The 55,858-nt window shown below is 65.0% G+C and carries 56 protein-coding genes and 1 pseudogene; 33 read left to right on the forward strand and 24 right to left on the reverse strand.

The features are described from left to right. Window positions 1-319, forward strand: a pseudogene (locus BLT03_RS12250) (IS5/IS1182 family transposase); the annotation flags it as partial. On the opposite strand, the gene BLT03_RS12255 reads toward BLT03_RS12250, so the two are convergent. From BLT03_RS12255 to BLT03_RS12260, 3 genes are all read right to left on the reverse strand, one after another. Then, the gene (locus BLT03_RS12255; RefSeq protein WP_092744039.1) at window positions 232-1,233 is read right to left on the reverse strand and encodes a tRNA dihydrouridine synthase; all 1,002 of its coding nucleotides are present in this window, start codon (window positions 1,231-1,233) and stop codon (window positions 232-234) included. The pseudogene BLT03_RS12250 and the gene BLT03_RS12255 sit on opposite strands and share 88 nt — an antisense overlap. Continuing rightward, entirely contained in the window at window positions 1,230-1,379 is a 150-nt protein-coding gene (locus BLT03_RS24470) for a hypothetical protein (protein WP_175537743.1), read from the reverse strand. Before BLT03_RS24470 ends, BLT03_RS12255 begins: the two co-directional genes overlap by 4 nt. A gap of 110 nt (window positions 1,380-1,489) precedes the next feature. Then, window positions 1,490-2,944, reverse strand: coding sequence for a YdgA family protein (locus BLT03_RS12260; RefSeq protein WP_245711355.1), 1,455 nt, complete (start codon window positions 2,942-2,944; stop codon window positions 1,490-1,492). Window positions 2,945-3,184: 240 nt separating this feature from the next. On the opposite strand from BLT03_RS12260, the gene BLT03_RS12265 reads away from it, so the two are divergent. Then, on the forward strand, window positions 3,185-3,673 hold the full coding sequence (locus BLT03_RS12265) for a hypothetical protein (protein WP_092744043.1): 489 nt from the start codon (window positions 3,185-3,187) through the stop codon (window positions 3,671-3,673). Window positions 3,674-3,750: 77 nt separating this feature from the next. Here BLT03_RS12265 and BLT03_RS12270 read toward each other — a convergent pair whose 3' ends face one another. The 7 genes from BLT03_RS12270 to BLT03_RS12300 all read right to left on the reverse strand — a co-directional run bounded on the left by BLT03_RS12270 (window position 3,751) and on the right by BLT03_RS12300 (window position 11,215). Next, window positions 3,751-4,917 (reverse strand): methyltransferase, encoded by a 1,167-nt coding sequence (locus BLT03_RS12270; RefSeq protein WP_092744045.1) that lies wholly within the window; start codon window positions 4,915-4,917, stop codon window positions 3,751-3,753. Between the two features lie 52 nt (window positions 4,918-4,969). Continuing rightward, window positions 4,970-5,491, reverse strand: coding sequence for a GNAT family N-acetyltransferase (locus BLT03_RS12275; protein WP_092744242.1), 522 nt, complete (start codon window positions 5,489-5,491; stop codon window positions 4,970-4,972). Window positions 5,492-5,609: 118 nt separating this feature from the next. Continuing rightward, window positions 5,610-7,046: a coniferyl aldehyde dehydrogenase gene (locus BLT03_RS12280; RefSeq protein WP_092744047.1), complete on the reverse strand. Its 1,437-nt coding sequence runs from the start codon at window positions 7,044-7,046 to the stop codon at window positions 5,610-5,612. Window positions 7,047-7,264: 218 nt separating this feature from the next. Further along, window positions 7,265-7,609: a hypothetical protein gene (locus BLT03_RS12285; protein WP_092744049.1), complete on the reverse strand. Its 345-nt coding sequence runs from the start codon at window positions 7,607-7,609 to the stop codon at window positions 7,265-7,267. A gap of 28 nt (window positions 7,610-7,637) precedes the next feature. Next, window positions 7,638-10,247 carry an ATP-dependent chaperone ClpB gene (gene clpB, locus BLT03_RS12290; protein WP_092744051.1) on the reverse strand — a complete coding sequence of 870 codons (2,610 nt, stop codon included), beginning with the start codon at window positions 10,245-10,247 and terminating at the stop codon, window positions 7,638-7,640. A gap of 187 nt (window positions 10,248-10,434) precedes the next feature. Then, entirely contained in the window at window positions 10,435-10,947 is a 513-nt protein-coding gene (gene moaE / locus BLT03_RS12295; protein WP_434802393.1) for a molybdopterin synthase catalytic subunit MoaE, read from the reverse strand. 28 nt (window positions 10,948-10,975) lie between these two features. Then, window positions 10,976-11,215 carry a hypothetical protein gene (locus tag BLT03_RS12300; RefSeq protein WP_092744053.1) on the reverse strand — a complete coding sequence of 80 codons (240 nt, stop codon included), beginning with the start codon at window positions 11,213-11,215 and terminating at the stop codon, window positions 10,976-10,978. A 198-nt stretch (window positions 11,216-11,413) separates the two neighbouring features. On the opposite strand from BLT03_RS12300, the gene BLT03_RS12305 reads away from it, so the two are divergent. The 3 genes from BLT03_RS12305 (at window position 11,414) to BLT03_RS12315 (ending at window position 13,344) form a co-directional block, all read left to right on the forward strand. Next, entirely contained in the window at window positions 11,414-11,668 is a 255-nt protein-coding gene (locus BLT03_RS12305; RefSeq protein WP_092744055.1) for a hypothetical protein, read from the forward strand. Window positions 11,669-11,718: 50 nt separating this feature from the next. Then, window positions 11,719-12,069, forward strand: a complete 351-nt coding sequence (locus tag BLT03_RS12310; RefSeq protein ID WP_092744057.1) for a hypothetical protein — start codon at window positions 11,719-11,721, stop codon at window positions 12,067-12,069. Between the two features lie 339 nt (window positions 12,070-12,408). Then, window positions 12,409-13,344: a dihydrodipicolinate synthase family protein gene (locus BLT03_RS12315; RefSeq protein WP_092744244.1), complete on the forward strand. Its 936-nt coding sequence runs from the start codon at window positions 12,409-12,411 to the stop codon at window positions 13,342-13,344. A gap of 4 nt (window positions 13,345-13,348) precedes the next feature. Here the strand turns inward: BLT03_RS12315 and BLT03_RS12320 are convergent, their stop codons facing one another. From BLT03_RS12320 to BLT03_RS12345, 6 genes are all read right to left on the reverse strand, one after another. Continuing rightward, on the reverse strand, window positions 13,349-13,600 hold the full coding sequence (locus BLT03_RS12320; RefSeq protein WP_092744059.1) for a MoaD/ThiS family protein: 252 nt from the start codon (window positions 13,598-13,600) through the stop codon (window positions 13,349-13,351). Continuing rightward, complete coding sequence (locus BLT03_RS12325; RefSeq protein ID WP_245711356.1) at window positions 13,597-14,805, reverse strand: molybdopterin molybdotransferase MoeA; 1,209 nt, start codon at window positions 14,803-14,805, stop codon at window positions 13,597-13,599. The genes BLT03_RS12320 and BLT03_RS12325 overlap by 4 nt, the downstream gene beginning before the upstream one ends. A gap of 24 nt (window positions 14,806-14,829) precedes the next feature. After that, a complete protein-coding gene (mobB, locus tag BLT03_RS12330) occupies window positions 14,830-15,390 on the reverse strand; it encodes a molybdopterin-guanine dinucleotide biosynthesis protein B (RefSeq protein WP_092744063.1) in 561 nt (186 codons plus the stop codon). Between the two features lie 76 nt (window positions 15,391-15,466). Further along, the gene (gene thrC, locus BLT03_RS12335; protein ID WP_092744065.1) at window positions 15,467-16,894 is read right to left on the reverse strand and encodes a threonine synthase; all 1,428 of its coding nucleotides are present in this window, start codon (window positions 16,892-16,894) and stop codon (window positions 15,467-15,469) included. Then, complete coding sequence (locus BLT03_RS12340) at window positions 16,894-18,255, reverse strand: homoserine dehydrogenase (RefSeq protein ID WP_092744067.1); 1,362 nt, start codon at window positions 18,253-18,255, stop codon at window positions 16,894-16,896. Before BLT03_RS12340 ends, thrC begins: the two co-directional genes overlap by 1 nt. A 76-nt stretch (window positions 18,256-18,331) precedes the next feature. Next, on the reverse strand, window positions 18,332-19,561 hold the full coding sequence (locus BLT03_RS12345; RefSeq protein WP_092744069.1) for a pyridoxal phosphate-dependent aminotransferase: 1,230 nt from the start codon (window positions 19,559-19,561) through the stop codon (window positions 18,332-18,334). 171 nt (window positions 19,562-19,732) lie between these two features. On the opposite strand from BLT03_RS12345, the gene BLT03_RS12350 reads away from it, so the two are divergent. From BLT03_RS12350 to BLT03_RS12365, 4 genes are all read left to right on the forward strand, one after another. After that, on the forward strand, window positions 19,733-20,110 hold the full coding sequence (locus BLT03_RS12350; RefSeq protein WP_092744071.1) for an Mth938-like domain-containing protein: 378 nt from the start codon (window positions 19,733-19,735) through the stop codon (window positions 20,108-20,110). 145 nt (window positions 20,111-20,255) lie between these two features. Next, window positions 20,256-20,741 (forward strand): peroxiredoxin, encoded by a 486-nt coding sequence (locus BLT03_RS12355; RefSeq protein ID WP_092744072.1) that lies wholly within the window; start codon window positions 20,256-20,258, stop codon window positions 20,739-20,741. Between the two features lie 153 nt (window positions 20,742-20,894). Beyond that, window positions 20,895-22,712 carry a PhoH family protein gene (locus BLT03_RS12360; RefSeq protein ID WP_092744073.1) on the forward strand — a complete coding sequence of 606 codons (1,818 nt, stop codon included), beginning with the start codon at window positions 20,895-20,897 and terminating at the stop codon, window positions 22,710-22,712. A gap of 16 nt (window positions 22,713-22,728) precedes the next feature. Continuing rightward, entirely contained in the window at window positions 22,729-23,094 is a 366-nt protein-coding gene (locus BLT03_RS12365; RefSeq protein ID WP_092744074.1) for a hypothetical protein, read from the forward strand. A gap of 95 nt (window positions 23,095-23,189) precedes the next feature. Here BLT03_RS12365 and dnaB read toward each other — a convergent pair whose 3' ends face one another. From dnaB to rpsF, 5 genes are all read right to left on the reverse strand, one after another. After that, window positions 23,190-24,602 carry a replicative DNA helicase gene (gene dnaB / locus BLT03_RS12370; RefSeq protein ID WP_092744075.1) on the reverse strand — a complete coding sequence of 471 codons (1,413 nt, stop codon included), beginning with the start codon at window positions 24,600-24,602 and terminating at the stop codon, window positions 23,190-23,192. A 197-nt stretch (window positions 24,603-24,799) separates the two neighbouring features. Next, window positions 24,800-25,252 (reverse strand): 50S ribosomal protein L9, encoded by a 453-nt coding sequence (gene rplI, locus BLT03_RS12375; RefSeq protein WP_092744076.1) that lies wholly within the window; start codon window positions 25,250-25,252, stop codon window positions 24,800-24,802. Window positions 25,253-25,264: 12 nt separating this feature from the next. After that, window positions 25,265-25,546, reverse strand: a complete 282-nt coding sequence (gene rpsR, locus BLT03_RS12380; RefSeq protein WP_011794373.1) for a 30S ribosomal protein S18 — start codon at window positions 25,544-25,546, stop codon at window positions 25,265-25,267. Window positions 25,547-25,564: 18 nt separating this feature from the next. After that, the gene (gene priB, locus BLT03_RS12385) at window positions 25,565-25,855 is read right to left on the reverse strand and encodes a primosomal replication protein N (protein WP_092744077.1); all 291 of its coding nucleotides are present in this window, start codon (window positions 25,853-25,855) and stop codon (window positions 25,565-25,567) included. A gap of 16 nt (window positions 25,856-25,871) precedes the next feature. Then, on the reverse strand, window positions 25,872-26,249 hold the full coding sequence (gene rpsF, locus BLT03_RS12390; protein WP_092744078.1) for a 30S ribosomal protein S6: 378 nt from the start codon (window positions 26,247-26,249) through the stop codon (window positions 25,872-25,874). A 217-nt stretch (window positions 26,250-26,466) separates the two neighbouring features. On the opposite strand from rpsF, the gene grpE reads away from it, so the two are divergent. From grpE to accD, 16 genes are all read left to right on the forward strand, one after another. After that, entirely contained in the window at window positions 26,467-27,027 is a 561-nt protein-coding gene (gene grpE / locus BLT03_RS12395) for a nucleotide exchange factor GrpE (RefSeq protein ID WP_092744245.1), read from the forward strand. A 104-nt stretch (window positions 27,028-27,131) separates the two neighbouring features. After that, the gene (gene dnaK / locus BLT03_RS12400; protein WP_092744079.1) at window positions 27,132-29,087 is read left to right on the forward strand and encodes a molecular chaperone DnaK; all 1,956 of its coding nucleotides are present in this window, start codon (window positions 27,132-27,134) and stop codon (window positions 29,085-29,087) included. 88 nt (window positions 29,088-29,175) lie between these two features. Then, complete coding sequence (gene dnaJ / locus BLT03_RS12405) at window positions 29,176-30,321, forward strand: molecular chaperone DnaJ (protein ID WP_092744080.1); 1,146 nt, start codon at window positions 29,176-29,178, stop codon at window positions 30,319-30,321. 153 nt (window positions 30,322-30,474) lie between these two features. Further along, window positions 30,475-31,410 carry a LysR family transcriptional regulator gene (locus BLT03_RS12410; RefSeq protein ID WP_092744081.1) on the forward strand — a complete coding sequence of 312 codons (936 nt, stop codon included), beginning with the start codon at window positions 30,475-30,477 and terminating at the stop codon, window positions 31,408-31,410. 40 nt (window positions 31,411-31,450) lie between these two features. Next, the gene (gene leuC / locus BLT03_RS12415; RefSeq protein WP_092744082.1) at window positions 31,451-32,872 is read left to right on the forward strand and encodes a 3-isopropylmalate dehydratase large subunit; all 1,422 of its coding nucleotides are present in this window, start codon (window positions 31,451-31,453) and stop codon (window positions 32,870-32,872) included. Between the two features lie 41 nt (window positions 32,873-32,913). After that, the gene (locus tag BLT03_RS12420; protein ID WP_092744083.1) at window positions 32,914-33,039 is read left to right on the forward strand and encodes an entericidin A/B family lipoprotein; all 126 of its coding nucleotides are present in this window, start codon (window positions 32,914-32,916) and stop codon (window positions 33,037-33,039) included. Further along, window positions 33,036-33,476: a hypothetical protein gene (locus tag BLT03_RS12425; protein ID WP_245711357.1), complete on the forward strand. Its 441-nt coding sequence runs from the start codon at window positions 33,036-33,038 to the stop codon at window positions 33,474-33,476. The genes BLT03_RS12420 and BLT03_RS12425 overlap by 4 nt, the downstream gene beginning before the upstream one ends. Window positions 33,477-33,514: 38 nt before the next feature. Next, on the forward strand, window positions 33,515-34,180 hold the full coding sequence (leuD, locus tag BLT03_RS12430; protein ID WP_092744084.1) for a 3-isopropylmalate dehydratase small subunit: 666 nt from the start codon (window positions 33,515-33,517) through the stop codon (window positions 34,178-34,180). A gap of 91 nt (window positions 34,181-34,271) precedes the next feature. Continuing rightward, a complete protein-coding gene (leuB, locus tag BLT03_RS12435; RefSeq protein WP_092744085.1) occupies window positions 34,272-35,342 on the forward strand; it encodes a 3-isopropylmalate dehydrogenase in 1,071 nt (356 codons plus the stop codon). Window positions 35,343-35,687: 345 nt separating this feature from the next. Further along, complete coding sequence (asd, locus tag BLT03_RS12440; protein ID WP_092744086.1) at window positions 35,688-36,818, forward strand: aspartate-semialdehyde dehydrogenase; 1,131 nt, start codon at window positions 35,688-35,690, stop codon at window positions 36,816-36,818. Window positions 36,819-37,081: 263 nt separating this feature from the next. Then, window positions 37,082-39,814 carry a motility hub landmark protein FimV gene (locus BLT03_RS12445; RefSeq protein ID WP_175537744.1) on the forward strand — a complete coding sequence of 911 codons (2,733 nt, stop codon included), beginning with the start codon at window positions 37,082-37,084 and terminating at the stop codon, window positions 39,812-39,814. A 49-nt stretch (window positions 39,815-39,863) separates the two neighbouring features. Continuing rightward, window positions 39,864-40,700: a tRNA pseudouridine(38-40) synthase TruA gene (gene truA, locus BLT03_RS12450; RefSeq protein ID WP_092744088.1), complete on the forward strand. Its 837-nt coding sequence runs from the start codon at window positions 39,864-39,866 to the stop codon at window positions 40,698-40,700. After that, the gene (locus BLT03_RS12455) at window positions 40,697-41,449 is read left to right on the forward strand and encodes a phosphoribosylanthranilate isomerase (protein WP_092744089.1); all 753 of its coding nucleotides are present in this window, start codon (window positions 40,697-40,699) and stop codon (window positions 41,447-41,449) included. Before truA ends, BLT03_RS12455 begins: the two co-directional genes overlap by 4 nt. Continuing rightward, window positions 41,449-42,717: a tryptophan synthase subunit beta gene (trpB, locus tag BLT03_RS12460; RefSeq protein WP_092744090.1), complete on the forward strand. Its 1,269-nt coding sequence runs from the start codon at window positions 41,449-41,451 to the stop codon at window positions 42,715-42,717. Before BLT03_RS12455 ends, trpB begins: the two co-directional genes overlap by 1 nt. Next, the gene (gene trpA / locus BLT03_RS12465) at window positions 42,714-43,535 is read left to right on the forward strand and encodes a tryptophan synthase subunit alpha (protein ID WP_092744091.1); all 822 of its coding nucleotides are present in this window, start codon (window positions 42,714-42,716) and stop codon (window positions 43,533-43,535) included. The genes trpB and trpA overlap by 4 nt, the downstream gene beginning before the upstream one ends. A gap of 62 nt (window positions 43,536-43,597) precedes the next feature. Further along, window positions 43,598-44,470 carry an acetyl-CoA carboxylase, carboxyltransferase subunit beta gene (gene accD, locus BLT03_RS12470; protein WP_092744092.1) on the forward strand — a complete coding sequence of 291 codons (873 nt, stop codon included), beginning with the start codon at window positions 43,598-43,600 and terminating at the stop codon, window positions 44,468-44,470. Window positions 44,471-44,558: 88 nt separating this feature from the next. Here accD and BLT03_RS12475 read toward each other — a convergent pair whose 3' ends face one another. Then, window positions 44,559-45,107, reverse strand: a complete 549-nt coding sequence (locus tag BLT03_RS12475; RefSeq protein ID WP_092744093.1) for a YggT family protein — start codon at window positions 45,105-45,107, stop codon at window positions 44,559-44,561. Window positions 45,108-45,191: 84 nt separating this feature from the next. On the opposite strand from BLT03_RS12475, the gene BLT03_RS12480 reads away from it, so the two are divergent. Genes BLT03_RS12480 through BLT03_RS12490 form a run of 3 tightly spaced genes read left to right on the forward strand, consistent with a single transcriptional unit; the run spans window position 45,192 to window position 48,359 of the window. Beyond that, window positions 45,192-45,860, forward strand: a complete 669-nt coding sequence (locus BLT03_RS12480; RefSeq protein ID WP_092744094.1) for an LON peptidase substrate-binding domain-containing protein — start codon at window positions 45,192-45,194, stop codon at window positions 45,858-45,860. Continuing rightward, on the forward strand, window positions 45,829-47,031 hold the full coding sequence (locus BLT03_RS12485) for a glycosyltransferase (protein ID WP_092744095.1): 1,203 nt from the start codon (window positions 45,829-45,831) through the stop codon (window positions 47,029-47,031). Before BLT03_RS12480 ends, BLT03_RS12485 begins: the two co-directional genes overlap by 32 nt. Beyond that, window positions 47,028-48,359 carry a sugar transferase gene (locus tag BLT03_RS12490; protein WP_092744096.1) on the forward strand — a complete coding sequence of 444 codons (1,332 nt, stop codon included), beginning with the start codon at window positions 47,028-47,030 and terminating at the stop codon, window positions 48,357-48,359. The genes BLT03_RS12485 and BLT03_RS12490 overlap by 4 nt, the downstream gene beginning before the upstream one ends. Window positions 48,360-48,425: 66 nt before the next feature. Here the strand turns inward: BLT03_RS12490 and BLT03_RS12495 are convergent, their stop codons facing one another. Then, window positions 48,426-49,367, reverse strand: a complete 942-nt coding sequence (locus BLT03_RS12495) for a GDP-L-fucose synthase family protein (RefSeq protein ID WP_092744247.1) — start codon at window positions 49,365-49,367, stop codon at window positions 48,426-48,428. A 23-nt stretch (window positions 49,368-49,390) separates the two neighbouring features. Next, the gene (gene gmd / locus BLT03_RS12500) at window positions 49,391-50,476 is read right to left on the reverse strand and encodes a GDP-mannose 4,6-dehydratase (RefSeq protein ID WP_092744097.1); all 1,086 of its coding nucleotides are present in this window, start codon (window positions 50,474-50,476) and stop codon (window positions 49,391-49,393) included. A 47-nt stretch (window positions 50,477-50,523) separates the two neighbouring features. On the opposite strand from gmd, the gene BLT03_RS12505 reads away from it, so the two are divergent. The 5 genes from BLT03_RS12505 (at window position 50,524) to lysS (ending at window position 55,847) form a co-directional block, all read left to right on the forward strand. After that, a complete protein-coding gene (locus BLT03_RS12505) occupies window positions 50,524-51,801 on the forward strand; it encodes a lipopolysaccharide biosynthesis protein (RefSeq protein ID WP_092744098.1) in 1,278 nt (425 codons plus the stop codon). Further along, window positions 51,791-52,591 (forward strand): DUF268 domain-containing protein, encoded by an 801-nt coding sequence (locus BLT03_RS12510; protein ID WP_092744099.1) that lies wholly within the window; start codon window positions 51,791-51,793, stop codon window positions 52,589-52,591. Before BLT03_RS12505 ends, BLT03_RS12510 begins: the two co-directional genes overlap by 11 nt. Further along, window positions 52,588-53,445 carry an O-fucosyltransferase family protein gene (locus BLT03_RS23915; RefSeq protein ID WP_139160383.1) on the forward strand — a complete coding sequence of 286 codons (858 nt, stop codon included), beginning with the start codon at window positions 52,588-52,590 and terminating at the stop codon, window positions 53,443-53,445. The genes BLT03_RS12510 and BLT03_RS23915 overlap by 4 nt, the downstream gene beginning before the upstream one ends. Continuing rightward, entirely contained in the window at window positions 53,442-54,233 is a 792-nt protein-coding gene (locus tag BLT03_RS12520; RefSeq protein ID WP_092744101.1) for a glycosyltransferase family 2 protein, read from the forward strand. Before BLT03_RS23915 ends, BLT03_RS12520 begins: the two co-directional genes overlap by 4 nt. A gap of 75 nt (window positions 54,234-54,308) precedes the next feature. Next, window positions 54,309-55,847, forward strand: a complete 1,539-nt coding sequence (gene lysS, locus BLT03_RS12525) for a lysine--tRNA ligase (protein ID WP_092744102.1) — start codon at window positions 54,309-54,311, stop codon at window positions 55,845-55,847. Window positions 55,848-55,858 lie beyond the last annotated feature (11 nt).

A 55,858-nucleotide genomic window follows, 5' to 3' on the forward strand; every position in this document is an offset into this window, starting at 1 on the left:
CGTGAAGGTCGAGGGCGTGCGCATCCTGATGTCAGGCCAAAAGCGTGGCATCACCCGAATGCTCAAGGCCATGATCAAAAGGCGCAGCGCCATCGAACCGGCTATCGGGCACATGAAGATGGACGGCAGGCTTGGCCGCAATCCGCTCAAGGGTGCGCTGGGCGATGCGCTGCATGCGGTGATGTGCGGGGCCGGGCACAACCTGCGCCTGATCCTGGCCGCGCTGCGGTTTTATTGCGCCCGATTCGGGCTGTCGATGCAGCCGGTCATCGCAGCCCTGGTCGCTGCACCCGCTGACCGCCGACCTCTCTGCTGCTGAGAACGGAATTGTTCAGGACGGACTTGGTAAGCGGCCTCGCCCTCCGGAAAACGGCGGCGCAGCAGGTTGAGCCATTGCTTCAAGCGCCCTGCCCGCTGGCGTGGCTCCAGGTCTTCACAGACCAGCCGCCAAAAGTCGGCCATATGCGGCTGCAATGCCGACCAGGGAAGCGGCGGAGCGCCCGCGTCGCCAGCATCCGCTGATCGGATCGCAAGCGCCAGGCCGGGGTCGGCGACGATGCCTCGGCCGAGCATCAGGGCATTGCAGCCCGACACTTCGCGGCAGCGCTGTGCATCGGCCACGGTCCATATCTCGCCGTTGGCCACCACGGGGATAGACACGGCATCTCGTATCGCGGGGATCTGTTCCCAATACGCCGGAGGCCGGTACCCATCCGCCTTGGTGCGCGCGTGCACGACCAATTCGCACGCACCGCCGGCCTGCATGGCCTGGGCACATTCACGGGCCAGGGACGCATCGTGGTAGCCCAGGCGCATCTTGGCAGAGACAGGTAGATGCGACGGGACCGCTTTTCGTACGGCACCCACTACGGCCGCGATGCGCTCAGGCTCCTTCAGCAAGGCCGCACCACCGCCATGGCGGTTGACCACATTGGCCGGGCACCCGAAGTTCAGATCGATTCCCTCAGGGCCCAGGGCAGCAAGGCGCGCGGCGTTTTCCGCCATGCTGCCGGGATCGGAACCCAGCAACTGGGCACGCACCGGCACGCCTGCCAACGTGCGGCCACCGTTGCGCAACTCCGGGATGTAGCGAAAAAACACCTTGTCGGGCAGGAGGGTTCCAGTAATGCGGATGAACTCGGACACACACCGGTCGACTCCGCCGACGCGGGTCAGCACGTCGCGCAGCACGAAGTCGAGAAGCCCTTCCATCGGGGCGAGCAGCAAGGTCATGGCAGCATGAAATTTGAGAAGGGCAAAAGCGCTGGCCACCAATTTTCGCGAAAGCCTTTGCCAAGCGCTTTTTGCGCGGCATTCAGACCAGCGTCCACCTCGCTTGCATCGGGCAGAAAAAGAAACGCTGGGTCGGCATCGAACAAAGCAAAAGGGCAGCATATCTGCTGCCCCTTGGGTGTTTACCGTGCGATTTGCCAATCACGGAAGGCGAGCGTCCTGCTGAGCAGAACGCTCCGTGGCTCAGGCGCGGGGCTTAGAAAGCGCCCTTCGGCAAATCGATGGCCTTGCCATTGAGCTTGACCTGGCCAGCTTCCATCTTCAAAACGCTGACCAGGTTGTCGCTCTCCTGGCGCAGGTAACCGGCCGCCTGGGCCATGCCGATCATGGCGTCCATGTCTTCGGCCTTCATCTCCTTCTGGCCGACGGCCTGGGCGATGGGTGGGAGCCAGGCCTTTGGCAGGCGCATGCTGGCGTTCAGCGTCGATCCCTTGATCAACGAAGCTTGCCAGCCGGTCTGTGCCACTTCTTCGGCCGTCGGCGCGCGCTGCACTTCGGCGCCGTATTCGAGCTGCCCCTGCTGGCCCTTGTACGTGGCCAGGATCTTCATCGAGTAGGCAGGAAGAGCGCCCACAAGGCGGGGCGCGCTTTCCTGCAGCAGGGTCAGCCAGCGGTCCTCCACCTTGGCGGTGGCCTTCGCCACGCCATCGGTGCGGTATTCCTCAATCAACGCCTGCTGCAAGGTCTTGATCGTCTGCACGTCGATCCGCTGGAACTTCTCTTCGAACCCGATCGATTCGAATTCGATGGGGCCCACGCTGCCTTTGCCGTTGAGCGAGGTCGCGATGTTCCCTGTCGTGCCATTGTTCTCGATGGTCGATGACCCGGCCACGTCTTTCAGCGCCATGATCGAAGTCGCCGCACCACCGGCTGCCGGCGTGCTGCTGGCGTCGATCTGCGCGAAGCGCATCGTGCCGGTGCCAGGGGCGAAGAGCCACATCCCGTCGATCACCTGGTACTCGAACTTCCCTTCCATGCCCTTGAAGCCGAAGGCGATGCGCGAAGCAGGCTTGGCCTTTTCTTCTTCGTCTTCCTCATCATCCTTTTCACCCGGCGTGCCTGGCAGGCCGACCAGCGACACATCAGGCCATTGGAAGGTGCCGTTGACGCGCGTGCGGTCGCCATTGAGGGTCATCTCACTGACCATTTCCTGCCAGCGCATCGTCATCTCTTCGTTGCCGATCTCGCCTGCAGGCACGAGGAAACGCAGGTCATGGCTGCCCGACAGATGGTGCACGGTGGTCAGCGTGGGCGCGGTCACCTTTTCCAGTTCCTTCGTGACCTTCGGGTCCAGGCCTTCCAGCGCAAAGCGGGAATCCACCACGGCGGCTGCGAAACGGCGCCCTGCCCACGGACCATGGTGAACCGTGCTGTCCACGACCAACCGCAGTGGTGGGGATGCCGGTGCGCCGGCATCGGTCTTCGTGGCCGCGGCGGGCGGCGTCCACTGCAGCACCAGCTTGGCTTGCGACGTGAAGAAACCCTTGCGGTATTCCTCCGACACGATCGCTTGCGGGCCGACAGCCTTGCGCAGTTCGACCAGCGCCTCGTCATAGCTGGCCTGTGCACGTTGTCCCATGTACCAGGTGGCACCGCCATACGCGACGACCACGAGCGCTACTGCGGCGCCGATTGCTGTTTTCTTATTCACTGAATGTCCATCAAGATGAGTTCTCCCCCCAGGGCGAAGCCCGCGAGAATACCACCGCCTCCTGACAGCACTGCAGGCCCTTGCGATCGATGCCGTCAGCATGCAAGCCCTGGCCCCGATCAAGGGTTGAAGCCTGCTGGCGATGCGAACCCACCGTGGCGAAAGGGCTTGCCCTCGAGTCATCGCAGCGTCACGCGACTGCGCTGCAATCAGGCTTTCGCCTGACCCTAAGCCCTTTCCATGCTGCTCCTGAGAACCGACAAGGCCCGCCTGGAACTGTCTCCCGGCGTGCGCACCCTCAGCCTGCGTGAACGCTCCTTATTGCTGCTGGCCGATGGCCGGTCGCTGAAGGATCTGCAGGCCATGTACAACGGCATCGGCGCCCAGATCGTGGAGCAGCTGATGCGCCAGGGCTATCTGGCAAACCCCGCCGCTGCGGCCCCGCCCGCCGAAGCGCCCACTACGACAGCGAGCGACGCACCCGCGCCATCGAATGCGTTGCGCTCGCTCGCCGGCGCCCGCATGTACCTGTTCGACATTTGCGAGCGCATGTTCGCGCGCCGCAATGCCGATCTGGCCCGAAATTTCCACGAAGCGCTCCGTGGCGCACGCAACCGCGACAGCATGCTGGACGTGAGCGAGGCCCTGCTGGACGAGATCACCCTGCTGGCAGGCCCCGAGCGTGCCGCCGCCGTGCGGGAACGCATGGAGCAACTGCTGCCAGCGTGATCGGCAAGGCTACTGACGCTACAAAGCGCGACCACCGCTACCGGCAAACGTCGCCTGAGAGTGGAAAACCCAGATGGTCAGGAGGCGGAAAGCCGCCAGAGCGAAGTGCGCTCGGCCGATCGCGCTGCATGCAGAGGGTCCGCAGGGTCCATCGCCTTCGCATGGCGGGGCTGGACCTCGTGCCGGTCCACCACCTGCAGGCCGGCGCTGGCGATCCATTCGAGCAATTGCGCGCGGGACCGCAGGCTCAGGTGCTCAGCCAGATCGGACAGGATCAGCCACCCCTCGCCTCCCGGCGAAAGATGCGCCTTGAGACCTGTGAGGAAGCCGCGCAGCATGCGGCTGTCCTCGTCGTACACGGCGTGCTCGATGGACGAGCTGGCGCGGCCGGGCAGCCACGGCGGATTGCACACCACCAGCGGCGCCTGGCCGGAAGGAAACAGATCGGCCTCCAGCACTTCGACCTTCGATGCCAGGCCCAGCCGCTGCACGTTGTCGCGCGCACAGGCCAAAGCGCGTGGGTCCTGATCGGTTGCCACGATCTTTTGCACGCCACGCCGGGCCAGCACGGCCGCCAGCACGCCGGTGCCAGTGCCGATATCGAAAGCGAGATCGGTGGCGGGCAACGGTGCCTGGGCCACCAGATCCACGTACTCGCCCCGAACGGGCGAGAACACGCCGTAGTGCGGATGGATGCGGCGCGGCGCCTGGTCCGTGCCCAATGCTGGAATCTCGACGCCCTTTTTGCGCCACTCGTGCGCACCGACCAGGCCAAGCACCTCGCGCAGCGACACCACGCAGGCCGCGCCATCGGGCTTGCCCCAGGCTTCGGCGAAGGCCTCCCGCAGATCGGGCGCACGGCGCAGCGCGATGGTGTGGTCGCCCTCGACCGGCACGAGCAGCATGCCCAGCAGGCGCGCGCGCTGTGCCTGGGACTGGCGGTGCAGGTGGAAAGCATGGGCCGGCCCCACCGCTGCGGCAGCGGCCGCACTGGACTGGGCCTTGCGGCCCGCTTTGGCGGCCTTGGGCTTTTTGTCCGCACGGCGCATGAGCGCCTGCAGCAGGTGCCGGGCGTTTTGAAAATCACCGCGCCACAGCAGGCCCGTGCCCTCGCATGCCAGCCGATAGGCCGTGTCGGCCGCGAGCGTGTCGTCGGCCAGTGCCACCCGGCGGGGCGCGGCGGCACCGCTTTCGCTGCGCCAGGGCGCAGAGCGGTCCTCGTCGTTCTCGGTCCAGTGGATCATGCGGTGCAATGCAAAAAAAGGTTGAAGGTAGCGGCTTGGCGAGCTTGGCGAATCAGTTCAAGGGGCGCTTGAGACGCACTTCCTCGATCTTCACACCGCCGACCACAGCGGTCTTGGCCGTGGACATTTCGCGCTTGAAACCGGCCAGCTCGTGAAAGCGCAGCGCGCGTTCGTTGCGCAGCGGCACCCAAGCGGTGACGTTGGTGCAGCCCTCTTCCTGAAGGCCGTCGCGGGCGGCGTCCCACAGGGCCACGCCCACGCCCTGGCTCCAGTGCGTGGGGGCGGCGTAGATGGCCCAAATTTCACCCGTGGTGGGGCGGGATTTTTCATCGCGCGAGCGGTCGAAACCGACGAAGCCGACGATCTTGTCGCCGTCCACCGCCACCTGGACCTGGGGCTCGCAATACTCGATGGCCTCGCGCCAATAGGCTTGGCGCTTTTCGACCGAGGACAGGGATTTCAATTGGTCGTCGGGCAACAAGCCACGGTATACCTCGGCTGCGGAAACGGTATGGATCTGTGCAATGGCTTTGGCATCGCGAAGCGTGGCGGGACGAACCTGGATACTGGACATGGAAAAAACGGAACGAAACAGGGGATGAAAAAACGAAAGGAGCGGCATTGTCGCCGCAAATGGTTTTTCCACTCCAGCCCTGGGATGTCCGCGGCCCTGCGGCCGGGCCCGCTGGCGGCTATAGCCAGCGGCGCAGCAGCCCCATGACACGGTCGAAACGCGCTCCGTACGGCGGGTAGAGCGCGGCCCCCAAAGACCAGCGCGACTGCACCAGCACCGACTTCTGGTGGCAAAAGCGCAGAAAGCCCGCCTCGCCGTGGTAAGCCCCCCAACCGCTGTCGCCTACGCCGCCGAACGGCAGGTTGTCGTGCGTGATGTGCATCAGCGTGTCGTTCACCGTGACGCCGCCGCTCACCGTGCGGCGCAGCACGTCGTCGCGCACCGCCTCGTTGCGGCCGAACCAGTACAGCGCCAGCGGCCGCGGCCCGGCATTGATGTGCGCGATAGCGTCGTCCAGGCGTTCGTAGCCCAGCACGGGCAGCACGGGGCCGAAAATCTCTTCCTGCATCACCTGCATGTTCAAGCTCGCGTTGAACACCAGCACCGGCGGCATCTGGCGCCCCACGCCGTCGCCGATGCCCTGCGCGGGCGGTGGCGGCGAGCCCGGCACGGGCTCAAGCACCTGCACGTCGGCCCCTTGCGTCTGGGCCTGTTGCAGCATGGTGCGCAGGCGTGCCAGTTGGCGCGGATTGATGACGGAGGCGTAGTCGGGGTTGCCCTCGAAATACGGAAACAGCCGTGCCACCGCAGCGCGGTAGGCCTCGCCGAATGCGGCTTCGCTGCCACGCGGCAGCAGCACGTAATCGGGCGCGATGCAGGTCTGCCCGGCGTTGAGCAGCTTGCCGTGCGCGATCTTGAGCGCCGCGTCCTGCAGATCGCAGCCGGCATCGATGATGCAGGGCGACTTGCCGCCCAGCTCCAACGTGGTCGGCGTCAGGTGCACGGCAGCAGCCTGAGCCACCTTGCGCCCCACAGCGGTAGAGCCGGTGAAGACGAGGTGATCGAACGGCAACGACGCGACCAGCGCCGCTACGGCGGCATCGCCCTGCACCACGCAGAACTCGTCGGGCGAGAAAAATTGCGACACCAGCGATGCCAGTTGGGCGGAGGTGTGCGGCGTGAGTTCGCTCGGCTTGAGCATGACCCGGTTGCCGGCCGCGAGCGCACCGATGGCCGGTGCCAATGCCAGCTGCACGGGGTAGTTCCAGGGAGCGATCACGCCGACCACACCCAGCGGCTGGCGCTGGATCCACGCATGCGCCGGCTGCAGAAACAGCGGCGTGAACACTTTGCGGGGCTTTACCCAGCGGGCCAGGTGCCTGAGCGTGTGGGATAACTGTGCGCGCAGCACGAACAGATCGGCCACTTCGGTCAGGCGCGGGGACCGCATGCCGAAGTCGGCCTGCACGGACGCGGCCAGCGCCGGACCGTGTTCATCCAGCATCTTGCGCACGCGCAGCAGGCGCTCGCGGCGCACCAGCAACGGCACATCGGCATGGTCCCGGCTGGCGCGCCGCTGGATTTCAAACTGGTGGCGGATATCGGCAGGGGTCATTGCACGCATCATAGGCAGCGCCCTTGCAACGGCCTGTAAACCCAGGTCTCCAAGTGCCTCATTCGCGGAAATAGTCCGTAATGTCTGCACACGCCGACGAAAACACGGCGTGCCGGGCTCAGACGCTAATGCATAAGCGCGCAGCCGGACACCTGCGCGTCGTCGGCCAGGCCGCCAGGCCGGGTGACGCGATCAACGGAAGATCGCGGCCAGGCCGATCAGGAAACGTCGCGTGCCTGGACGTCGGTCACATCCCGGGCGCCGGGCAGTTCGCGCGACCGGACGACCGGCTCGGCGGGCCCGTCCGCGACCGGACGGCCGGCGGGTGCGGCCGACCAGCGTGCGGTGCTGCGGTACACCGTGCTCCAGCCGGTGCGCGGATCCATGCGCATCGCCCAGGGCGTGACGGGCCGGCCCGTGAGACGCGCCCACAAGGCACGCGCGCCCCAGACCACGGCCAGCAGTGCCGCCACGGCCAGCAGGCTCAGGAAAAAGACCACGCCGACGACCACCACGGCCAAGCGCAATATCCACCGGATCAACCCGGCTGCAAAATCGTTCAAACCACGTCCTTTCCTGAGAAGGCCCGGCTCAACCCTGCGTCAGGGCTTCGCCGAACCGGAACACGCCCGGATCGAGCACCGGGTCCACATCGACCGGAATCACGCTCTTGGGAGCGAACCGGCCTTCCAGCAGCAGCTTCGACAGCGGATTCTCCAGCCGTTGCTGGATCGCCCGCTTGAGCGGCCGCGCGCCGAACACCGGATCGAAGCCTACCTTGGCCAGCTCGGCCAGGGCCGTGTCGGACACCTGCAGATGCAGGTCCATTTTCGCCAGGCGTGCTTCGAGCAGTTGCAACTGGATGCGTGCAATCGCTTCGATGTTCTTCGCGTCCAGCGCATGGAACACCACCGTCTCGTCGATGCGGTTCAGGAATTCGGGTCGGAAATGGTTCTTGAGTTCCCCCCACACCGCTTCCTTAATGTCGTCTACGTCCTGCCCGACCATCGCCTGGATCAGGTGCGAGCCGATGTTGCTCGTCATCACGATCACCGTGTTCTTGAAATCCACGGTGCGGCCCTGGCCATCGGTCAGGCGGCCATCGTCCAGCACCTGCAGCAGCACGTTGAACACGTCGGGATGCGCCTTTTCCACCTCGTCGAGCAGCAGCACGCTGTAGGGCTTGCGGCGCACGGCTTCGGTCAGGTAGCCGCCCTCCTCATAGCCCACGTAGCCGGGCGGCGCGCCGATCAGACGGGCCACCGAGTGCTTTTCCATGAACTCGCTCATGTCGATGCGGATCAGGTGGTCTTCGCTGTCGAACAGGAAGCCCGCCAGCGCCTTGCACAGTTCGGTCTTGCCCACGCCCGTGGGGCCGAGGAACAAAAACGACCCCGTCGGCCGGTTCGGATCGGACAGCCCAGACCGGGAGCGTCGGATGGCGTTGGCCACGGCGGCAATCGCCTCGTCCTGGCCCACCACGCGCTCGTGCAGCTTGTCTTCCATCTGCAAAAGCTTGTCTTTCTCGCCCTGCATCATCTTGGCCACGGGAATGCCCGTCGCCCGGCTCACGACCTCGGCGATTTCTTCGGCGCCCACCTGGGTGCGCAACAGGCGCGGGGCGCTCGATGCGCCGTCCTTGCCGGCTTCCTTGGCCTGCGCCTCACGCAATTGCTTTTCCATCTCGGGCAGCTTGCCGTATTGCAGCTCGGCCACCTTGTTGAAGTCGCCCTTGCGGGTGAATTCCTCGATCTGGAACTTGAGCTTGTCGATGGCTTCGCGCACGTGCGCGCTGCCCTGCGCCTGGGCCTTTTCGGACTGCCAGATCTCGTCGTAGTCGGCGATTTCCTTTTGCAGCTTGGCGATCTCTTCCTCGATCAGCGCGAAGCGCTTTTGCGAAGACTCGTCCTTCTCGCGGCGCACGGCTTCGCGCTCGATCTGCAGCTGGATCAGCCGACGGTCGAGCCGGTCCATCACCTCGGGCTTGGAGTCCATTTCGATCTTGATCTTGGACGCCGCCTCGTCGATGAGGTCGATGGCCTTGTCGGGCAGGAAGCGGTCGGTGATGTAGCGGTGCGACAGCTCGGCCGCGGCCACGATGGCCGGGTCGGTGATGTCCACGCCGTGGTGCACCTCGTACTTTTCCTGCAAGCCGCGCAGGATGGCGATGGTCGCCTCCACCGTGGGCTCGCCCACCAGGATCTTCTGGAAGCGCCGCTCCAGCGCCGCATCCTTTTCGATGTACTTGCGGTATTCGTCGAGCGTGGTCGCGCCCACGCAGTGCAGCTCGCCGCGCGCCAGGGCGGGCTTGAGCATGTTGCCCGCATCCATGGCGCCCTCGCCCTTGCCGGCGCCGACCATGGTGTGCAGCTCGTCGATGAAGACGATCGTCTGGCCCTCGTCCTTGGCCAGTTCGTTCAGCACGCTCTTCAAGCGCTCTTCGAACTCGCCGCGGTACTTGGCGCCTGCCAGCAGCGCGGCCATGTCGAGCGACAGCACGCGCTTGCCCTTGAGCGACTCCGGCACCTCGCCAGCCACGATGCGCTGGGCCAGGCCTTCCACGATGGCGGTCTTGCCCACTCCGGGCTCGCCGATCAGCACGGGGTTGTTCTTGGTGCGGCGCTGCAGCACCTGGATGGCGCGGCGGATCTCGTCGTCGCGGCCGATCACGGGGTCGAGCTTGCCGATGCGGGCGCGCTCGGTCAGGTCCAGGCAGTATTTGGTCAAGGCGCCGCGCTGGCTCTCGGCCTCGGCGCTGTCCATCTTCTGGCCGCCGCGCACGGCGTCGATGGCAGCCTCCAGGCTCTTGCGGGTCAGCCCGTTGTCCTTGGCGATCTGGGCAGCATCGCCCTTGCTGTCGATCAGCGCCAGCAGGAACAGCTCGCTGGCGATGAACTGGTCGCCGCGCTTGATGGCCTCTTTTTCAGTGGCCTGCAGCACGCGGCCCAGCTCGGGGCCGCCCTGCACCTGGTCCCGACCGTGCACCTGCGGCAGGCGCTTGACGGCGGCTTCGGCCGCGGAGAGCAGCCCGGGCACGTTGGCGCCAGCACGCTGCAGCAGCGCGCGCGGGCCGTCTTCCTGGCGCAGCATCGCGACCAGCATGTGCACGGGTTCGATGTAGGCGTTGTCGTTGCCCAAGGCCAGCGATTGTGCATCGCTCAGGGCTTCCTGGAACTTGGTGGTGAATTTGTCGAGACGCATGGTTGCAATGTCCTCCGAATTGCGATGTATTTGGGGGAGGTGGCGATGCTTTTCAAGCGTGCACACGCCCGCGGCACCGTGCGGCAGAACATCGCCATTCCATCGGCAAAGCGAGCCAGAAAAATCGATCTGCTCACTTATTGATAGCAATACACCCTAGTGGAATATGCGCTGGATGCCAATTTCACTAAAAACCCTCTGCCGCGTTGGGAACCGCCGCAATGCCCCAGCGCGCCAGCGCCGCGTCGTCGCTCTCGCGGGCGTCGACCCAGCGCGCGCCCTGGGGGGTGGCTTCCTTCTTCCAGAACGGCGCCTGCGTCTTGAGGTAATCCATCAAAAACTCGCACGCCTGGAAGCTCTGCCCGCGGTGCGCCGAGGTCACCGCCACCAGCACGATCTGGTCCTGCGGCTGCAGCAGCCCGACGCGGTGCACCACCCGGGCGCCGAACAGCTCGAAGCGGCGCAGGGCCTCGTCCACCATGGCTTCGATGGATTTTTCGGTCATGCCGGGGTAATGCTCCAGCTCCATCGACGCCACGGCGTCGCCCGCGTTGCGGTCGCGCACCGTGCCGACAAAGCAGCACACCGCCCCGACCCGGGCGTCGCCCGCGCGCAGGGCGGCCAGCTCGGCGGACACGTCGAAATCCTGCGTCTGGACGGAAACGCGGGGCGAAGGTGTCATGGCGGCGGAAGACGGCATGGCTTGGAAAGAGCGATCCGGCGTCTCTTTACGGCGAGCGGTGCAGCCGCGGGGCGGAGAGCATGCCGCGCTCTTCCTCGATGATCTGGTCGAGCTGGCGGCGCGACGGAGACGCCGCCACCCGCGCCAGCATGGCCTGCAGCCGCACCACGTCGGCCACAGAAGGCGCCACCTTCACCTGCGCGATGGCCGCCTGGGTGTTGCCGCCCTGGATGAGGGCGAAGACCTTGCCGGCCCACTCGTCTTTGTCTTTCGAATTGCGTGCCATGCGGCGTTGTCCTTGTCCTGGTGCGTGCTTGCGTGTATGCGTATGTGCGTTCGCAAAGCGCGATTGTCACGGGAAACCCGGCGGCCGGGCAGCACCGGGCAAACAGCGCCTTTGCTAAAGTGCCCAGCTTCCACGGCATGCCGCTGCGCCTTCTGCCGAGCGCGCCACCCGCCGCCGCCCCTTTCGCCCGAGTTCCGCATGGCCACCCAGACCGTCACCACCGACCGCTACAAGCTCTTTCCGTCCCCGCGCAACCAGCACCGCGTGGTGTTCGAGCACGAGGTCTTCCAGCCCCATCCTTACGCGCTGATCGATCTGCCGAGCTACGACCTGCGGGGCCGCTACAGCCTGTTCGCCGCCCACCGCCTGGCCGACGGCAAGATGGGCCAGCTCGCCACGTTCGAGCTGGCCGAGGACGCCCAGCGTTTCGAGCGCCTTTTCACGCCCGACTGACCGATCCGACGAACGAACGACCAGACGAACCCACAAGCCTTTCGCGCGCCATGTACGACGACAACCAGATCCACGTCCCGCCCTCGTTCCTGAGCGTGTACAGCGATGCCCGCCAGCGCCTGTCCGAGCCGGCCGACGTGGTGCGCGCGCGCTACGAACTGTGCGAAGACCTGGCCTGCCACCTCGTGAAGCAGGCGCAGACGCTGTACCACGTGCAGGCGCCGTCAGAAGCCGAAATCCTGCTGCGCATCCACGCCGGGTTGGCTGGCGCCGAGTCGGGCGTGGCGCCGGGCGAGGCCCGCTGGATCGTGCTGCGCCTGGCCGAGCTGCTGGAATGGCGCTGTCCGGAATTGCCCGACACGTCGATCGACACTGCGCCGGGCGACGCTGCTCCGGCTTAACCTTGCCGAGCACATGAGCACATGAGCACCGAAGCGCCACGGCAGGCGCGCAGGTGCCGGCGTGACCGCTCTATACTGCCCGCCATGCCTTCGCACTCCCATTCGCTCCCGCTGACCATCCGGTCCGCGGTGGCGTGCGCAGGCAAAGCCAAAAAACCCCAGCTCATCTGACCGGAGCTGCGGTTCCGTCCGGATGAGCGACGGAACCGCGCGGCAGGCACCCCTCCCCCTTCTCCTTTTTCGGCCTGCCGCAATGACGGTCGGCGCACGCATCCCTGGACGGCTCCCTCGGTCGTTGTTCGAAAGGATGTTCCCGTGCGTTCAGATTCCGTTTCTTTCATTGTTTCCACCAGCAACCTCGACGGTCCTGCGCCCCGTTCGCGCGGCGATTTTTCGGGGCTCTGGATTCCACTCGTCACGCCGTTTCGCCAGGGCGCGGTGGACCATGCCGCCTTGAAGGCCCTGGTGCAGCGGCTGCGCGGCACCGGCATCGCGGGCTTCATGGCCTGTGGCTCCACCGGGGAAGTGGGGGCACTCGATGTGCGCGAGCAGGACGCCGTGCTCGCCACGGTGATCGAACATGCGGCCGGCCTGCCGGTGGTGATGGGCCTGTCGGGCTGCCATCTGGGCCACGTGCTGTCGCGCGTGCGCGATCTGAGCGCACAGCCGCTGGCAGGGCTGCTGGTGCCGGCGCCCTATGCCATCCGACCGTCCCAGGCGGGGCTTCAACAGTGGTTCCAGGCGATTGCCGATGCCAGCGCGGCCCCGCTCATCCTCTACGACATTACTTACCGCACCGGGGCCACGCTGGAGCTGGCCACGCTGCGAAGCCTGGGAACCCACCCGAACATCCGCGCCGTGAAGGACTGCGGCGGCAACCCCGCCAAGACGCAGGCGCTGATCGCGGACGGCGCCCTGCAGATCCTGGCCGGCGAAGACGCCCAGGCATTCACCACCGTCGCCCTGGGCGGTGCCGGTGCGATCGCCGCCAGCGCGCATTGGCAGACAGCGCAGTGGGTCGCCTGCCTGGACGCCATCGCGGCGGGCGATCTGGCGCAAGCCCGAAGGGAGTGGCAGACGATCACACCTTGGGTGGACGCGTTCTTTGCCGAACCCAACCCTGCGCCGATCAAGGCGTTGCTGGCGGCCGAGGGGTGGATGGCGGACGAGTTGCGATCACCGATGACCTCGGCCTCGCCGGAACTCGTGCAGCGGCTGCGGCGCGCATTGGCGGCCATGCAGGGCGCCGAGCCCGCTGAGGTCCGCGGGTCCTGACGCTTCAGCCGCCCGTGACCGGGGGAAAGAACGCCACTTCCGCCCCATCGGCCAGCGCGGCGGATTCATCGCTCAGCGTCTGGTCGAGCGCCATGCGCACTGCGCGGCCACGGCCCAGGCTTTGCGCCCACGGTTCGCCGCGGGCGATGAGTTCGTCGCGCAGGGCGCCGAGCGTGGGCGCCTGGGTGGAGACGGTCTCGCTGCCCTGCCCCACGGCTTCGCGGATCGCGGCGAAATAGCGGATGGTGACGTTCATGACTGCAGCTCCGCCCAGGGGATGAAGCGCACGGTGTCGCCGTGCGCGATGGTCTGGCCGACCGGGTTGTCCACCACGCCGTCGCCCCAGGCCACCGAGGTGAGCACGCCCGACCCCTGGTGCGCGAACAGTTCCAGCCCGCCTGCGGCGTTGTGCCGCACGCGCAGAAACTCCCGTCGCCAGTCGGCGCGCGGCCAGTCGAAGTGGGCCGTGGCCGCCACGCCCTGGGGCACGACCGCCTGCACGCCCTGCAGCCGCAGCAGGAACGGGCGCACCAGCACGGCGAAGGTCATGAAGCTGGACACCGGGTTGCCCGGCAGCCCCATGAAGTGCGCGGCACCGATCCGGCCGTAGGCGAACGGTTTGCCCGGCTTCATGGCGATCTGCCACAGGTCCAGGCGACCCAGGGCTTCGACGGCGGGTTTGACGTGGTCTTCCTCGCCCACCGAGACACCGCCGCTGGTCAGGATGAGGTCATGCGCTCGGGCTGCGCTGCGCAGCGCAGCCAGCGTGTCCTCGCGCCGGTCGGGGACGATGCCCAGGTCGGTCACCGCGCAGCCCAGGCGCTGCAGCAGCGCCCGCAGAAAGAAGCGGTTGCTGTTGTAGATGGCACCGGGCGGCATCTGGCCGGGGGCGACGTCGCCGGGCATGACGAGTTCGTCGCCCGTCGAAAACAGCGCCACGCGCGGGCGCCGCGCCACGGTCAGCCGCGCGAGGCCAATGCTGGCGGCCAGCCCCAAGGCGGCCGGGTTGAGCCGCGTACCCGCGGCCAGCACCTCGGCGCCGAATGCGATGTCTTCGCCGGCCCGGCGAATCCACTGGCCGGCGGCGGGAACGGCATTGATCTGCACGCGATCGCCATCCAGCGCCTCGCAGTCTTCCTGCATGGCGATCGCATCGGCCCCGGCCGGCACGGGTGCACCGGTGAAAATGCGCGCGGCCGTGCCGGCGGCCAGCGGCTCGCCCGCGCTGCCAGCAGCGATGCGCTGCGACACCGGCAATGGCGCCCCCGGCGCGGCCACGTCGGCACGGCGCAGCGCATAGCCGTCCATGGCGCTGTTGTCATGCGGGGGCACCTGCAGCGGCGAGACGGCAGCCTCGGCCAGCACGCGGCCGTCGGCCTCGAAGGCGTCCACCGTATCGGTGCCGTCAAGCGGCGTGGCATGGGCCAGCAGATCGGCCAGCGCCTCGTTCAGGGGTTTCATCGGGGGGCGGGGGGCTGAGGACATTCAAGGGGCTCCAAGCGGTGGCGGCGGAACATATTCGAAACGCGGCCCCTGGGCGATCAGCCAGTCGGCCAGGGCATCGATGGGGCCGGCCCATCCGTCGAAGACGGGCAGGCCGGTGGGCACCGGCAGGCGGCCGGGCGCGTCGGTGGAGATGGCGACGATGAACGGGTCTTCGGGGTAGCGCACCACGGGCTCGGTGCCATCGGGCGGGAGCCTGCACACCTCCACCTTGGGCAGGTCGCATTCCTTGAAACCCTCCACCAGGGCCCAGTCCACGCGCGGGTCCAGTTCGGCCAGCAGGCCATGGACCGTCGGCTCGACGGGCGGGTGCTCGAACTCGCGCATGAGCACCAGGCGCCGGCCCGAGGCGGCCACCACTTCGAACGCCCCGGCCTCGCGGTGGCGCCAGGTGTCTTTGCCGGGGTGATCGACATCGAATTTGTGGTGGGCATGCTTGACCACCGACACGCGCTGGCCGCGCTGGCGCAGCGCAGGGATGAGCCGCTCGATCAGCGTGGTCTTGCCGCTGCCCGAAAACCCGGCAAAGCCCACGACCTTCATGGCGACCTTTCGAGTTTTGCTATTAAATTAATAGCGATACATCCATTGAATACTGCGGCAGCGGCCTGTTTCGCACTCAGGCGCAGTGGCGGCTGATGTAGGCCTTCACCAGGCCCACATCGGCCGGCATGACCTGTACGCGCTTGGGCAGCGCCTCGATGCCGTCGAACTTGGCCGGCCGCTCGGGCGGACGCCCCAGCGCTTCGACGATGGTTTCGGCGAACTTGATCGGCAGCGCCGTTTCGAGCACCAGCATGGGCACGCCCGGCCGGTTGTGCTCGCGCGCCACCTTCACGCCATCGGCGGTGTGGGTGTCGATCGTCACGCCGAACCGCTGGAACGTGTCGCGGATCGTCGCGATGCGGTCGGCGTGCGTGCTCTTGCCGCTCACGAAGCCGTAGCGCCCGGCGGCATCGGCGAAGGCCGGATCGGCGCTGAGGTCGAACGCGCCCTCGCGCGACAGGGCATCGCCGAACAGCGCCTGCGTGCGCGCGCCGTCGCGGCCCAGCAGGTCGAACACGAAGCGTTCGAAGTTGCTGGCCTTGCTGATGTCCATCGACGGGCTCGACGTCTCGTGCGTGTCGGCGCTGCCGCGCACGCGATAGACGCCCGTGCGGAAGAACTCGTCCAGCACGTCGTTCTCGTTGGTCGCCACCACCAGCTGATCGATCGGCAGGCCCATCATGCGCGCCACATGGCCGGCGCAGACGTTGCCGAAGTTGCCCGACGGCACGGTGAAGCTCACCTTCTGGTCGTTCGTGTCGGTGGCCTGTACGTAGCCCGCGAAGTAATAGACGACCTGCGCCAGCAGGCGCGCCCAGTTGATCGAATTGACGGTGCCGATCTTGTACTGGCGCTTGAACGAGTGGTCGTTGCTGACCGCCTTGACGATGTCCTGGCAGTCGTCGAACACGCCTTCGATGGCGAGGTTGTGGATGTTCTCGTCCTGCAGGCTGAACATCTGCGCCTGCTGGAACGCGCTCATGCGGCCATGCGGGCTGGTCATGAACACGCGCACGCCCTTCTTGCCGCGCATGGCGTACTCGGCCGCGCTGCCGGTGTCGCCACTGGTCGCGCCCAGGATGTTGAGCGTTTCGCCGCGGCGCGCCAGTTCGTACTCGAACAGGTTGCCCAGCAGTTGCATCGCCATGTCCTTGAAGGCCAGCGTGGGGCCGTTGGACAGGGCTTCGAGCCACAGGCTGTTTTCCAGGTGGCGCAGCGGCACGATCTCGCCGGTGCCGAACACCTCGGCCGTGTACGTCTTCTCGCACAGGGCCTTGAGGTCGGCCGCCGGAATGTCGTCGATGTACAGCGACAGGATCTGAAAGGCCAGCTCCGCGTAGCCCTGCTCGTGGTATGCCTTGCGCAGCCGGGTGAGCGCCGCGTCGTCGATCTGCGGATAGCGCTCCGGCAGGTACAGCCCACCATCGGGCGCGAGGCCCTCCAGCAGGATGTCGCAGAAATGCTTGCGGTCTGCGTGACCGCGGGTCGAGAGGTACAGCATCAGTTCAACTCCTCCTTGCGGATGCGGGTGATGGGGCCGAGCACCGTGGGCAGGGCCTGCATCTGCGCGATGGCGTCGTTCATCGTGCCCTCGCGCGTGTCGTGCGTGAGGATGATCAGGTCGGTCTGCGTGGAGCCCTCGCCGCCCACCTCGTCGGCTTCGCGTTGCAGTACGGCATCGATGCTGATGCCGGCCGTGGCCAGCAGGCCCGTGACCTTGGCGAGCACGCCGGCTTCGTCGGCCACGCGCAGGCGCAGGTAGTAGCTGGTGACGACTTCGCTCATGGGCAGCACGGGCAGCGTGCCCATGGCCTGGTCGAGCGTGTGCGACTGGAAGGCCAGGTGCGGCACGCGGTGTTCCGGGTCGGCCGAGGCCAGGCGGGCGATGTCCACCAGGTCGGCGATCACGGCGCTGGCGGTGGGCTCGCTGCCCGCGCCCTTGCCGTAGTAGAGCGTGGTGCCCACAGCATCGCCCTGCACGACCACGGCGTTCATCGCGCCTTCCACGTTGGCGATCAGGCGCTTGGCGGGCACCAGCGTGGGGTGCACGCGCAGCTCCACCCCATCGACCTGGCCGGACGCGGCGCCCGCCACCTGGCGCCGCTTCGCGATGCCCAGCAGCTTGATGCGGTAGCCCAGTTGCTCGGCGTAGCGGATGTCGGCCGCGCCGAGCTTGGTGATGCCTTCCACATAGGCCTTGTCGAACTGCACCGGAATGCCGAAGGCGATGGCGGACATGATGGTGGCCTTGTGCGCAGCATCGACGCCTTCGATGTCGAAGGTCGGATCGGCTTCGGCGTAGCCCAGGCGCTGCGCCTCTTTCAGCACCACGTCGAAATCGAGGCCCTTGTCGCGCATCTCGGACAGGATGAAGTTCGTGGTGCCGTTGATGATGCCGGCGATCCACTGGATGCGGTTGGCGGTGAGGCCCTCGCGCAGCGCCTTGATGATGGGGATGCCTCCGGCCACCGCGGCCTCGAAGGCCACCATCACGCCCTTGGCGGAAGCGGCCGCGAAGATCTCGGTGCCGTGCACGGCCAGCAGCGCCTTGTTGGCCGTGACCACGTGCTTGCCGGCAGCGATGGCTTCGAGCACCAGCGCCTTGGCGATGCCGTAGCCGCCGATGAGCTCGACCACGATGTCGATGTCGGGGTTGGCGATGATGGCGCGCGCATCGCTCACCACCTGGGCGGTGTCGCCCACGACGGTCTTGGCGCGCGCTGCATCCAGGTCGGCCACCATGGAGATTTCGATGCCACGGCCGGCGCGGCGGCGAATTTCTTCCTGGTTGCGTTGCAGCACGTTGAAGACGCCGCTGCCGACGGTGCCAATGCCCAGCAGGCCCACTTGGATCGGTTTCATGATCGAATTACCAGTCAAATTGCACTGCAGCGCTTGATATATAAGCGCCGGCAGCTATGAAAATAGGAGTACGGACTCAAACGGTGCCGTGCTGCTGCCGGTACTTGGCGAGGAAGTCCGCCAGGCGGCCGATGGCCACCCGCAGATCGTCTTCGTGCGGCAGGAACACGATGCGGAAATGCTGCTGATCGGGATAGTTGAAGCCCGATCCCTGCACCAGCATCACGCGCGTGGCGCGCAGCACCTCCATGAAGAATTGGCGGTCGTCGGCGATGGGGTACATCGCGGGGTCCAGGCGGGGGAACATGTAGAGCGCCGCCTTGGGTTTCACGCAGCTCACGCCCGGGATCGCCGAGATGAGTTCATAGGCCAGGTCGCGCTGGCGCCGCAGGCGCCCGCCTTCCCGGACCAGGTCGTTGATGCTCTGGTAGCCGCCCAGCGCCGTCTGGATGGCCCACTGGCCGGGCACGTTGGAGCCCAGCTTGATGTTGGCGAGCATGTTGATGCCCTCGATGTAATCGCGGGCCACTTCCTTGTTGCCCGAGATCACCATCCAGCCCGCGCGGTAGCCGCACGAGCGATAGGCCTTGGACAGCGAATTGAAAGTGAGCGTCAGCACGTCGGTGGACAGGCTGGCCATCGCCGTGTGCTTCACGCCGTCGTACAGCACCTTGTCGTACACCTCGTCGGCGAGCAGCACCAGGCCGTGCTCGCGCGCGATTTCCACGAGCGCCTTGAGCAGTTCGTCGGAATACAGGGCGCCCGTGGGATTGTTGGGGTTGATGACCACCAGGCCCTTGGTGCGGGGCGTGATCTTGGCGCGGATGTCGTCCAGGTTGGGCATCCAGCCGTTGGCTTCGTCGCAGGCGTAGTGCACGGGCTTGCCGCCCGACAGGCTGGCGACGGCCGTCCACAACGGATAGTCGGGCGCGGGCACCAGCAGTTCGTCGCCATCGTCGAGCAGCGCGTTGGTGGCCATGCCGATCAGGTCGCTTGCGCCGTTGCCCAGGTAAATGTCGTCGAGCGTCACGCCCACCACGCCCTGCTGCTGGCTGTAGTGCATGACGGCCTTGCGCGCCGCGAAGATGCCCTTGCTGTCCGAATAGCCTGCCGAGTTGGGCAGGTTGCGGATCATGTCCTGCTGGATCTCTTCGGGGGCGTCGAAGCCGAACGGCGCGAGGTTGCCGATGTTCAGCTTGATGATCTTCTGCCCCTCGTCCTCCATCTGCTTGGCCGCGTCCACGATCGGGCCCCGGACATCGTAGAGAACGTTACTGAGCTTTGCGGATTTATGGATGGTCTTCATGCGCAGGCAGAAAAAAGCGGAGGGCCGGACACGGGGCGGGATGACCCGCCAGAGGGCATTGCCTCTCTGGCGAAACTTATAATTTGACCACAGTTCCCGCAGCGCCCCGGGGCCCTTGGCCCCTTGCAGCGCACCCTTTCTCCCCGAACGGGCGCACCCCGCCCCCGACGCATGAAATTCCAGCCCGACCGCTCCGAAACGCAGAACATCAGCGCCTACGGCCCCGGCTGGATCGGCGTGGATGGCGAAAAGCTCACGACCAGCCTGATCCTCGGCTCCCGCGGGCTGCGCCAGGAATGGGCCTGCACGCACTTCGAAGACCTGACGCCCGCGCATTTCGCGCAACTGGCCGAACTCGATGCCGAACTCATCATTTTCGGCAGCGGTTCGCGCAATCGCTTTCCGCCGCCCGCCTGGCTGCAGCCGCTGATGGCCAAGCGAATGGGGCTGGAAACCATGGACACGCAGGCCGCCTGCCGCACCTACAACATCCTCGCCGGAGAGGGCAGAAACGTGGTCGCAGCCCTGCTGCTCGAACCTTCTGCTTGAGTTGTGTATCTTGGTTACAGACTGCGATTCGCGAAAGAGTCCGTTTCAAGGTAAAATCTCGGGTTGCGGTCGGGGGCCCTCCAAGAGCAATAACACACCGCTCCCCCGGCTATTCAACGACTACATCCAGAGAGATTGAAGTGCCATGGCGATCGTTGTCAACAAACCCCTGCCTGAATTTGAAGCCAACGCGACCGGAGGGATCAAGGTCTCTAACACCTCGCACCTTGGCCAGGTTCTGATCCTGTACTTCTATCCCAAGGACAACACCCCTGGCTGCACGACAGAAGCCATGCAGTTCCGCGACAAGTACAAAGACTTCGTCAAGGCCGGTGCCGCCGTCTTCGGCGTGTCGCGCGACAACATGAAGTCGCACGACGACTTCAAGGAAAAGCTCGAACTCCCGTTCGAACTGATCGCCGACACCGAAGAAAAAATGTGCCACATGTTCGGCGTGGTCAAGAACAAGATCATGTACGGCAAGAAGGTCAAGGGCATCGAGCGCAGCACGTTCCTCGTCGGCCCCGACGGCATCCTCGCCCAGGAATGGCGTGGCCTCAAGGTGCCGGGCCATGTGGACGAAGTCCTCAAGGCCGTGAAGTCCATCAAGGCCCTCAAGAAAGCTGCCTAATCGCGCTGCGGCATGGCTCCGCGGCCCGTCATGGGGAGCATGCATAATGGGTCGATGCTGCTGAGAAACGCAACGCCCTCCCTTCACCAACAAGCCGCCTTGGCCTCCAGGCGGCTTTTTGCTTTCTGACCATCCCTTCGAGGCCATTGCACCATGCCCCTGCCCCCCGCTCCCACCCGGCGCGCCGCGCTGCTTTCCCCGGATGCCTACCACCAGACCGCGGCCCGCGCGGACCTGAACACCGCCGACGAGCCCGCCGAAACCGTCGAAGCCCCCGCACCCCGCGCCTCCCGCAAATCGTCATCACGCACGACGCAGGCCACGCGCGCTGAAACCCCACGCCAGGAAAGCCCCGCAGTTCGCGCCCCGGCACCGATGGCGGACGACGTTGCCTTGCCGCAAGAGCGCAACCCGTCGACACGACGCCGTAACGCCCCAGCACCGGCTGCCGCCCCCATGCAAGCCCGCGAACCCGCCACGGCCGAGCCGATCCAGTCGCGGGCGCCGGTCGCCGCCACAGAAGCGGCAGCGGCCCCCATCGCATCGCCCGGCGCGCGTGCCCGCAAGGTGCGCAGCAACGGTCCCAAGAAGATGTTCGTGCTCGACACCAACGTGTTGCTGCACGACCCGACGAGCCTCTTCCGCTTCGAGGAACACGACATCTTCCTGCCGATGATCGTGCTCGAAGAACTCGATGGCCACAAAAAAGGCATGACCGAGGTCGCACGCAACGGCCGGCAGGCCAGCCGCACGCTCGACGCCCTGGCCGCCGCGCAGGGCGCCGACATCGCGCGCGGGCTCAAGCTCGACTCCACCGGCCAGCGCGCCGCTGGCGGTTGCCTTTATTTCCAGACGGCCCCGCTCGACTACAGCCTGCCTACCAGCCTGCCCCAGGGCAAGGCCGACAACCAGATCCTGGGCGTTGTCGAAGCCCTGCGCAAACTGCATGCCCCTCGCGAAGTCGTGCTGGTGTCCAAGGACATCAACATGCGCGTCAAGGCACGCGCGCTCGGCCTGAACGCCGAGGATTACCAGAACGACAAGACGCTGGAAGACGGCGACTTGCTGTATTCCGGCCTGCTCGCGCTGCCGGCCGACTTCTGGGTCAAGACCGGCAAGAACGTCGAGAGCTGGCAAAGCGGCGTGCACACCTATTACCGCGTGGGCGGGCCGGTGGTGCCGCAACTGATGATCAACCAGTTCGTGTATTTCGAAGCGCCCGGCGAGCCCAGCCTGTTCGCCCGCGTGACCGAAATCCGCGACCGCACGGCTGTGCTGCAAACGCTCAAGGACTACGGCTCGGCCAAGAACGCGGTATGGGGCGTGAACACGCGCAACCGCGAGCAGAACTTCGCCATGAACCTGCTCATGGACCCTGAGGTCGATTTCGTCACCCTCACCGGCACGGCCGGCACTGGCAAGACGCTGATGGCGTTGGCCGCCGGCCTCACGCAGGTGCTGGACGAGCGCCGCTACACCGAGATCATCATGACCCGCGCCACCGTGAGCGTGGGCGAGGACATCGGTTTCCTGCCCGGCACCGAGGAAGAAAAGATGGGTCCCTGGATGGGCGCGCTGGACGACAACCTCGAATTCCTGGCCAAGGGCGACGGCGGCAACGCTGGCGAATGGGGCCGCGCGGCCACCAATGAGCTGATCCGCAGCCGCATCAAGATCAAGAGCATGAACTTCATGCGCGGGCGCACGTTCCTGAACAAGTACGTGATCATCGACGAGGCGCAGAACCTGACGCCCAAGCAGATGAAGACGCTCATCACGCGCGCAGGCCCGGGCACCAAGATCATCTGCATGGGCAATCTGGCGCAGATCGACACGCCCTACCTGACCGAAGGCTCTTCCGGCCTGACCTACGCCGTGGACCGCTTCAAGGGCTGGCCGCACAGCGGTCATATCACCCTGGCGCGCGGCGAGCGCTCACGCCTGGCGGACTTCGCCAGCGAAGTGCTGTGAACGGGAGCACCCGGTAATGGCCGTGGGATGGATGACTGCGCTCAAGCTGGTGCCCTGGGGCGACGTGATCGAAGCGACGCCCCAGATCCTGCAGGCCGCCCGGCGGCTGCTGGGTCAGACACAGAAAGGACCGGCCACGACGGCCGCGCCTTTGCCGAACGGCACGGAGGACGGCCTGGCCGCGCTGCGCCAGCGGGTACAGGCGCTGGAGGCCGAGCAGCAGGCGTCGGCCGTGCTGATCGGTTCACTGGCCGAGCAGAACGCCCAGCTCGTGCGTGCGGTGGATGCGCTGCGGGTGCGCAGCCAGCGCTTGACCATTGCCGTGTCGCTGATCGGCGCGGGAACGGTCGGACTGCTGATCTGGGCCTTGGGCAGTCCCTGATGGGCTCCTTCGCACTTCCTCAAGGCGTTTGCTATTTAATTTATAGCAATGCTCCCTAGGGGAATATGCGCTGGAGGGCTTTTTGACCTGAAACGCTAGAAATCGTCGCCGGAACCCATGGCGAGATTTTCGAAGCGCGTCTGGTTCTTCTGGAAGAACAGCTTCACCGTGCCGGTGGGGCCGTTCCGCTGCTTGCCGATGATGACCTCGGCCACGTTCGGCTCCTTGCTGTCCTTGTTGTAGTAGTCGTCGCGATAGATGAACATGATGATGTCGGCATCCTGCTCGATGGCGCCCGACTCGCGCAGGTCGGACATCATCGGCCGCTTGTCGGTGCGCTGCTCCACCGAACGGTTGAGCTGCGACAGCGCGATCACGGGGCACTGAAGCTCCTTGGCCAGCATCTTGAGGCCCCGGGAGATTTCGCCCAGCTCGGTCGCACGGTTGTCCGAACTGGACGAGCCCGAGCCGCTCATGAGCTGCAGGTAATCGACCACGATCAATCCGAGCTTGCCGCACTGGCGTGCCAGCCGGCGCGCGTTGGCGCGCAGTTCGCTGGGCGTGAGGCCAGGCGTCTCGTCGATGTGCAGCGACACCGTGCGCAGGCGCTCGATCGCCTCGGTCAGGCGCGGCCACTCCTCGTCGGTGAGCTTTCCGGTGCGCAGGTTGCCCTGGTTCACGCGGCCGATGGAGCCCACGATCCGCACCGCCAATTGGGCGGCGCCCATTTCCATCGAGAAGATGGCGACGGGCAGGCCTTCGTTGAGCGCCACGTGCTCGGCGATGTTCACCGCGAACGAGGTCTTGCCCATTGACGGACGCGCCGCCAGCACCACCATGTCGCCGGCCTGCAGGCCCGACGTCATGCGGTCCAGGTCGGCAAAGCCGGTCGGCACGCCCGTCACGTCCACCGGGTTGTCCGCCATTTCCTGGACACGGTCCAGCAGGTCCACCACCAGCGTGTCGAGTGACTGGAAGCCCTGCTTCATGCGCGAGCCTTCTTCGCCGATGGCGAAGATCTTCTGCTCGGCCTCGTCCAGAATGCGCTCGACCGTCTTGCCCTTGGGGTTGAAGGCGTTGGTGGAGATCTCGTCGCTCGCCGTGACCAGCTTGCGCAGGATCGAGCGCTCCCGCACGATTTCGGCGTACCGCCGGATGTTGCTGGCGCTCGGCACGTACTGCGCCAGGCTGTTGAGGTACGCCAGCCCACCGATCTCCTCGGTCTTGCCCAGACTCTGCAGCCGCTCGTACACCGTGATCACGTCGGCGGGCTTGCTGGCGTTCACCATCGTGCCGATGGCCGAATAGATGAGCTGGTGCTCGTGCCGGTAGAAATCGCTGTCCACGAGCAGATCGCCCACCCGGTCCCAGGCCATGTTGTCCAGCAGCAGGCCGCCCAGCACGCTGGATTCGGCCTCCAGAGAATGCGGCGGCACGCGCAACTGCGCGACTTCGCGGTCCGGCGCCGGAGCGAAGTCCTGGTCGATGGAAAGGGACTCGAGGGTCATGGCAAAAGGTCCTCTCGCGGCGCGCGCGGTGGATTCACGTCAGGCAGATAAGACTGGAAAACGGAAGACTGGAGATGACAAGTCTGTGGACAAGCTGTTCACAGCCGGTGGGCGACCGGTGCATGGAACAACGCGCCAGAAACGCGAAAGCCGCCCGAGGGCGGCTTCACGATCGATGCCAGAGGCAGCGCTTTTCTTTAGGCGGTTTCGCCGTAGACCGACACGGTCACGTCCACCACCACATCGGTGTGCAGAGCCACGCTCACCGTGTTGTCGCCAACGACCTTGATCGGGCCGTTGGGCAGGCGGATCTGCGACTTCACGACCTTGTAGCCTTGCTTGTTCAGCTCTTCGGCGATGTCGTGGTTCGTCACAGAACCGAACAGGCGGCCGTCCACGCCAGCCTTTTGCGTCAGCTTGACGGTCGAACCGCCGAGCTTTTCGCCTTGGGCTTGGGACTCTGCCAGCTTGGCGGCAGCGGCCTTTTCCAGTTCGGCGCGCTTGGCTTCGAACTCGGCCTTGGCCGATTCGGTAGCGCGGCGGGCGCGGCCCGAAGGAATCAGGAAGTTACGGGCATAGCCGTCTTTGACCTTGACGATTTCGCCGAGGTTGCCGAGGTTCACAACCTTGTCGAGCAGGATGATTTGCATGACTGGTGCTCCTTAGATCTTGTGCTGGTCGCTGTAAGGCACCAGTGCCAGGAAGCGCGCGCGCTTGATGGCGGTGTTCAGCTGACGCTGGTAGATGGCGCGCGTGCCGGTCAGGCGTGCGGGGATGATCTTGCCGTTTTCAGCGATGAAATCGCGCAGGGTGTCGACATCCTTGTAGTCGATCTCTTCCACACCGGCGACGGTGAAGCGGCAAAAGCGCTTGCGCTTGAACAGCAGCGACTGGGTGTTGCGCTTCGGGCGCTTGTCTTTGTTGAATTTCTTGAACGTGGCCATTGACGGACCTCTTGAAAATTAATCTTGTTGAATATCCTGGATGTGGAACACCAGACCCTTGCCGTTGCGCGACGTTGCCAGAAACCCCCGGAATATCCAGAGACTCCCTAGCGCCTGTCTTGCCAACCGCTCGGCGAGCGCGCCGAAAGCGATGGCCTTCACAACGGCCTTGACCTCGCGCTGTGCACCGGCTTCTTGCTGCTGAGACCCGTGTTCGAGCTTCAGATCCAGCGCCGGGAGACCAGCGGGCGTGTAGCGCAGGGGCTGTGCCTCGGCGATACAGGCGGTGAGGACAACGCGGTTTTCCACTCCTCCAGACGATGGATCAGCGCTCGCCCGAAGCGGCGAACTCGGCCTGGCTGGCCTTGCGGGCTTCTTCGCGCTCGACGGTCTTCATCATTGAGGAAGGACCCGTGTCGGCCTTCTTCTTCTGAACCGTCAGGTGGCGCAGAACGGCGTCGTTGAACTTGAAGGCGTGCTCCAGTTCAGCCATCACGGTCTGGTCGGCTTCGATGTTCACGCACAGGTAGTGCGCCTTGGCCAGCTTGTTGATCAGGTACGCCAGTTGACGACGGCCCCAGTCTTCCACGCGGTGCACCTTGCCGCCGCCGGCGACGATCATGCCCTTGTAGCGCTCCAGCATGGCTGGAACTTGTTCGCTTTGATCCGGGTGGATCAACAAAATGATTTCGTAGTGACGCATGCAATCTCCTTGTGGATGAAGCCACCCGCTGCGTCTAGAAGCGGTATGGCAAGGCAAAGCCGGCGATTATAGCCTCAGGGTCGCTGGCTTGTACACTCACGCCGGCCTGACTGACGCCAGCCCGACGCATCTGCGTGCAAGCGGCGCCTTTTCGCTTGAAATCCGCCGGGTGGCACCCATGTGCCGCGCGTACCGTTCACTTTCAGAAGAAATCGACATGTCCGATCAACACAATCCAGCCACCGCCTCTCATGGGGATGCCGCCCCTGCCCCTGAAGAAGTCGAAGCCGCGATGGCGGCGCATGCCTCCGATGAACTGAGCCGCCTGCAGGGCGAACTGGCCGAACTCAAGGCCAAGAGCGCCGATCTGGCCGACCAATTCCTGCGCGCCAAGGCCGAAGCCGAAAACGCCCGCCGCCGCGCCGAGGAAGAAATCTCCAAGGCCCGCAAGTTCGGCATCGAGAGCTTCGCGGAAAGCATGCTGCCCGTGGCCGACAGCCTGGCCGCGGCCCTGGCCATCAAGGACGCGACGATCGAGCAATTGCGCGAAGGCTCGGACGCCACGCTGCGCCAGCTGACCTCCGCCCTGGAGCGCAACAAGGTGCTGGCCATCAACCCCAATGCCGGCGACAAGTTCGACCCGCACCAGCACCAGGCGATCAGCATGGTGCCCGCCGAGCAGGAGCCCAACACGGTCGTGTCCGTGCTGCAAAAGGGCTATGTGATCGCCGAGCGCGTGCTGCGCCCGGCCCTGGTGACGGTGTCCGCGCCTAAGTGAGCGACCGCCAACCGGAAGAAAAACTGCAGGCGACGGCTTGAAGCCTGCGAAGTTATCCACAAGTTATCGGCATCCAAATCTTTTTCAAAATCTCGGAGAACAACATGGGAAAAATCATTGGCATCGATCTGGGCACGACCAACAGCTGCGTGTCGATCATGGAAGGCAACACCACTCGGGTGATTGAAAACTCGGAAGGCGCGCGCACCACGCCCTCCATCGTGGCTTACCAGGAAGACGGCGAAGTGCTGGTGGGCGCCTCGGCCAAGCGCCAGGCCGTGACCAACCCGCAGAACACGCTGTACGCCATCAAGCGCCTGATCGGCCGCAAGTTCACCGAAAAGGAAGTGCAAAAGGACATCGACCTGATGCCCTACAAGATCACGGCGGCCGACAACGGCGACGCCTGGGTCGAAGTGCGCGGCAACAAGATCTCGGCCCAGCAAGTGAGCGCCGACATCCTGCGCAAGATGAAGAAGACGGCCGAGGACTACCTGGGCGAGCCGGTGACGGAAGCCGTCATCACGGTGCCTGCGTACTTCAACGACGCCCAGCGCCAGGCCACCAAGGACGCCGGCCGCATCGCGGGCCTGGACGTCAAGCGCATCATCAACGAGCCCACCGCTGCGGCCCTGGCCTTCGGCCTGGACAAACAGGAAAAGGGCGACCGCAAGATCGCCGTGTATGACCTGGGCGGCGGCACGTTCGACGTGTCCATCATCGAAATCGCCGACGTCGATGGCGAAAAGCAGTTCGAAGTGCTGTCCACCAACGGCGACACGTTCCTGGGCGGCGAAGACTTCGACCAGCGCATCATCGACTACATCATTTCCGAGTTCAAGAAGGACCAGGGCGTGGACCTGTCCCGCGACGTGCTGGCCCTGCAGCGCCTGAAGGAAGCCGCCGAAAAGGCCAAGATCGAGCTGTCCAACAGTGCGCAGACCGACATCAACCTGCCCTACATCACGGCAGACGCGTCGGGCCCGAAGCACCTGAACATCAAGCTCACGCGCGCCAAGCTCGAAGCCCTGGTGGAAGAGCTGATCGAACGCACGATCGCGCCTTGCCGCACGGCCATCAAGGACGCCGGCATCAGCGTGTCCGACATCCATGACGTGATTCTGGTCGGCGGCATGACCCGCATGCCCAAGGTGCAGGACAAGGTCAAGGAATTCTTCGGCAAGGACCCCCGCAAGGACGTGAACCCTGACGAAGCCGTGGCCGTGGGCGCCGCGATCCAGGGCCAGGTGCTGTCGGGCGACCGCAAGGACGTGCTGCTGCTGGACGTGACGCCGCTGTCGCTGGGCATCGAAACGCTGGGTGGCGTGATGACCAAGATGATCAGCAAGAACACCACGATCCCCACGAAGTTCGCACAGACCTTCTCGACCGCCGACGACAACCAGCCGGCCGTGACGATCAAGGTGTTCCAGGGCGAGCGTGAGCTGGCCAGCGCCAACAAGCTGCTGGGCGAGTTCAACCTGGAAGGCATTCCACCGGCCGGCCGCGGCGTGCCGCAGATCGAAGTGAGCTTCGACATCGACGCGAACGGCATCCTGCATGTGGGCGCCAAGGACAAGGGCACGGGCAAGGAAAACAAGATCACCATCAAGGCGAACTCGGGTCTGTCGGAAGAAGAGATCCAGAAGATGGTGAAGGACGCCGAACTGAACGCGGCCGACGACAAGAAGAAGCTGGAACTGGTCCAGGCCCGCAACCAGGGCGAAGCCGCCGTGCACAGCGTGAGCAAGAGCCTGGCCGAACATGGCGACAAGCTCGACGCCTCCGAAAAGGAGCAGATCGAGTCCGCCGTGAAGGCCCTGGAAGACGTGCTCAAGGGCGAGGACAAGGCTGCCATCGACGAGAAGACGACCGCGCTGATGGCCGCCAGCCAGAAGCTGGGCGAGAAGATGTACGCCGATGCCCAAGCCGCACAGGCGGCAGCCCAGGGTGGCGCGGAAGGTGCGGCGCCTCAGGGCGGCGCCTCGTCGTCCGCCGGCGCAGCACCGCACGACGACAACGTGGTGGACGCTGAAGTGAAGGAAGTGAAGAAAGGCTGAGCGCGCTCGCGTGCCCGACTAGCCGCCGCGCCGGGCCCTGCACAGGGGTCAGCGCGGCGTTCCTGTTCCAACCGAGCTCGGAAAGACCATGTCCAAGAGAGACTTTTACGAAGTTCTGGGCGTTCCAAAGAACGCCTCGGACGAAGAGATCAAGAAGGCCTATCGCAAGCTGGCGATGAAGCACCACCCTGACCGCAATCAGGGTGAAGCGGCCAAGCCTGCCGAAGAGCGGTTCAAGGAAGCCAAGGAGGCTTACGAGATGCTCTCCGACCCGCAAAAACGGGCGGCCTACGACCAGTACGGCCATGCGGGCGTGGACCCGAACATGCGCGGCCCCGGCGGCGCGGGCGCGGAAGGCTTCGGTGGTTTTGCCGAGGCCTTCGGCGACATCTTCGGCGACATGTTCGGCCAGGGCGGCGCGCGCGGCCGTGGTCAGGGCGGGCGTCAGGTCTATCGCGGCAGCGACCTGAGCTACGCGATGGAGGTCACCCTCGAAGAGGCGGCCAAGGGCAAGGACGCGCAGATCCGCATTCCCTCGTGGGAATCGTGCGAGACCTGCCACGGCAGCGGCGCCAAGCCCGGCACCAGCGCAAAGACCTGCACCACCTGTGCTGGCGCCGGCACGGTGCAGATGCGCCAGGGCTTCTTCAGCGTGCAGCAGACCTGCCCACACTGCCGCGGCACCGGCAAGATCATTCCCGAGCCCTGCACCACGTGCCACGGCCAGGGCAAGGTCAAGAAGCAGAAGACGCTGGAAGTGAAGATCCCTGCCGGCATCGACGACGGCATGCGCATTCGCAGCACGGGCAACGGCGAACCGGGCACCAATGGCGGCCCGCCGGGCGACCTGTACATCGAGATCCGGCTCAAGAAGCACGACATCTTCGAGCGCGATGGCGACGACCTGCATTGCCAGGTGCCGGTGAGCTTCATCACGGCCGCGCTGGGTGGCGAGATCGAAGTGCCCACGCTGCAAGGCAAGGCGGCCATCGACATTCCGGAAGGCACCCAGGCCGGCAAGCAGTTCCGGCTGCGGGGCAAGGGGATCAAGGGCGTGCGGGCCAGCTACCCCGGTGACCTGTACTGCCACATCGCGGTCGAAACGCCGGTCAAGCTGACCGAGCACCAGCGCAAGCTGCTGCGTGAACTGGAGGAGTCGCTCAAGAAGGGCGGCGCCAAGCATTCCCCCAGCGGCGAAAGCTGGACCGATCGGCTGAAGAACCTGTTCAGCTGATTGGCACAAGCCCCTTTTCTGCAAACGGCGCCTTCGGGCGCCTTTTTTTTTGCGCGGATGGGCAGCAAAGCCATCGCGCTCTGCGATGGCTGACAAGGCATCCATTGGGGGAAAATGCAGCCAATCTCTCCAACAGAGAATTCTCCAACCACGATGAAAAGCTCCGAGCGCAGTTTTGCGCGCCGAATCGACCTCACCTCGCTGCAGCTGTTCGTAGCCGTCTGCGAGCTGGGAAGCATCGGTCGTGCGGCGGAGCGGGAGTTCATTGCCGCCTCCGCCGTCAGCAAGCGCCTGTCCGATCTCGAAACCGCGGTGGATACCGCCCTGCTCTACCGGCACAGCCGCGGAGTCACGCTCACCCCTGCTGGCGAAAGCCTGCTGCACCACGCCCGCACCGTGCTGTTCGGCCTGGAGCGCATGCAGGGCGAGTTGAGCGAATACGCCGATGGCGTGCGCGGCCATGTGCGCATGCACGCCAACATCTCGGCCATCGTGCAGTTTCTGCCTGAAGACCTGGGCGCCTTCGCGCGCGCACACAGCCAGGTCAAGATCGACCTGCAAGAGCACCTGAGTCCCGACGTGCTCCAGGCAGTGCGGGAGGGGGCGGCCGACCTGGGTCTGTGCCACACCGGCACCGCCGCCGACCCCGAGGGGCTGCAAAGCCGCCCCTACCGCCGCGACCGCCTGGTGCTCGTTGTGCCCCGGGGGCATATCCTGTACCGGGAGTCTGCTATTAAATTCGAAGCATTGCTCGACTGGGACATCGTCGGCCTGCAGGCCAACAGCAGCATCAGCCTGGCCATGCAGCAAGCCGCCGCGCGGGCGGGCCGGCCGCTGCGCCAGCGCATCCAGGTCACGGGGCTCGATGCCATGTGCCGCATGATCGACAACGGCCTGGGCATTGGCCTGCTGCCGGACCGGGCCTTCGCCCTGATGCACGGCGTGGGCCAGTTGCAGTCCGTCGCACTGGACGAGCCCTGGAGCCAGCGCGAACTGCGCCTGGTGGCGCGCGACTTCGACACCCTTCCCGTCACGGCCCGGCTGCTGGTCGAACACTTGGTGGCACCCTTGCCGCCAGAGCCTTCCTAAAATCACCCACCCCACCTGAAACCCACCAAAAGAGACTGCCATGGGACGCACCCTGTACGACAAGATCTGGGACGAGCACGTCGTCCACACTGAAGAAGACGGCACTGCCATCCTCTACATCGACCGCCATCTGGTGCACGAGGTGACCAGCCCGCAGGCGTTCGAGGGCCTGCGCCAGGCCGGCCGCAAGGTCTGGCGCGTGAGCTCCATCGTGGCCACGGCCGACCACAACACGCCGACCACCGGCTGGGAACTCGGCTATGACGGCATCACCGACCCGATCAGCAAGGAGCAGATCACCACGCTGGACAAGAACATCGCCGAAGTGGGCGCCGCGGCGTTCTTTCCGTTCATGAGCAAGCGCCAGGGCATCGTCCATGTGATCGGCCCGGAGAACGGCGCCACCCTGCCGGGCATGACGGTGGTGTGCGGCGACAGCCACACCAGCACGCACGGCGCCTTCGGAGCGCTGGCCCACGGTATCGGTACCAGCGAGGTCGAACACGTGATGGCCACGCAGACCCTGCTGGCCAAGAAGGCCAAGAACATGCTGGTGCGGGTGGACGGGCAGACCGCGCCCGGCGTCACGGCCAAGGACATCGTGCTGGCCATCATCGGCAAGATCGGCACGGCCGGCGGCACGGGCTACACCATCGAATTCGCGGGCCCCGCGATTCGCGCGCTGTCGGTGGAAGGCCGCATGACCGTCTGCAACATGGCCATCGAAGCAGGCGCGCGCGCCGGCCTGGTGGCGGTGGACGACAAGACGATCGACTACGTCAAGGGCCGTCCGCTGTCGCCCACCGGCGTCGAGTGGGACCAGGCCGTCGCCTACTGGAAGACGCTGCAGTCGGACGCCGACGCGCACTTCGACACCGTGGTGACGCTGAACGCGGCGGACATCGTGCCGCAGATCACCTGGGGCACGTCGCCCGAAATGGTGCTGGGCGTGGATGCCCGCGTGCCCGATCCCGACAAGGAAAAGGACGCCAACAAGCGCGGCGCCATGGAGCGCGCGCTCACCTACATGAACCTGGAGCCGGGCAAGGCGCTGAACGACATCTTCGTGGACAAGGTGTTCATCGGTTCGTGCACCAACAGCCGCATCGAAGACATGCGCGAAGCCGCCGCCGTGGTGAAGAAGCTCGGCCAGAAAGTGGCCAAGAACATCAAGCTGGCGATGGTGGTGCCAGGCTCGGGCCTCGTGAAGGAACAGGCCGAGCGCGAGGGGCTGCACGAGATCTTCAAGGCCGCAGGCTTCGAATGGCGCGAGCCCGGCTGCTCGATGTGCCTGGCGATGAATGCCGACCGGCTGGAGCCCGGCGAGCGCTGCGCCTCCACCAGCAACCGCAACTTCGAAGGCCGCCAGGGCGCGGGCGGACGCACGCACCTGGTGTCGCCGGCCATGGCCGCTGCGGCTGCCGTGCACGGGCATTTCGTGGACGTGCGCCAGTTCACCTGAACGCCGCGCAGCGCTTTTTTCCCCATTCCAGGACATTCGCCATGAACAAGATCGCCACCCTTTTGACCCTGGCCCTGGCTTGCCTGCTGGCCGGCTGCAACACCGTCAAAGGCATGGGCCAGGACGTGCAGCGCGCCGGCGGCGCCATCGAGCGGGCGGCCAAATGACCGGGCAGGCACCCCTCGGCCACGGCCGCCGCAGCCGGGTCGCATGGCCGCTCGTGGCTGCGCTGCTGCTCGGCGGTTCCGCCGCCGCAATGGCAGCCGACCGCGCCTGCGTGATCGAAGGCAGCGTTGCCGCCGGCGGCAAAACCGTGCCGGTCAAAGACTGCATGGAGTTCACCGGCAGCATTCCGGCCGGTCAGCTCAAGGCAAGCTGCGACGGCTTGGCGCAGGCCTCGGCCCAGATGGGAGGCAAGGCCGGCAAAGTCACCCTGGTGGCGCAATGCCCCCGGCCGGCCAGCGGTGCCTGCAAAGGGCTGATGGGTCAGCCTCTGGACGCCTACTACTACGACCTGTCGCCCGAAGCGGCGAAGGAAAAGCGCAAGGCCTGCGAAACCTCCTCCGCCGCCATCAAGGGCGGCACCTGGAGCAACGGCCAGTAAAGGCCGCCGTCTCCTGCCCTTTTTTCCGGACACACACCATGCAGAAATTCACCCTCCACCAAGGTCTCGTGGCTCCCATGGACCGCGAGAACGTCGACACCGACGCCATCATTCCCAAGCAGTTCCTGAAGTCGATCAAGAAGACCGGCTTCGGCGTGAACCTGTTCGACGAATGGCGCTACCTGGACCACGGCGAACCGGGCCAGGACCCAGCCAGCCGCAAGCCCAACCCGGACTTCGTGCTCAACCAGCCGCGCTACGCCGGTGCCTCCATCCTGCTGGCACGCAAGAATTTCGGCTGCGGATCGAGCCGCGAACACGCACCGTGGGCGCTGGACCAATATGGCTTTCGCGCGGTGATCGCGCCGAGCTTCGCGGACATCTTCTTCAACAACTGCTTCAAGAATGGCCTGCTGCCGATCGTGCTGCCCGAAGCCACCGTGGCGAAGCTGTTCGATGAAGTGCAAGCCTTCCCCGGCTACCAGCTCACCATCGACCTGGATCGCCAGGTGATCGTGCGCAAGAACCGCGACGAGGCCGTGGGCGAAGAGATTCCGTTCGAGGTGAACGCCTTCCGCAAATACTGCCTGCTGAACGGCTTCGACGACATCGGCCTGACCCTGCGCCAGTCCGACAAGATCAAGGCGTTCGAGGCCCAGCGCCTGGCCACCAAGCCCTGGCTGGCCCACACCATGGCGGGCTGACCTGTCCGGCAGCAGCCCAACATCAAGTATCCAATCGGTCCCCAGCGCAATAAGCACTAGGGCAGGTAGCTATAGAAAGAGAAGCAAAGACATGAAAATCGCAGTTCTGCCGGGCGACGGCATCGGCACGGAAATCGTGGCAGAGGCCGTCAAGGTGCTGGACGTGCTGGGCCTTCCGTTCGAGATGGAGTCCGCCCTGGTCGGCGGCGCCGCGTACGAGGCCCACGGCCACCCGCTGCCCGAAGCCACGCTGAAGCTGGCGCAGCAGGCCGACGCCGTGCTGTTCGGCGCCGTGGGCGACTGGAAGTACGACAAGCTCGACCGGCCCCTGCGCCCCGAGCAGGCCATCCTGGGCCTGCGCAAGAACATGGGCCTGTTCGCTAACTTCCGCCCCGCCATCTGCTACGAGCAACTGGTGGGCGCTTCGAGCCTCAAGCCCGAGCTGATTTCGGGCCTGGACATCCTCATCATCCGCGAGCTGACGGGTGACATCTATTTCGGCCAGCCACGCGGCCGCCGCGTGGCCACCGACGGGCACTTTCCCGGGGCCGAGGAAGCGTTCGACACCATGCGCTACTCCAAGCCCGAGATCGAGCGCATCGCCCACGTCGCCTTCCAGGCCGCACGCAAGCGCAGCAAGAAGGTCACTAGCGTGGACAAGGCCAACGTGCTGGAAACCTTCCAGTTCTGGAAAGACGTGGTCACCGAAGTGGGCCAGCAGTACCCTGACGTGGAACTGCAGCACATGTACGTGGACAACGCGGCCATGCAACTGGTGAAGGCGCCCAAGGCGTTCGACGTGGTGGTCACCGGCAACATGTTCGGCGACATTTTGTCGGACGAAGCATCGATGCTCACCGGCTCCATCGGCATGCTGCCCTCGGCCAGCCTCAACAGCAAGAACCAGGGCCTGTACGAGCCAAGCCACGGCAGCGCCCCCGACATCGCCGGCAAGGGTGTGGCCAATCCGCTGGCCACCATCCTGAGCGCCGCGATGATGCTGCGCTTCAGCCTGAACCAGGAAGCCGCCGCCCAGCGCATCGAAGCGGCCGTGCAGAAGGTGCTGGCCGAAGGTCTGCGTACGCCGGACATCTGGAGCGAAGGCACCACGAAGGTGGGCACGGCGCAAATGGGCGACGCGGTGGTGAAGGCGCTGGGCTGATCACAGCACGGCTGCTGGCAACGGGTTACTGCATCGCCGCGTTGCCTTGCAGCCGGAAAAAAAGGGGGCGGGGTTAGCCACCCGCCTCCTTCCTGACCTTTCAAAAAACGCACCGCGGACAAAAGGCCATCCGCTACAATCCGCGCCTATGTTTGCCGCCCGCCCGTTCGCCCTGAACACCGCACCTGCCGCCCTGGCCGGTGGGGCCGAGCGCGCAACCACCACCAAAACCACGACCATTAAGGGCTGACCCAGCCTGGTTCGTCGTGCGCCCTTCCTGGCCAGACGAGCCAGGCGAAAAGTCCCGGTTGGGTACTGTTTCTTAAACTGAATAGGGGCGTTGAAATGAGCAAGTTGGTAGGTTTGGTCGGCTGGCGCGGCATGGTCGGCTCCGTATTGATGGACCGCATGCAGGCCGAAGGCGATTTCGGTCTCATCGAGCCCGTTTTCTTCTCGACGTCGAACGCAGGCGGCAAGGCCCCCGCGCAGGCGAAGAACGAGACCACGCTCCAGGACGCCTTCGACATCAACGCCCTCAAGCGCTGCGACATCATCCTGACCGCCCAGGGCGGCGACTACACGACCGAAGTGTTCCCCAAGCTGCGCGATGCGGGCTGGAACGGCCACTGGATCGATGCCGCCTCCACCCTGCGCATGAAGGAAGACGCGGTCATTGTGCTGGACCCAGTCAACCTGCCCGTCATCCAGGATGCCCTGGCCAACGGCGGCAAGAACTGGATCGGCGGCAATTGCACCGTGAGCTGCATGCTGATGGGCGTGGGCGCGCTCTACAAGGCCGGCCTCGTCGAATGGATGAGCACGCAGACCTATCAGGCAGCCAGCGGCGGCGGCGCCCAGCACATGCGTGAATTGCTCACCCAGTACGGCACGCTGAACGCGGAAGTGCGCTCCCTGCTGGACGACCCCAAGAGCGCCATCCTCGAAATCGACCGCAAGGTGATCGCCAAGCAGCGCAGCCTCTCCGATTCGGAAACCGCCAATTTCGGCGTGCCGCTGGGCGGCAGCCTGATCCCCTGGATCGACAAGGATCTGGGCAACGGCATGTCCAAGGAAGAGTGGAAGGGCATGGCCGAGACGAACAAGATCATGGGCCAGGGCGAAGGCTTCGGCACTCCGGCAGTGCCCGTGGACGGTTTCTGCGTGCGGGTTGGCGCCATGCGCTGCCACAGCCAGGCGCTGACCTTCAAGCTGAAGAAGCACGTCCCCGTGGCCGACCTCGAAGCCATGATCGCCGCTGACAACGAGTGGGTGAAGGTCGTGCCCAACACGCGCGAGGCCACGCTGAAGGACCTGACCCCGGTGGCGGTCACCGGCACCATGACGATTCCCGTGGGCCGCATCCGCCAGATGGCGATGGGACCGGAATACATCGGCGCGTTCACGATCGGCGACCAACTGCTCTGGGGCGCCGCCGAGCCGCTGCGCCGCATGCTGCGCATTCTGCTGGCCGAATGACGCGGCGGGCGCTGACACCGCACTGGGGTCAGCGCCTGTATGCACCAACGTTTTGTTACGGCTCGTTGTCCTTTGACAACATTGCTGCAGTGCACATTGCTCTTCTGGAAGGCGCCCAAAGGTTGCGCCTTGGCTCAGCTTGTCAGTGCAAAACATTGATGCTATTGTGCTTTTTACATATTTTCACGCTTAGGTGCGGAACCAAACGCCCCTAAATCTGGCGTCCTGACGGACCGCACAATCCTCTTTTGTTGATGGCACACATGCATCGTTGGAAACTCTCAATCCTGGCCGCCGCGGCCGTCATGTCGGCCGGCCTGTATGCCACCGATGCGAATGCTCTCGCCCTGGGCCGCCTCACTGTGCAGTCCGCCCTCGGCGAGCCACTGCGCGCCGAGATCGAGTTGCCCCAGATCACGGCCGCCGAAGCGGATTCGCTCCGAGCGGCGCCAGCCTCGCCGCAGGTGTTCCGCGCGCAGGGGATGGAAGTGTCACCAGCGCTCAACACCCTTCGCGTGCAGTTGCAACGCCGCAGCGACGGTTCGATGGTGCTGCAGCTCACCAGCGATCGCCCCGTCAACGACCCGTTCGTCGATCTGGTGCTCGATGCCACGTGGAGCTCCGGCCAGATCGTGCGCAGCTACACCATGCTGTTCGATCCGCCAGCGCTGCGCCGTCCACCGGCCACGGTGACAGCCTCGCCTCAGGTGACGGCGCCAGCACCTATCGCAGCAGCACCGGCCACGCGCACGCCACGAAACACTGAATCCGCCACGTCCCAGGCGGCTTCTCCGGCCGCTTCACCGCGCCCAGCCGCCGCACCGCGCCCGGCTCCGGCTCCGGCACCCGCCGCTGCTCCTGCAGCCACTGGCGGCACGGTCACCGTGCAGGCCGGCGATACGGCAGGCCGTCTGGCCGCCGCCAATCGCCCCGCTGGCGTATCGCTTGACCAGATGCTGGTGGCGATGATGCGCTCCAACCCAGATGCCTTCATCCGTGGCAACGTGAACCGGCTCAAATCGGGCGCCGTACTGCAACTGCCCGATGAAACCCAGGCACGCGCCACTCCGCCGGGCGAGGCACGCCAGATCATTGCCGCGCAAAGCCGCGACTTCAACGATTTCCGCCGCCGCCTCGCAGGCGCAGCGCCCTCGGCCGAAGTGGCTGCGGCAGAACGCTCCGCCAGCGGCAAGGTCCAGGCCCAGGTCGAAGACAAGAAACCGGCCACCGCCGCTCCGGACAAGCTCACCCTGTCCAAGGGTGCAATGCAAGGACAGAAGGCCGCCGAAGACCAAGTGGCCAAGGACAAACAGGCCAGCGCCGCTTCGGCCCGCATGGCCGAGCTGTCGAAGAACATTTCCGACCTCAACAAGCTCGGCACGGCCTCCGCCCCGGTCGCTGCAGGCGCTGGCGCGCCAGCCGCTGCGGCCAGCGCTGCCACCGGTGCAACCGTTGCCACGGGCGCTGTCGTGCCGACCGCCGCAGCCCCTGCCCCCGCCCCTGCCCCGCAAGCTGCAGCCAGTGCCGCGAGCGCTCCTGCTGCTCCCGCGACCCCTGTGGCCGCAGCTCCAGCCAGCGACGCCACCAGCGCAGCCTCGGAATCGGCTGCCGCTGCATCGGCTCCCGTTGTCGCTGCCGCGCCCCAGCCTGCGCCGGCCGCTGTGCCGGCACCAGCGCCTGCGCCAGAAGAGCCCGGTTTTCTCTCCAGCCTGTTCGACGATCCGATCCTGCCGTTGGCAGGCGGGGCTCTGCTGGCCCTGCTGCTGGGCTATGGGGCCTATCGCACGGTGCAGAACCGCCGCAACAACCAGGGGGTGGACAGCTCCTTCATGGAGAGCAAGCTGCAGCCGGACTCGTTCTTCGGAGCGAGCGGTGGCCAGCGTGTGGACACGGCCAGCAGCCAGCTGAGCACGGGCTCGTCGATGGCGTATTCGCCCAGCCAGCTCGACGCGGGCGGCGACGTCGATCCCGTGGCGGAAGCCGATGTGTACCTGGCCTACGGCCGTGACCTGCAGGCCGAGGAAATCCTCAAGGAAGCGGTGCGCCACAACCCCGACCGCACGTCGGTGCACGTGAAGCTGGGCGAGATCTATGCCAAGCGCCAGGACCGCAAGGCCCTGGAAGCCGTGGCGCAGGATGTCTTCAAGCTGACCGACGGCCAAGGCCCCGACTGGGCCCGCGTTGCCGAACTGGGCCGTGAACTCGACCCGGAAAATCCGCTGTACCAACCCGGTGGCCGCCCCGGCCTTGCAGGCCTGGACGACGACGGCCCCAACGCCGGCAATGACTTTGCCAGCACCTTCACGGGCGGTCGCCCGCAGGCTGCCAGCGCGACCAGCGCTGCGTTGCCCCCCGACATGGACCTGGACCTGGATCTCGACCTGCCCGGCGATGCACTGACCGAAGCGCCCCCCGCGCCACCGGCAGCCCCCGGCGCCTTCGCCGCTGCGGCGGCCGCTGCCGGGGCAGCTGCAGGGGTCATGGCGGCTGCGCCAGCGATGGCGCGCGAGCCAGCTCCTGTCCCAGATTACTCCGAGCCTCCAGCGCTGGACATGGGCGCTCTGGAGTTGCCCGATCCCTCGTGGGACAAGCCTGTGACGACAGCGGCAGCCCCCCTGTCGCCCACGCCGGCCAGCGCTGATCTGGAATTCCCTGACGACCTGCGCCTGATGGATTCGGCACCCGCCCCGCTGTCGTCGCCACCCGATGCAGCCGCTTCGGGCCCGGCGCCTCTGGAATTCGACCTGGGTGCACTGTCGCTGGACCTGGACAGCCCCGGCGCATCGGGCCAGGCCGCCAATGCTGCCGCGCAGGAACTGCCCCAGGCCACGCCGGCGCTGCCCGACGATCCCCTGGCCACCAAGCTGGCCCTGGCGGAAGAATTCAACGCCATCGGCGACAGCGAAGGTGCCCGCACGCTGATCGAAGAGGTGATTGCCGAGTCCTCCGGCGCGCTCAAGACACGGGCGCAGCGCCTGCTGTCCGAACTGGGCTGATGCAGGGCGCCAGAGCCGCCACAAGCCCAGCACCGACGGGACGCCATCCATGAGGATGGCGCTCGGCGTCAGCTACAACGGGCAGGGATACCAGGGCTGGCAAAGCCAGTCTTCCGGCAGAACCATCCAGGACCACCTGGAAGCGGCCCTTGGCCGCTTCGCCACGCACCCGGTGTCCACCATCTGCGCCGGACGCACCGATGCGGGGGTGCATGGGCTGATGCAGGTGGTCCATTTCGATACGCCGCTCGATCGCACCCCTTTCTCGTGGGTGCGCGGCCCCAACACCTTTTTGCCTGCCGACATTGCCGTGCAATGGGCGCATCCAGTGCCGGACGCCTTCCATGCGCGCGGCAGCGCCACGGCGCGCCGCTATGCCTATGTACTGCTGCAATCGCCCGTGCGCCCCAGCGTGGACAGCGCGCGGGTGGGCTGGGTCTTTCACCCGCTGGACGGGCAAGCCATGCGCGAGGCGGCCCAGTACCTTCTCGGCGAGCACGACTTCACGTCGTTTCGGGCGTCAGCCTGCCAGGCAAAATCTCCGGTTAAAACACTGCGGAGCATCACGATCACCCGGCGCGGACCGGAAGGCGTTGCCGCCGTGCCAGCCAATGCGCCTCCGCACGACTGGCAGCCCTGCTATTGGCGCTTCGAGTTCGAGGGCAACGCGTTCCTGCACCACATGATCCGCAACATCATGGGCTGCCTGATCGCGATCGGCCAAGGCGCGCAGCCGACTGGCTGGATGCAGCAGGTGCTGCAGGCCCGCTCACGCGACGCGGCAGCACCGACGTTTTCGCCCGACGGGCTGTACTTTCTGGGGCCGGTCTACGACGCCGCGTGGGGGCTGCCCGCCCGCACCGCTGCGTATGATTGGCTTCCATGAGCAGCCCCAGCCCTCAGCCTTTCGCCCCTCCGACGCCCTCCACCCAGCCGCGCCGCACCCGCGTCAAGATTTGCGGCCTCACCCGCGAGCAGGATGTCGATGCCGCCGTCGAAGCCGGTGCCGACGCGGTGGGGTTCGTGCTCTACGCGCCGAGCCCGCGCGGCATTACGCCGCAGCGCGCTGCGGTGCTGGCCCGCAGGTTGCCGCCGTTCGTGACGCCGGTGCTCCTGTTCGTGAATGCACCCGCTGCAGAAGTGATAGCAGCCTGCGCAGAGATTCCGGCGGCAACCGTTCAATTTCATGGAGATGAGTCTCCGCAGGCCTGCTGGGCCGCGACTGCGGACGGCACCCGCCCCTTTCTGCGGGCGGCGCGCATTCCCCTCGGCGACGGTGCGGACCGGTTCGACCTCGTACAATTCGCCGAAACCCACTCCCGCGCCCAAGCCATCCTTCTCGATGCCCATGTCGAAGGTTATGGTGGCGGCGGCAAGGCATTCAATTGGTCACTTCTTCCTCCAAGCGTCGGCTCTCACCTCGTTTTGTCTGGTGGACTCACGCCTGCAAACGTGACCGATGGCATCTTGCAGGTGCGGCCGCGCGGCCTTTCGCTCGCGGTTGACGTCAGTTCCGGCGTAGAAGCCGATGGCCCCGACGGCAAACCGCTTCGGGGCATCAAGGACGCCGGCAAGATCCAACGCTTCATCGCCGCCGTGCAGGCGGCCGATGCGCAATTTGCAAAGAATCATTGATGCTTTCCTATCAGCAACCCGACGCCGCTGGCCATTTCGGCCCCTATGGCGGCAGTTTCGCGAGCGAAACGCTCACCCATGCCCTGACCGAACTGCGCGAGGCTTATGCCCGCTATCAGAACGACCCGGAATTCCTGGCTGAATTCCACTCGGAACTGAAGCATTTCGTGGGCCGCCCCTCCCCCGTCTACCACGCGGCGCGCATGAGCCGCGAGATGGGCGGCGCGCAGATCTACCTCAAGCGCGAAGACCTCAACCACACCGGCGCCCACAAGATCAACAACGTGATCGGCCAGGCAATGCTCGCCCGGCGCATGGGCAAGCCACGCATCATCGCGGAGACGGGCGCAGGCCAGCACGGCGTGGCGACGGCCACCATCTGCGCGCGCTACGGGCTGGAATGCGTGGTGTACATGGGTTCGGAAGACATCAAGCGCCAAAGCCCCAACGTCTACCGCATGAAGCTGCTGGGCGCGACGGTGGTGGCGGTCGAGTCGGGCAGCAAGACCTTGAAGGATGCGCTCAACGAGGCCATGCGCGACTGGGTGGCCCATGTGGACGACACCTTCTACATCATCGGTACCGTGGCGGGGCCTCACCCCTACCCGATGATGGTGCGCGACTTCCAGAGCGTGATCGGCACCGAATGCCTGACGCAGATGCCCGAACTGCTGGCCGAGCGCAACACGGAGGCCCGCCAGCCGGATGCCGTGGTCGCCTGCGTGGGCGGCGGCAGCAATGCCATGGGCATCTTCCATCCCTACATCCCTTACGAGAAAACCCGCCTCATCGGCGTGGAGGCCGCCGGTGAAGGGCTGGACAGCGGCAAGCATTCCGCATCGCTGCAACGCGGCAGCTCCGGCGTGCTGCACGGCAACCGCACGTTCATCCTGCAGGACGAGAACGGCCAGATCACCGAGACGCACAGCATCAGCGCAGGGCTGGATTACCCGGGCGTTGGTCCGGAACACGCCTGGCTGCAGGAAATCGGCCGTGCCGAATACGTCGGCGTCACCGATGCCGAGGCACTCGCGGCCTTCCATTACCTGTGCCGCACGGAAGGCATCATTCCGGCGCTCGAATCGAGCCATGCGGTGGCCTACGCCATGCAGCTCGCCAAAACCATGCCGGCGGACCAGTCCATCCTCGTGAACCTTTCAGGCCGGGGCGACAAGGACATCGGCACGGTGGCCGACCTCTCAGGGGCCGATGTGTACGACCGGCCGTCCATGCGCGGCCATGGCGTCAAGGGAGGGCCCGCAGCATGAGCTCGCCGCGCAACCGCATTGCCCAAACCTTCGCCGAGCTGCAGTCGAAGGGGCGCAAGGCGCTCATTCCTTACGTGACCGCCGGCTTCCCGTTTGCGGACATCACGCCGGCGCTCATGCACGGCATGGTCGAAGCCGGGGCCGACGTGATCGAGCTGGGCGTTCCTTTTTCCGATCCGATGGCCGACGGCCCGGTGATTCAGAAGGCCGGCGAAAAAGCGCTGTCGCTGGGCGTGGGCATGGTCCAGGTGCTGGGCCACGTTCGTGACTTCCGCCAGCGCAACGACAAGACGCCCGTCGTGCTGATGGGCTACGCCAACCCGGTGGAACGCTATGACCAAGTCCACGGTGCAGGCGCCTTCGTGCGCGATGCCGCCGAGGCCGGCGTGGACGGTGTGCTCATCGTCGACTACCCGCCCGAGGAGTGCGAAGCGTTCGCGGCCAGCCTGCGCGAAAAGGGCATGGACCTGATCTTTCTGCTGGCACCGACGAGCACCGAAGAGCGCATGCAGCAGGTGGCGCGGGTGGCGAGCGGCTACGTGTATTACGTGTCGCTCAAGGGCGTGACCGGATCGGGTGCGCTCGACACCGCAGCCGTCGAAACCATGCTGCCGGTGATCCGCCGCCATGTGCACATTCCCGTGGGCGTGGGCTTCGGCATCCGCGACGCGGCCACGGCCCAGGCCATCGGCCGCGTGGCCGATGCCGTGGTCATCGGCAGCCGCATCATCCAGTTGCTGGAAGACCAGCCGCACGAGAAGGTGGTGCCCGTCACCATCGACTTCCTGCGGGGAGTGCGCAAGGCACTGGACGCATAATTGCAGCCCCGCGCGCCGGTCCGTGGCGCGCGGCTGAGACTTCAAGCGAAGAGGAAACCGATATGTCCTGGCTCGAAAAACTTCTGCCCTCCAAAATCCAGCAGACCGATCCCACCGAGCGCCGCCAGGTGCCGGAAGGCCTGTGGATCAAGTGCCCGAGCTGCGAGACGGTGCTCTACAAGACCGACCTGGAGCAAAACCAGAATGTCTGCCCGCACTGCAGCCACCACCACCGCATCAACGCCCGGCCGCGCCTGAACGCGTTCCTCGACGCCGAAGGCCGCTACGAAATCGGCCAGGAAGTGCTGCCGGTGGACGCGCTGAAGTTCAAGGACAGCCGCAAATACCCCGACCGCCTGAAGGAGGCGCTGGAAAACACCGGCGAGACCGATGCGCTCATCGTCATGGGCGGTTCGGTGCGCAGCATCAACGTCGTTGTGGCCTGCTTCGAATTCGATTTCATGGGCGGCAGCATGGGCAGCGTGGTCGGCGAGCGCTTCGTGCGCGGCGTGGAGACGGCCATCGAGCAGAAGGTGCCGTTCATCTGCTTCACCGCGACGGGCGGTGCGCGCATGCAGGAAGGCCTTTTGTCCCTGATGCAGATGGCCAAGACCAATGCCGCCCTCACCCGGCTGGCCAAGAAGGGCCTGCCCTACATCAGCGTGCTGACCGACCCGACCATGGGCGGCGTTTCGGCCGGCTTCGCCTTCGTGGGCGACATCGTGATCGCCGAGCCCAAGGCGCTGATCGGCTTTGCCGGCCCCCGCGTGATCGAATCGACCGTGCGCGTCACGCTGCCAGAAGGCTTTCAGCGCGCCGAATTCCTGCAGACCAAGGGTGCCGTCGACTTCATCTGCGACCGCCGCGAACTGCGCGGCACGGTGGCCAAGAGCCTGGCGATGCTGCAGCGCCTGCCAGCGGATTCAGTGGCCTGAGCGCCCAGCCTCTCTATTGCTATAAAAATAATAGCTGCCAGCGCTTACTGGATAAGCGCTGGCAGCTATTTTTATTCAAGGCGTGTGTTTATCGCAGCACGGCCCCTTGCAGGTTGCCCAGCACGATCAGGCACACCTGCAGCGCCACCAACGCCACCAGGGGCGACAGATCCACGCCACCCAGCAGCGGCACCACCCGGCGCAACGGCCGCAGCAAGGGCTCGCACAGCCGCGTGATCACATCAGCCAGGGGCGACCGCGTCTGCACCCACGAGAGCACGGCATAGACGATCAAGAGCCCCATCAGCCCCGAGATCGCCACCCGCACGAGCCCGAAGATCGCCAGCCAGGGCACCAGCGCCAGACCCAGTCCTGCGCCCAGCAGCAACCACATCAAGAGGTACTGCAGCAGTTGGATCAACAGGGCCGCCAGCATGCTGGACCAGTCCCAGCGCCCGGTGGCGGGCACGATCTTTCTCAAAGGCATCACCAGCCAATCGCTGAGCGCGAACACCAGCCGGCCGATGGGGTTGCCGAAAGGCACACGCTGCAGTTGCATATAGAGCCGCAGCAGGCAGGCCCCGGTCAGCAGGCCGCCCACCACGTCCAGCAGAAAAGAAGCGATCTGGTAAAGCATGAAACCTCGTGATGTAGTGAACCCATGGCGCGATGTTGCGTAAGCGTTCTGCCGTGGGATGATAGCGGGCCACCAAGCCTGCCCATGACCTTCGTGCCCCCACCCTCCGAGCCGTCATTGCCACCGCTCACGCTGACATCCCTGCCGCTGTTCCCGCTGGGAACCGTGCTGTTTCCGGGCGGCGTTCTCTCCCTTCGCGTCTTCGAGGTCCGCTACCTGGACATGGTGCGCAAGTGCCAGCAGGCAGGCGCGCCGTTCGGGGTCGTCGCCCTGACCAGTGGACAGGAAGTGCGGCAGGCAGGGGCGGCGCCGGAACAGTTTCACGATGCTGGAACGCTGGCGCACATTTCCGAGATCGACACCTCGCATCCGGGCCTCATCGTCCTGCGCGCCGAAGGGTCGGCGCGCTTTCGCATCCTTCGCCGCCATCTGCTGCCGCATGGGCTGTGGATCGCCGACATCGAGCAAATGCCTTCGGATGTGCCGGTTTCCGTGCCGGACGACTTGCGCAACACGGCCACGGCGCTGGAGCAGGTGCTGGCACGCCTGCGCGACCGCAGCCCGGAAGACGCAGCACTCCTCGTCACCCCCACCGCCTCGCAGTTGGACGACTGCGGCTGGGTCGCCAACCGCTGGTGCGAACTGCTGCCAGTGCCGCTGGACCTGAAGCAGCAGTTGATGCAACTCGACAGCCCCTTGCTGCGCCTGGAACTGGTGGGCGATGTGCTGGAACGCACGGGCATCGCACCGTGACGACGGCCGGGACCGCCGCGGCACCGTGCGGCCCCGTGGCGCCGTGAAGGTCCTGCAAGTCATCACCAAGGGCGAAATCGGCGGCGCGCAAAGCCACGTGCTCACCCTCTGCCGCGAACTCGCCCGCCGCGATGTGAACATCCATGCCGCCATCGGCGGAACGGAAGAACGGCCCCCGCTTTCGGAAGCTCTGTGCGCCTTGGGCTTGCCGGTGCATCGCATCCCGGCGCTGGGCAATTCCTGGAACCCCCTTCAGATGGCGCGTGCCCTGCGCACGCTGGTGGCTCTGGTGCGCCAGCAGCGGCCGGATTTGCTGCATGCCCACAGCGCGATGGCCGGCGTGGTCGCGCGCCTGGCGGGCCTGCTGACCGGCACGCCTGTGATCTACACCGTCCATGGCTTCGCCTTCAAGGCCGGTGCGCCCTGGAAACGCCGTGCTGCCGCGTTTGCCGTGGAGTGGATGCTCGCGCCCCTGACCCGCTGCATGGTCTGCGTGTCAGCGTACGAACGCCAACTCGCCCGAAGGCTGCCCTTGCCACCTGCCCGGGTGACTGTCATTCACAACGGCGTCGAAGACGTGCCGAACCAAGGCCAAGGCCGAACCTCGGCGGCCGAGACACTGCCAGCGATTGCAATGATCGCCCGCATGGCGCCCCCCAAGCGACCTGACCTGCTGCTACAAGCCCTGGCCCAGCTCAGCGCAACCCTGGGGCATGAAATCCCGGCGACGTTTTTCGGTGATGGCCCCGACCTCCCGGCGCACCGCGATCTGGCCGGTCGCCTGGGTCTTCACGCCGCCACCTTCCAGGGCGATGTGGATGACATTCCCGTCCAGCTCGCGCACCATGCGATCTTCGTGCTGATGTCCGATCACGAAGGCTTGCCGATCTCCCTCATCGAGGCGATGCGAGCGGGCTTGGCCATCGTGGCCAGCGATCTGCCGGGCATCCGCGAACTACTGCCGGATGCGGAGCATGCTCTTCTCGTCGCGCAGGACGCTGCGGCCCTGTCAACGGCGCTGCGGCAACTGATAGAGTCACCGGCGCTGCGTGCCCGCATGGGCGCTGCAGCACGGCAACGCTACGAGCAGCACTTCACGGCAGAACGCATGGGCACGGCCGTGCAGGCCGTCTACGCCACGGCGATCTCACGCACCCCGACGACTCCATGAACAGCATTCCGCGCCGTGAACTCGGCTCTTCCACGGCGCACCGCCAGGGTGCCGTCCTGCGCTGGGCGCTGGGTGGCGTTCTGGTGCTGGTGGTGAGCTATCTGGCAGGGCTGGCGCTGGAGCACCACGGCTGGGTGACCTACCAGTTTCCGCAAACGGTGCTGTGGTGCATCTTTCCGTATGCCATGGCCGCGCATTGGCTCTACAACGGGGCCTATCTGCCGCAATTCGAGGGGCGCCGCTTTCTCTTCGTGGCAACGGCCGCGCCGTATCTTGCCGCTCCCCTGGGCTTTGCATTGCTGCAGCAGCCTTACTCGCGTGGCGCGGTGCTGCTGGTCTATGTGCTGTCCTCGGCATGGTTCCTGGTGGGACACTGGCGCGACCGCGGGCAACAGGTGTTGTCACTGGCCTATCTCGACGACACCGTGCCCCAACGCCTGAAGGAGTTGCTCGGAGATGCCGCGCAGGCCAGTCAACAGCACATCGCCCTCTTGCCCTGGACACCTCACATCGAAAACGATGCGGAGGCGAATGCGGACGAATCCCGCGCCGCACCATCATGGGCCGGTGTCGTGCTGGACCGCCATGCCCCATCCAGCGCCGTGCGCGAGCGCTGGATCAGCACGCTGCGCCTGCAGCACGTGAGGCTCTACAGCGTCGAGGCAGTCGCCGAACTGCTGAGCGGCCGGAAAATCCTGCCCAACCACCAGACGCAAGACCTCTGGACCCTGGACGGCAACCCGGCCTACGACACCGTCAAGCGCCTGGCCGACCTGATCCTTACGCTGGCCGGACTGCCTCTCTGGCTTCCGCTGTGCCTGGCGGCAGGTCTGGCGGTGAAGCTGGATTCACCGGGGCCGATGCTGTTTTCACAGGTCCGCGTCGGGCGCAACGGCCGTGAATTCCGGATATGGAAACTGCGCAGCATGCGCCATGCCGATGACGAACGCACCGCACGCTTTGCCCAGCCCAACGACGACCGGGTGACGTCCGTGGGTCGCTTCATCCGCCGCACGCGTCTGGATGAACTGCCGCAACTGTGGAATGTGCTGAAGGGCGACATGAGCCTGATCGGCCCCAGACCGGAGCAAGCGCAGTTCGTGCGCCTGTTCGCGGACCGGATTCCTGCGTATCCCTACCGCCACCTCGTGCGGCCGGGCCTGACGGGCTGGGCGCAGGTGCAGCAGGGCTATGCCGACAGCGAAGAGCAGACCGCCATCAAGCTCAGCTACGACCTGTACTACGTGGCGCACTACTCGGTGGCGCTGGATTTGCTCATTGCGTACAAGACGCTTCGCATTGTTGCTGGCGGCTTTGGATCCCGTTAGATAGACGGGGAACGGAATAAGCGCCGCGACAACTGTCTATTGGCAAAATCGGCTGACTTCGTTCGTTTAGTCCCGCGCTTGCGGCGTTTCCAGAAACGATCGGTAGGTCTGGGCAATACCGGCGTCTAGTGGAATGCTGGCCGTCCAACCACGACGCTGCAGTCTGCCTACGTCCAGCAATTTCCGAGGTGTGCCATCGGGCTTGCTCGGGTCTAAAGCCAGCGCCCCCTTAAAACCGATCACGTCCATGATCAGGCGGGCGAGGTCTTCAATTGTCACGTCAGTCCCCGTGCCCACATTGAACAGGCCCTCAGTGATGTCGAGTTGCTCCATCAAGAACACACAAGCGTCCGCCATGTCGTCCACATGCATAAACTCACGACGCGGCCGTCCCGAACCCCACACATTCAATACAGAGTCGCCATGCCGCTTCGCCTCATGGGCTTTGCGCAGCAATGCAGGCAGTACGTGGGAGGTGTTCAGGTCGTAGTTGTCGTTGGGACCGTACAGGTTCGTCGGCATCGCGCTCACGTAATGCCGGCCGTACTGGAGGTTGAAACTCTCACAAAGCTTGATGCCCGCGATCTTGGCAATGGCATAGGGCTCGTTGGTGGGTTCAAGGGGCCCGGTCAGCAAGTACTCCTCCTTGATCGGCTGCGGGCAGTCGCGCGGGTAAATGCAGCTTGATCCCAGAAACAGCAGCCGTTGCACATCGGCGATGTGCGCGGCATGGATCACATTCGCCTCAATCACGAGGTTCTGGTAAATGAAGTCAGCGCGCGACACATTGTTGGCCTGTATGCCACCCACTTTGGCTGCCGCAAGAAACACGTAGTCGGGCTTTTCATGCGCCATGAAGGCATGTACCGCAGACTGATCCAGTAGCTCCAACTCGACATGCGTGCGCGTGACCAGGTTTTCGTAGCCGCGCTCGGCCAGTTTGCGTATCAGGGCAGAGCCCACCATGCCGCGGTGACCAGCCACATAGATCTTGGCGTTCTTGTCCATTTCCACAGTCTCCACCCTGGCCGTCATTCGTTGTAGTCGTAGGCGGAAAATCCGTACTTCTTGACCAGTTCGTCCCGCTGAGCGCTTTTTAGATCCTCGCGCACCATTTCCGCGACGAGTTCGCCAAATCCTGTGCGCGGCGTCCAGCCGAGCTTCTCCCGCGCCTTGGTAGGATCGCCAAGCAGCGACTCGACCTCCGTCGGCCGGAAATATCGCTGGTCCACCTTGACAATGGCACGTCCTCGGGAGTCCCGGCCGACCTCGTCAACGCCATGGCCACACCACTCTATCTGCATGCCGAGTTCGTGTGCCGCCGCCAAAACGAACTCGCGCACGCTGTGCTGTACGCCCGTCGCGATGACGAAGTCTTCTGCCACACCCTGTTGCATCATGAGCCACTGCATTTCCACGTAGTCCTTGGCATGGCCCCAATCACGCAGCGCATCAAGGTTGCCAAGGTACAGGCAATCCTGAAGGCCCAGGTGAATGCGGGCCATGGCACGCGTGATCTTGCGCGTCACGAAGGTTTCGCCTCGTAAGGGGCTTTCGTGGTTGAACAGGATGCCGTTACAGGCATACATACCATAAGCCTCCCGGTAATTGACCGTGATCCAGTAGGCATATAGCTTTGCCACCGCATAGGGACTGCGAGGGTAGAACGGTGTGCTTTCCTTCTGCGGCACTTCCTGCACCAGCCCGTAGAGTTCAGACGTGCTGGCTTGGTAGAAGCGCGTTTTTCGCTCCAAACCGAGGATTCGAATCGCTTCCAGGATGCGCAGCGTGCCAATGCCGTCAACATTGGCGGTGTACTCAGGCGTCTCAAAACTGACAGCCACGTGGCTCATAGCCGCAAGGTTGTAGATTTCATCGGGCTGAGATTGCTGGATGATGCGAATCAGGTTCGTGCTATCGGCCAGATCACCATAATGCAGGATCAAATGGCGGTCAGTAATGTGGGGATCTTGATAGAGATGGTCGATTCGGTCGGTATTGAACAACGATGCACGGCGTTTTATTCCGTGCACGATGTAACCCTTGCCCAAAAGGAATTCGGCCAAATAGGCCCCATCCTGGCCTGTGATGCCGGTGATAAGCGCGACTTTTTGCATGTATAGAGGTCAGGAAGACCGCCCAATCATAGGCGCTACGCCCTTCCATGTCCCTTAAGCGAAACATCCTGGCGAACTACGTCGGCTCGGGAGCAGTCGCGCTCGCGCCCATTCTTGCCCTGCCTTGGTATCTCGCTGCGCTTGGCCCACTGCAGTTCGGCTTCGTGGGTTTCGTCACGACCCTGCAAGCTGTGCTCAACCTGCTCGACGCAGGCATGAGCCAGGCTTTGGTGCGCGAGATATCCTTGCGCGCCGCTGGCGAAGGTGTGACCAAGCCGCGCACGGCCGCATTGCTGTACGGATTCGAGCGACTCTATTGGGCACTTGCATTGCTTATCGGCCTTGGGCTGATCTTGCTCGCTACTCCCATCGCGCGCCACTGGCTTCATTTAGACGGGGCGGGCGAGGCCAACGGCCGTGCCGCGGTGATCGGAGCGGCTGCCATCTTCGCAACGATGTTCCCTGGGTCGCTTTACCGCAGTGTTCTTGTCGGCACGGAGCGCCAGGTGGCGCTGAACAAAATTCTGTTCTTCGCCACGCTGATCCGCCACGTAGGCGCTGTGATCGCTGTAACGAACTGGCCATCGCTGATCACCTATCTGGCCTGGCACATGGTGGCAGGTCTGTTCGAAACCGGTCTGCGTGCCCGCGTTGCCTGGTCTGCAACGGGAATGCATCGCGCCGACGCACGATGGCAAAACGATGTGATCCGCCAAGCCTGGCCGGCGATCGCTGGTCTCGCCACTGCTTCAGGCCTAGGCGCGCTGACGATGCAATTGGACAAAGCGTTGCTCAGCAACCTCATATCGATCACGGACTTTGGCTACTATGTGATCGCTTCGTCCGCGGCGGCAGGCGTACTTCAGTTGGTCTATCCACTGATGCAGGCTGTCCTGCCTCGCGCATTTCGCCTTAAAGAAGACCCCGCTGCCCTGCGCCATCTGTACAACCGGCTATTCGGATTAATTGCACTGGCCGCAGCCACAGGCATGGCCATCTACGCCGCTGCAGGGAAATGGCTACTGGGGTGGTGGCTGAAGGACATGCATGCCGTTTCCGTGGTCTACCCGCTACTTGGCTGGCTGCTGTTCGGTGCAATCATCAATGCGTTCTACAACGTGGGCTATGCCCATTGGCTGGTGCTTGGAAGAATTAAGCGCATCCTGCAAGTCAACTTGCTGGCTGGAATGCTGTGTCTGTTGATCATTCCTCCCATGGTTTCCCGTTTCGGCATGATTGGCGCGACATCAGGTTGGCTGATCATCAATTTCATCGGCTTTATCGCTAGCCTGCCTGGCCTCCTCAAGATCGACCATGAACGCTAAGCTGAAGAAGTTTTACTGGATCCTCTCGGAGCAGTTCGGAATAGACCCCCGGCGACTACTGCGCTCGCTGCGCGGTACGCCGCGCTACCTGCGCGACCTTTTACGCTTTCGACGCCAGTACCAAGGCCCGCTCGAGTTGATGCCCTGCCTTCATGACTGGTACGAAGAAGGAGGAACGACCAAAAGCGAATATTTCTTGCAGGATCTTCACGTGGCGCAGCAAATCCATAAGCATGGGCCAGAGCGCCATGTGGACATCGGGTCTCGTGTGGATGGCTTCGTGGCGCATGTCGCAAGCTTCCGCGACATCGAAGTCTTCGATATCCGCGCCATCACCGCGGAGTTGCCCAGCATCCGCTTTAAGCAGGCCGATCTGATGAATCCGGCGCCGGAACTGGCGAACTATTGCGATTCGCTGTCCTGCTTGCATGCTCTGGAGCATTTCGGCCTTGGGCGCTACGGCGATATACTCGATCCTAGGGGCAGTGCCACGGGTCTGCGTAACATGGCACGCATCCTCCGGCCTGGTGGCCGGCTTTATCTCTCGGTGCCCGTCGGCAGAGAACGGGTTCTATTCAATGCCCATCGCGTTTTCTCAGCACAAAATGTGGTGCGGATGGCCGAGACAGAAGGACTGTCGCTGCGCCAATTCGCGGCGGTCGGCGTTGAACGGCGCGTGATCGAATATCCGGAATGGGAAGCCTCAATCGCCCGATTCGATCAGCAGGACTACACCCTCGGCATCTTCACCTTCGAACGCCTCGACACCCACACCAGCAAGCCCATATGACGACGACACGCGTCTTTTTGCGCGGCGGGCTCGGCAACCAGTTCTTTGAATGGCTGCACGCGCTGACTCTGGCCGAGTCAGGAGCCGATGTTGCGCTCGACACCAGCTTCCTTCGCAAAGTACCAGGCAATCAAGCCATTGGCGCATTGGAATTGGCCAAGGTGTTCATCGAGCTTCGATTGCCGCTTCGCCGTACGGAAGGGCTGTGGCGAGCTGAACGGGTGCTTGTACGTGCAGCCCGACTTCTGGGCCAATTGCATAGCGATGCGTCCCCTGTCCGAAGCGATTTGCGTACACGGTATCACTACGGTTACTACCAGCATCCGCGCCATCACAGTGTGCATGCCCTGCGACAGGCTCGTGAGCTGTTACGCCCTGCGTTTCGCACCGCTCCCGCAGGGCTGCAACGCTACGCAGCCATTCATGTGAGAGGGGGCGACTATGCTGCCTCGCGATACAACCGAGAACAGATCGGTCCGCTCGGTCCAGGCTACTACTGCGGCGTACTGCAGGCACTGGCGCGTGACTGGCCTGAATTGCAGTGGCTCGTCATCTCCGACGACTATTCACATGCCCGGGCCATGCTTTCGCCGTTAGTGGAAACTAACCGTTGCCTTTTTCTTGACACCCATCTCGGCGGCCGCGAAACGCCCGATCAGGCTTTGCAAGCCTTGATCAACGCTGATGTACTGGCCTGTGCCAACAGCTCGTTCAGTGCGCTGGCTGGCTATGTAGGCCGCGCTCACACTGTGTTCGCACCAGATCCGTGGTTCCGCAGCCCTGCACTTGCAGCGACGGATCCGTCATTTCCGATGTGGCATCGGTTCAATGCTGATTTCATAACGAAACCATGAGCCTGCCGCGCGTTTCCGTCGTCATGCCTATCTACAACGCCGAAGCGACGTTGCAGAGGGCGCTGGACTCGATACGCAACCAGACCTTGCTGCCATTCGAGGTGATCTGCGTGGACGACGGCTCGCGCGACGGCTCCGTCTGCGTGGCGGAGCGCTACGACCCAGCAAGCGCCTTCGTACTGCGTGTGGTGAAGCAACCGCGCAACGCAGGCGCCGCTGCCGCGCGCAATCGCGGCCTGGACTTGGCTGCCGGCGAGATCGTTGGCTTTCTGGACGCGGACGACATTTGGTCGCCCGACAAGCTTGAGCGCCAGCTAGAGGCAATGCTGAACCAAGATTTGGACCTCGTCGGGGGCCACTCCGGAGTGCGCGCGCAAGAGATGCCGGCATCCGTAAACGACGGTGATCCCGCACCGCTGGACGTCCATGTGGTCAGTCTGCTGCCAGCCATGCTGTCCAATCCGTTTCATACATCGTCCGTAATAGTTAGGCGAGATGGGAGAGTGCGTTTTCCCGACAATGGCCAGCTCAGCGAAGACTACGCACTTTGGCTTCAGTTGATAGCGGCCGGCTGGCGGTGTGCACGCCACTCTCAACCGCTGTCGTTCATGTACAAGCCTGCTTTCGGCAGTTCTGGCCTGAGCGCACAGCTTTGGCGCATGCAGCGCGGTGAACTGTTTGCGCTAGGCGCCGTCGGCAGACGTGGGCACAGAGGCGCTCTGGCGCTCGCATTGCCCGTTTCGTGTCTGAAGTTCGGTATACGTCTGTTGCGTACTTGGCTGCGCTAGGGCCGCTTGTTTAACTTGGCTCTTAAAATGGCCGGTTTCGTCGCGCGACGCCTCACTTCGCCATCATTTCAATCTATGTCCGATACCACCACGCCTGCCTCCGACGACAACCAGCTCATTGCCGAGCGCCGCGAAAAACTCAAGGCCCTGCGGGAGGCCCAGGCAGCGGGCAAGGGCGTGGCGTTTCCCAACGATTTCAAGCCCGCTCACCACGTGGCGGACCTGCAGGCGCAGTACGCAGCGCACGATGCCGAAGCGCTCGAAGCCACGCCCGTGACCGTGAGCGTCGCCGGCCGGATGATGCTCAAGCGCGTCATGGGCAAAGCCAGCTTCGCGACCGTTCAGGACGGTTCGCTGGGCACGACGGGTGGGCGCCTGCAGCTGTACGTCACGCGCGATGCGCTGGGCGAAGAGCTCTATGCCGCGTTCAAGCATTGGGACCTGGGCGACATCGTGGGTGCCGAGGGCACGCTGATGAAGACCAAGACCGGCGAGCTGTCGATCAAGGTCTCCACGCTGCGCCTGCTGACCAAGAGCCTGCGCCCCATGCCGGACAAGTTCCACGGTGTGGCCGACCAGGAAGTGAAGTACCGCCAGCGCTATGTGGACCTGATGACCGACGAAACCGCGCGCAGCCGTTTCATCGCCCGCAGCAAGGCCGTGAGCGGCCTGCGCGAGTTCATGGTGCAGCACGGCTTTCTCGAAGTGGAAACGCCCATGCTCCACCCGATTCCCGGCGGCGCGAACGCCAAGCCGTTCGTCACGCACCACAACGCGCTGGAGCAGGAGATGTACCTGCGCATCGCGCCCGAGCTGTACCTGAAGCGCCTGGTGGTGGGCGGCTTCGAGCGCGTGTTCGAGATCAACCGCAACTTCCGCAACGAAGGCATCTCGGTGCGCCACAACCCCGAGTTCACCATGATGGAGTTCTACGCGGCGTACTGGAACTACCGCGATTTGATGGACTTCACCGAGCAACTGGTGCGCGACGCAGCCATGAAGGCCGCAGGCACGTTGCAGCTCACCTACGGCGGCCGCGAGGTCGATCTGTCGCAGCCGTTCCAGCGGCTGACCATCCGCGAAGCGATCTTCCAGTTCACCGAGGCCGGCGCCCATGTGGACGACGCCGCCTGGCTCATCAGCGCCCTCAAGAAGCTGGGAATGAGCGAAGAGAAGAACCAGCTATCCAAGCGCACGCTGGCCAGCCTGCAGGTGCTGTACTTCGAAGAAACCGTGGAAGACAAGCTCTGGCAGCCGACCTTCATCATGGAGCACCCTACCGAAATCAGCCCCCTGGCCCGTGCGAACGACACGCGGCCCGAGGTGACCGAGCGGTTCGAGCTGTACATCACCGGCCGCGAGTTCGGCAACGGCTTCTCCGAGCTGAACGACGCCGAGGACCAGGCCGCGCGCTTTCAGGCCCAGGTGACGGCCAAGGACAGCGGCGACGACGAGGCCATGTTCTTCGACCACGACTTCGTGCGTGCGCTCGAATACGGCATGCCGCCCACCGGTGGTTGCGGAATCGGCATCGATCGGTTGATGATGCTGCTGACCGACAGCCCCAGCATTCGCGACGTGATCCTGTTCCCTGCATTGCGCCGAGAGCATTGAAGAAGGCTGAG

This window comes from Paracidovorax valerianellae, assembly GCF_900102625.1.
Lineage (GTDB): Bacteria > Pseudomonadota > Gammaproteobacteria > Burkholderiales > Burkholderiaceae_C > Paracidovorax > Paracidovorax valerianellae.

Coding starts and splice junctions, on each gene's coding strand:
- leuB (WP_092744085.1), top strand. CDS start 34,272: ATGAAAATCGCAGTTCTGCCGGGCGACGGCATCGGCACGGAAATCGTG.
- BLT03_RS12360 (WP_092744073.1), top strand. CDS start 20,895: ATGCCCCTGCCCCCCGCTCCCACCCGGCGCGCCGCGCTGCTTTCCCCG.
- BLT03_RS12520 (WP_092744101.1), top strand. CDS start 53,442: ATGAGCCTGCCGCGCGTTTCCGTCGTCATGCCTATCTACAACGCCGAA.
- BLT03_RS12485 (WP_092744095.1), top strand. CDS start 45,829: ATGTGCTGGAACGCACGGGCATCGCACCGTGACGACGGCCGGGACCGC.
- BLT03_RS12475 (WP_092744093.1), bottom strand. CDS start 45,107: ATGCTTTACCAGATCGCTTCTTTTCTGCTGGACGTGGTGGGCGGCCTG.
- lysS (WP_092744102.1), top strand. CDS start 54,309: ATGTCCGATACCACCACGCCTGCCTCCGACGACAACCAGCTCATTGCC.
- BLT03_RS12305 (WP_092744055.1), top strand. CDS start 11,414: ATGGCCACCCAGACCGTCACCACCGACCGCTACAAGCTCTTTCCGTCC.
- asd (WP_092744086.1), top strand. CDS start 35,688: ATGAGCAAGTTGGTAGGTTTGGTCGGCTGGCGCGGCATGGTCGGCTCC.
- BLT03_RS12265 (WP_092744043.1), top strand. CDS start 3,185: ATGCTGCTCCTGAGAACCGACAAGGCCCGCCTGGAACTGTCTCCCGGC.
- BLT03_RS12280 (WP_092744047.1), bottom strand. CDS start 7,046: ATGACCCCTGCCGATATCCGCCACCAGTTTGAAATCCAGCGGCGCGCC.
- BLT03_RS23915 (WP_139160383.1), top strand. CDS start 52,588: ATGACGACGACACGCGTCTTTTTGCGCGGCGGGCTCGGCAACCAGTTC.
- BLT03_RS12255 (WP_092744039.1), bottom strand. CDS start 1,233: ATGACCTTGCTGCTCGCCCCGATGGAAGGGCTTCTCGACTTCGTGCTG.
- BLT03_RS12480 (WP_092744094.1), top strand. CDS start 45,192: ATGACCTTCGTGCCCCCACCCTCCGAGCCGTCATTGCCACCGCTCACG.
- BLT03_RS12425 (WP_245711357.1), top strand. CDS start 33,036: ATGACCGGGCAGGCACCCCTCGGCCACGGCCGCCGCAGCCGGGTCGCA.
- dnaK (WP_092744079.1), top strand. CDS start 27,132: ATGGGAAAAATCATTGGCATCGATCTGGGCACGACCAACAGCTGCGTG.
- BLT03_RS12420 (WP_092744083.1), top strand. CDS start 32,914: ATGAACAAGATCGCCACCCTTTTGACCCTGGCCCTGGCTTGCCTGCTG.
- BLT03_RS12510 (WP_092744099.1), top strand. CDS start 51,791: ATGAACGCTAAGCTGAAGAAGTTTTACTGGATCCTCTCGGAGCAGTTC.
- accD (WP_092744092.1), top strand. CDS start 43,598: ATGTCCTGGCTCGAAAAACTTCTGCCCTCCAAAATCCAGCAGACCGAT.
- dnaJ (WP_092744080.1), top strand. CDS start 29,176: ATGTCCAAGAGAGACTTTTACGAAGTTCTGGGCGTTCCAAAGAACGCC.
- rpsR (WP_011794373.1), bottom strand. CDS start 25,546: ATGGCCACGTTCAAGAAATTCAACAAAGACAAGCGCCCGAAGCGCAAC.
- mobB (WP_092744063.1), bottom strand. CDS start 15,390: ATGAAGGTCGTGGGCTTTGCCGGGTTTTCGGGCAGCGGCAAGACCACG.
- BLT03_RS12345 (WP_092744069.1), bottom strand. CDS start 19,561: ATGAAGACCATCCATAAATCCGCAAAGCTCAGTAACGTTCTCTACGAT.
- BLT03_RS12505 (WP_092744098.1), top strand. CDS start 50,524: ATGTCCCTTAAGCGAAACATCCTGGCGAACTACGTCGGCTCGGGAGCA.
- truA (WP_092744088.1), top strand. CDS start 39,864: ATGAGGATGGCGCTCGGCGTCAGCTACAACGGGCAGGGATACCAGGGC.
- BLT03_RS12270 (WP_092744045.1), bottom strand. CDS start 4,917: ATGATCCACTGGACCGAGAACGACGAGGACCGCTCTGCGCCCTGGCGC.
- BLT03_RS12355 (WP_092744072.1), top strand. CDS start 20,256: ATGGCGATCGTTGTCAACAAACCCCTGCCTGAATTTGAAGCCAACGCG.
- BLT03_RS12455 (WP_092744089.1), top strand. CDS start 40,697: ATGAGCAGCCCCAGCCCTCAGCCTTTCGCCCCTCCGACGCCCTCCACC.
- BLT03_RS12300 (WP_092744053.1), bottom strand. CDS start 11,215: ATGGCACGCAATTCGAAAGACAAAGACGAGTGGGCCGGCAAGGTCTTC.
- BLT03_RS12275 (WP_092744242.1), bottom strand. CDS start 5,491: ATGTCCAGTATCCAGGTTCGTCCCGCCACGCTTCGCGATGCCAAAGCC.
- BLT03_RS12350 (WP_092744071.1), top strand. CDS start 19,733: ATGAAATTCCAGCCCGACCGCTCCGAAACGCAGAACATCAGCGCCTAC.
- trpB (WP_092744090.1), top strand. CDS start 41,449: ATGCTTTCCTATCAGCAACCCGACGCCGCTGGCCATTTCGGCCCCTAT.
- BLT03_RS12340 (WP_092744067.1), bottom strand. CDS start 18,255: ATGAAACCGATCCAAGTGGGCCTGCTGGGCATTGGCACCGTCGGCAGC.
- leuD (WP_092744084.1), top strand. CDS start 33,515: ATGCAGAAATTCACCCTCCACCAAGGTCTCGTGGCTCCCATGGACCGC.
- thrC (WP_092744065.1), bottom strand. CDS start 16,894: ATGCTGTACCTCTCGACCCGCGGTCACGCAGACCGCAAGCATTTCTGC.
- clpB (WP_092744051.1), bottom strand. CDS start 10,247: ATGCGTCTCGACAAATTCACCACCAAGTTCCAGGAAGCCCTGAGCGAT.
- BLT03_RS12490 (WP_092744096.1), top strand. CDS start 47,028: ATGAACAGCATTCCGCGCCGTGAACTCGGCTCTTCCACGGCGCACCGC.
- rpsF (WP_092744078.1), bottom strand. CDS start 26,249: ATGCGTCACTACGAAATCATTTTGTTGATCCACCCGGATCAAAGCGAA.
- BLT03_RS12325 (WP_245711356.1), bottom strand. CDS start 14,805: ATGAAACCCCTGAACGAGGCGCTGGCCGATCTGCTGGCCCATGCCACG.
- BLT03_RS12410 (WP_092744081.1), top strand. CDS start 30,475: ATGAAAAGCTCCGAGCGCAGTTTTGCGCGCCGAATCGACCTCACCTCG.
- BLT03_RS12320 (WP_092744059.1), bottom strand. CDS start 13,600: ATGAACGTCACCATCCGCTATTTCGCCGCGATCCGCGAAGCCGTGGGG.
- BLT03_RS12310 (WP_092744057.1), top strand. CDS start 11,719: ATGTACGACGACAACCAGATCCACGTCCCGCCCTCGTTCCTGAGCGTG.
- leuC (WP_092744082.1), top strand. CDS start 31,451: ATGGGACGCACCCTGTACGACAAGATCTGGGACGAGCACGTCGTCCAC.
- dnaB (WP_092744075.1), bottom strand. CDS start 24,602: ATGACCCTCGAGTCCCTTTCCATCGACCAGGACTTCGCTCCGGCGCCG.
- gmd (WP_092744097.1), bottom strand. CDS start 50,476: ATGCAAAAAGTCGCGCTTATCACCGGCATCACAGGCCAGGATGGGGCC.
- BLT03_RS12495 (WP_092744247.1), bottom strand. CDS start 49,367: ATGGACAAGAACGCCAAGATCTATGTGGCTGGTCACCGCGGCATGGTG.
- trpA (WP_092744091.1), top strand. CDS start 42,714: ATGAGCTCGCCGCGCAACCGCATTGCCCAAACCTTCGCCGAGCTGCAG.
- rplI (WP_092744076.1), bottom strand. CDS start 25,252: ATGCAAATCATCCTGCTCGACAAGGTTGTGAACCTCGGCAACCTCGGC.
- moaE (WP_434802393.1), bottom strand. CDS start 10,947: ATGCCGTCTTCCGCCGCCATGACACCTTCGCCCCGCGTTTCCGTCCAG.
- BLT03_RS12445 (WP_175537744.1), top strand. CDS start 37,082: ATGCATCGTTGGAAACTCTCAATCCTGGCCGCCGCGGCCGTCATGTCG.
- BLT03_RS12365 (WP_092744074.1), top strand. CDS start 22,729: ATGGCCGTGGGATGGATGACTGCGCTCAAGCTGGTGCCCTGGGGCGAC.
- grpE (WP_092744245.1), top strand. CDS start 26,467: ATGTCCGATCAACACAATCCAGCCACCGCCTCTCATGGGGATGCCGCC.